The sequence below is a fragment of the Micromonospora sp. R311 genome, assembly GCF_056780015.1.
The window spans coordinates 56,001-112,850 of the sequence record NZ_JBSWCE010000026.1; the positions used below are offsets into that span (position 1 = coordinate 56,001).

At 72.2% G+C, this 56,850-nt stretch carries 49 protein-coding genes and 1 pseudogene (2 of these 50 running past the window's edge); 16 read left to right on the forward strand and 34 right to left on the reverse strand.

What is annotated here, in order from left to right; translation table 11 throughout:
* From AC1WTP_RS22125 to AC1WTP_RS22135, 3 genes are all read right to left on the reverse strand, one after another.
* Nucleotides 1–1,183: the 5' portion of an MFS transporter gene (locus AC1WTP_RS22125; protein ID WP_481651178.1), read on the reverse strand. It extends 209 nt beyond the left edge of the window; the window shows 1,183 of its 1,392 coding nt (coding positions 1–1,183); the start codon lies at nt 1,181–1,183; its stop codon lies beyond the left edge, outside the window.
* Nucleotides 1,184–1,441: 258 nt separating this feature from the next.
* Nucleotides 1,442–1,582 carry a hypothetical protein gene (locus AC1WTP_RS22130; RefSeq protein ID WP_481651179.1) on the reverse strand — a complete coding sequence of 47 codons (141 nt, stop codon included), beginning with the start codon at nt 1,580–1,582 and terminating at the stop codon, nt 1,442–1,444.
* A gap of 227 nt (nt 1,583–1,809) precedes the next feature.
* Nucleotides 1,810–2,643, reverse strand: a complete 834-nt coding sequence (locus AC1WTP_RS22135) for an alpha/beta fold hydrolase (RefSeq protein ID WP_481651180.1) — start codon at nt 2,641–2,643, stop codon at nt 1,810–1,812.
* 144 nt (nt 2,644–2,787) lie between these two features.
* Here AC1WTP_RS22135 and AC1WTP_RS22140 point away from each other — a divergent pair, with 144 nt between their 5' ends.
* Nucleotides 2,788–3,369, forward strand: a complete 582-nt coding sequence (locus AC1WTP_RS22140) for a TetR/AcrR family transcriptional regulator (protein ID WP_481651181.1) — start codon at nt 2,788–2,790, stop codon at nt 3,367–3,369.
* A 102-nt stretch (nt 3,370–3,471) separates the two neighbouring features.
* Here AC1WTP_RS22140 and AC1WTP_RS22145 read toward each other — a convergent pair whose 3' ends face one another.
* The 4 genes from AC1WTP_RS22145 to AC1WTP_RS22160 all read right to left on the reverse strand — a co-directional run bounded on the left by AC1WTP_RS22145 (nt 3,472) and on the right by AC1WTP_RS22160 (nt 7,792).
* Nucleotides 3,472–3,843 carry an ArsR/SmtB family transcription factor gene (locus AC1WTP_RS22145; protein WP_481651182.1) on the reverse strand — a complete coding sequence of 124 codons (372 nt, stop codon included), beginning with the start codon at nt 3,841–3,843 and terminating at the stop codon, nt 3,472–3,474.
* Between the two features lie 150 nt (nt 3,844–3,993).
* Nucleotides 3,994–4,770: an alpha/beta fold hydrolase gene (locus AC1WTP_RS22150; RefSeq protein ID WP_481651183.1), complete on the reverse strand. Its 777-nt coding sequence runs from the start codon at nt 4,768–4,770 to the stop codon at nt 3,994–3,996.
* Between the two features lie 37 nt (nt 4,771–4,807).
* On the reverse strand, nt 4,808–5,431 hold the full coding sequence (locus AC1WTP_RS22155; protein WP_481651184.1) for a poly-gamma-glutamate hydrolase family protein: 624 nt from the start codon (nt 5,429–5,431) through the stop codon (nt 4,808–4,810).
* 201 nt (nt 5,432–5,632) lie between these two features.
* The gene (locus AC1WTP_RS22160; protein ID WP_481651185.1) at nt 5,633–7,792 is read right to left on the reverse strand and encodes a hypothetical protein; all 2,160 of its coding nucleotides are present in this window, start codon (nt 7,790–7,792) and stop codon (nt 5,633–5,635) included.
* A gap of 211 nt (nt 7,793–8,003) precedes the next feature.
* Between AC1WTP_RS22160 and AC1WTP_RS22165 the strand changes: the two genes are divergently transcribed.
* Complete coding sequence (locus tag AC1WTP_RS22165; protein ID WP_481651186.1) at nt 8,004–8,768, forward strand: DUF427 domain-containing protein; 765 nt, start codon at nt 8,004–8,006, stop codon at nt 8,766–8,768.
* Nucleotides 8,769–9,120: 352 nt separating this feature from the next.
* On the opposite strand, the gene helR is transcribed toward AC1WTP_RS22165, so the two are convergent.
* Nucleotides 9,121–11,265, reverse strand: coding sequence for an RNA polymerase recycling motor ATPase HelR (gene helR, locus AC1WTP_RS22170; RefSeq protein WP_481651232.1), 2,145 nt, complete (start codon nt 11,263–11,265; stop codon nt 9,121–9,123).
* A gap of 954 nt (nt 11,266–12,219) precedes the next feature.
* Here helR and AC1WTP_RS22175 point away from each other — a divergent pair.
* Complete coding sequence (locus AC1WTP_RS22175; protein ID WP_481651187.1) at nt 12,220–13,152, forward strand: NAD-dependent epimerase/dehydratase family protein; 933 nt, start codon at nt 12,220–12,222, stop codon at nt 13,150–13,152.
* 81 nt (nt 13,153–13,233) lie between these two features.
* A complete protein-coding gene (locus AC1WTP_RS22180) occupies nt 13,234–13,824 on the forward strand; it encodes a TetR/AcrR family transcriptional regulator (protein WP_481651188.1) in 591 nt (196 codons plus the stop codon).
* On the opposite strand, the gene AC1WTP_RS22185 is transcribed toward AC1WTP_RS22180, so the two are convergent.
* Together AC1WTP_RS22185 and AC1WTP_RS22190 are read right to left on the reverse strand one after the other, a co-directional pair.
* The gene (locus AC1WTP_RS22185) at nt 13,821–14,684 is read right to left on the reverse strand and encodes a diacylglycerol/lipid kinase family protein (protein ID WP_481651189.1); all 864 of its coding nucleotides are present in this window, start codon (nt 14,682–14,684) and stop codon (nt 13,821–13,823) included. The genes AC1WTP_RS22180 and AC1WTP_RS22185 overlap by 4 nt on opposite strands.
* 1 nt (nt 14,685) lies before the next feature.
* Complete coding sequence (locus AC1WTP_RS22190; protein ID WP_481651190.1) at nt 14,686–16,251, reverse strand: FAD-binding oxidoreductase; 1,566 nt, start codon at nt 16,249–16,251, stop codon at nt 14,686–14,688.
* Nucleotides 16,252–16,297: 46 nt separating this feature from the next.
* Between AC1WTP_RS22190 and AC1WTP_RS22195 the strand changes: the two genes are divergently transcribed.
* Nucleotides 16,298–17,836 (forward strand): glycerol-3-phosphate dehydrogenase/oxidase, encoded by a 1,539-nt coding sequence (locus tag AC1WTP_RS22195; protein WP_481651191.1) that lies wholly within the window; start codon nt 16,298–16,300, stop codon nt 17,834–17,836.
* 46 nt (nt 17,837–17,882) lie between these two features.
* Here AC1WTP_RS22195 and AC1WTP_RS22200 read toward each other — a convergent pair whose 3' ends face one another.
* The gene (locus AC1WTP_RS22200; RefSeq protein WP_481651192.1) at nt 17,883–18,818 is read right to left on the reverse strand and encodes an RNA polymerase sigma-70 factor; all 936 of its coding nucleotides are present in this window, start codon (nt 18,816–18,818) and stop codon (nt 17,883–17,885) included.
* 372 nt (nt 18,819–19,190) lie between these two features.
* Between AC1WTP_RS22200 and aceE the strand changes: the two genes are divergently transcribed.
* Nucleotides 19,191–21,884 (forward strand): pyruvate dehydrogenase (acetyl-transferring), homodimeric type, encoded by a 2,694-nt coding sequence (gene aceE / locus AC1WTP_RS22205; protein WP_481651193.1) that lies wholly within the window; start codon nt 19,191–19,193, stop codon nt 21,882–21,884.
* Between the two features lie 12 nt (nt 21,885–21,896).
* Here aceE and AC1WTP_RS22210 read toward each other — a convergent pair whose 3' ends face one another.
* Nucleotides 21,897–22,847, reverse strand: coding sequence for an NADP-dependent oxidoreductase (locus tag AC1WTP_RS22210; RefSeq protein ID WP_481651194.1), 951 nt, complete (start codon nt 22,845–22,847; stop codon nt 21,897–21,899).
* A 344-nt stretch (nt 22,848–23,191) separates the two neighbouring features.
* Here AC1WTP_RS22210 and AC1WTP_RS22215 point away from each other — a divergent pair, with 344 nt between their 5' ends.
* Nucleotides 23,192–24,808, forward strand: a complete 1,617-nt coding sequence (locus AC1WTP_RS22215) for a GGDEF domain-containing protein (RefSeq protein WP_481651195.1) — start codon at nt 23,192–23,194, stop codon at nt 24,806–24,808.
* Between the two features lie 67 nt (nt 24,809–24,875).
* Here the strand turns inward: AC1WTP_RS22215 and AC1WTP_RS22220 are convergent, their stop codons facing one another.
* The 4 genes from AC1WTP_RS22220 to AC1WTP_RS22235 all read right to left on the reverse strand — a co-directional run bounded on the left by AC1WTP_RS22220 (nt 24,876) and on the right by AC1WTP_RS22235 (nt 29,427).
* Nucleotides 24,876–28,043, reverse strand: a complete 3,168-nt coding sequence (locus AC1WTP_RS22220; protein ID WP_481651196.1) for a hypothetical protein — start codon at nt 28,041–28,043, stop codon at nt 24,876–24,878.
* 133 nt (nt 28,044–28,176) lie between these two features.
* Nucleotides 28,177–28,620 (reverse strand): SRPBCC family protein, encoded by a 444-nt coding sequence (locus tag AC1WTP_RS22225; RefSeq protein ID WP_481651197.1) that lies wholly within the window; start codon nt 28,618–28,620, stop codon nt 28,177–28,179.
* Between the two features lies 1 nt (nt 28,621).
* Nucleotides 28,622–28,972 carry an ArsR/SmtB family transcription factor gene (locus AC1WTP_RS22230; RefSeq protein ID WP_481651198.1) on the reverse strand — a complete coding sequence of 117 codons (351 nt, stop codon included), beginning with the start codon at nt 28,970–28,972 and terminating at the stop codon, nt 28,622–28,624.
* Nucleotides 28,969–29,427, reverse strand: coding sequence for an SRPBCC domain-containing protein (locus AC1WTP_RS22235; RefSeq protein WP_481651199.1), 459 nt, complete (start codon nt 29,425–29,427; stop codon nt 28,969–28,971). The genes AC1WTP_RS22230 and AC1WTP_RS22235 overlap by 4 nt, the downstream gene beginning before the upstream one ends.
* Before the next feature lie 241 nt (nt 29,428–29,668).
* Here AC1WTP_RS22235 and AC1WTP_RS22240 point away from each other — a divergent pair, with 241 nt between their 5' ends.
* Nucleotides 29,669–30,064: a hypothetical protein gene (locus AC1WTP_RS22240; RefSeq protein ID WP_481651200.1), complete on the forward strand. Its 396-nt coding sequence runs from the start codon at nt 29,669–29,671 to the stop codon at nt 30,062–30,064.
* 44 nt (nt 30,065–30,108) lie between these two features.
* Here the strand turns inward: AC1WTP_RS22240 and AC1WTP_RS22245 are convergent, their stop codons facing one another.
* The 3 genes from AC1WTP_RS22245 to AC1WTP_RS22255 all read right to left on the reverse strand — a co-directional run bounded on the left by AC1WTP_RS22245 (nt 30,109) and on the right by AC1WTP_RS22255 (nt 32,749).
* Nucleotides 30,109–31,191 carry a hypothetical protein gene (locus AC1WTP_RS22245; RefSeq protein WP_481651201.1) on the reverse strand — a complete coding sequence of 361 codons (1,083 nt, stop codon included), beginning with the start codon at nt 31,189–31,191 and terminating at the stop codon, nt 30,109–30,111.
* A gap of 106 nt (nt 31,192–31,297) precedes the next feature.
* Nucleotides 31,298–32,281, reverse strand: coding sequence for a hypothetical protein (locus AC1WTP_RS22250; protein ID WP_481651202.1), 984 nt, complete (start codon nt 32,279–32,281; stop codon nt 31,298–31,300).
* Between the two features lie 108 nt (nt 32,282–32,389).
* Nucleotides 32,390–32,749, reverse strand: a complete 360-nt coding sequence (locus AC1WTP_RS22255; RefSeq protein WP_481651203.1) for a hypothetical protein — start codon at nt 32,747–32,749, stop codon at nt 32,390–32,392.
* 171 nt (nt 32,750–32,920) lie between these two features.
* On the opposite strand from AC1WTP_RS22255, the gene AC1WTP_RS22260 reads away from it, so the two are divergent.
* Nucleotides 32,921–33,457 (forward strand): GNAT family N-acetyltransferase, encoded by a 537-nt coding sequence (locus AC1WTP_RS22260; protein ID WP_481651204.1) that lies wholly within the window; start codon nt 32,921–32,923, stop codon nt 33,455–33,457.
* 33 nt (nt 33,458–33,490) lie between these two features.
* Here the strand turns inward: AC1WTP_RS22260 and AC1WTP_RS22265 are convergent, their stop codons facing one another.
* On the reverse strand, nt 33,491–33,871 hold the full coding sequence (locus AC1WTP_RS22265; RefSeq protein WP_481651205.1) for an MmcQ/YjbR family DNA-binding protein: 381 nt from the start codon (nt 33,869–33,871) through the stop codon (nt 33,491–33,493).
* A 384-nt stretch (nt 33,872–34,255) separates the two neighbouring features.
* Between AC1WTP_RS22265 and AC1WTP_RS22270 the strand changes: the two genes are divergently transcribed.
* The gene (locus tag AC1WTP_RS22270; protein ID WP_481651206.1) at nt 34,256–34,516 is read left to right on the forward strand and encodes a hypothetical protein; all 261 of its coding nucleotides are present in this window, start codon (nt 34,256–34,258) and stop codon (nt 34,514–34,516) included.
* 1 nt (nt 34,517) lies between these two features.
* Here the strand turns inward: AC1WTP_RS22270 and AC1WTP_RS22275 are convergent, their stop codons facing one another.
* A complete protein-coding gene (locus AC1WTP_RS22275; RefSeq protein WP_481651207.1) occupies nt 34,518–34,937 on the reverse strand; it encodes a DUF6640 family protein in 420 nt (139 codons plus the stop codon).
* 181 nt (nt 34,938–35,118) lie between these two features.
* On the opposite strand from AC1WTP_RS22275, the gene nhaA reads away from it, so the two are divergent.
* Nucleotides 35,119–37,053 carry a Na+/H+ antiporter NhaA gene (gene nhaA, locus AC1WTP_RS22280; protein ID WP_481651208.1) on the forward strand — a complete coding sequence of 645 codons (1,935 nt, stop codon included), beginning with the start codon at nt 35,119–35,121 and terminating at the stop codon, nt 37,051–37,053.
* A gap of 86 nt (nt 37,054–37,139) precedes the next feature.
* On the forward strand, nt 37,140–37,799 hold the full coding sequence (locus AC1WTP_RS22285) for an alpha/beta fold hydrolase (protein ID WP_481651209.1): 660 nt from the start codon (nt 37,140–37,142) through the stop codon (nt 37,797–37,799).
* A 49-nt stretch (nt 37,800–37,848) separates the two neighbouring features.
* Here the strand turns inward: AC1WTP_RS22285 and AC1WTP_RS22290 are convergent, their stop codons facing one another.
* The 4 genes from AC1WTP_RS22290 to AC1WTP_RS22305 all read right to left on the reverse strand — a co-directional run bounded on the left by AC1WTP_RS22290 (nt 37,849) and on the right by AC1WTP_RS22305 (nt 42,935).
* Nucleotides 37,849–38,550 (reverse strand): TVP38/TMEM64 family protein, encoded by a 702-nt coding sequence (locus AC1WTP_RS22290; RefSeq protein ID WP_481651210.1) that lies wholly within the window; start codon nt 38,548–38,550, stop codon nt 37,849–37,851.
* On the reverse strand, nt 38,547–39,110 hold the full coding sequence (locus AC1WTP_RS22295) for a hypothetical protein (protein ID WP_481651211.1): 564 nt from the start codon (nt 39,108–39,110) through the stop codon (nt 38,547–38,549). The genes AC1WTP_RS22290 and AC1WTP_RS22295 overlap by 4 nt, the downstream gene beginning before the upstream one ends.
* The gene (locus tag AC1WTP_RS22300; protein ID WP_481651212.1) at nt 39,107–40,537 is read right to left on the reverse strand and encodes a PQQ-dependent sugar dehydrogenase; all 1,431 of its coding nucleotides are present in this window, start codon (nt 40,535–40,537) and stop codon (nt 39,107–39,109) included. Before AC1WTP_RS22300 ends, AC1WTP_RS22295 begins: the two co-directional genes overlap by 4 nt.
* Nucleotides 40,538–41,702: 1,165 nt before the next feature.
* Nucleotides 41,703–42,935, reverse strand: a complete 1,233-nt coding sequence (locus tag AC1WTP_RS22305) for a MalY/PatB family protein (protein WP_481651213.1) — start codon at nt 42,933–42,935, stop codon at nt 41,703–41,705.
* A gap of 121 nt (nt 42,936–43,056) precedes the next feature.
* Between AC1WTP_RS22305 and AC1WTP_RS22310 the strand changes: the two genes are divergently transcribed.
* Complete coding sequence (locus AC1WTP_RS22310; protein WP_447139863.1) at nt 43,057–43,242, forward strand: ribonuclease; 186 nt, start codon at nt 43,057–43,059, stop codon at nt 43,240–43,242.
* Between the two features lie 85 nt (nt 43,243–43,327).
* Here AC1WTP_RS22310 and AC1WTP_RS22315 read toward each other — a convergent pair whose 3' ends face one another.
* The 9 genes and pseudogenes from AC1WTP_RS22315 to AC1WTP_RS22355 form a co-directional block, all read right to left on the reverse strand.
* Nucleotides 43,328–44,401, reverse strand: coding sequence for a hypothetical protein (locus AC1WTP_RS22315; protein WP_481651214.1), 1,074 nt, complete (start codon nt 44,399–44,401; stop codon nt 43,328–43,330).
* A gap of 264 nt (nt 44,402–44,665) precedes the next feature.
* Entirely contained in the window at nt 44,666–45,133 is a 468-nt protein-coding gene (locus tag AC1WTP_RS22320) for a M23 family metallopeptidase (RefSeq protein ID WP_481651233.1), read from the reverse strand.
* Nucleotides 45,110–45,508: pseudogene (locus AC1WTP_RS22325) on the reverse strand (golvesin C-terminal-like domain-containing protein); the annotation flags it as partial. The gene AC1WTP_RS22320 and the pseudogene AC1WTP_RS22325, both read right to left, overlap by 24 nt.
* Before the next feature lie 111 nt (nt 45,509–45,619).
* Nucleotides 45,620–46,912, reverse strand: a complete 1,293-nt coding sequence (locus tag AC1WTP_RS22330) for an N-acetylmuramoyl-L-alanine amidase (protein ID WP_481651215.1) — start codon at nt 46,910–46,912, stop codon at nt 45,620–45,622.
* A gap of 310 nt (nt 46,913–47,222) precedes the next feature.
* Complete coding sequence (locus AC1WTP_RS22335) at nt 47,223–48,539, reverse strand: family 43 glycosylhydrolase (RefSeq protein ID WP_481651216.1); 1,317 nt, start codon at nt 48,537–48,539, stop codon at nt 47,223–47,225.
* Between the two features lie 66 nt (nt 48,540–48,605).
* Nucleotides 48,606–50,414 (reverse strand): amylo-alpha-1,6-glucosidase, encoded by a 1,809-nt coding sequence (locus tag AC1WTP_RS22340; protein WP_481651217.1) that lies wholly within the window; start codon nt 50,412–50,414, stop codon nt 48,606–48,608.
* Nucleotides 50,411–51,736, reverse strand: a complete 1,326-nt coding sequence (locus AC1WTP_RS22345; RefSeq protein WP_481651218.1) for an MGH1-like glycoside hydrolase domain-containing protein — start codon at nt 51,734–51,736, stop codon at nt 50,411–50,413. Before AC1WTP_RS22345 ends, AC1WTP_RS22340 begins: the two co-directional genes overlap by 4 nt.
* Complete coding sequence (locus tag AC1WTP_RS22350) at nt 51,733–52,551, reverse strand: sugar phosphate isomerase/epimerase family protein (protein ID WP_481651219.1); 819 nt, start codon at nt 52,549–52,551, stop codon at nt 51,733–51,735. The genes AC1WTP_RS22345 and AC1WTP_RS22350 overlap by 4 nt, the downstream gene beginning before the upstream one ends.
* On the reverse strand, nt 52,548–53,600 hold the full coding sequence (locus AC1WTP_RS22355) for a zinc-dependent alcohol dehydrogenase (RefSeq protein ID WP_481651220.1): 1,053 nt from the start codon (nt 53,598–53,600) through the stop codon (nt 52,548–52,550). The genes AC1WTP_RS22350 and AC1WTP_RS22355 overlap by 4 nt, the downstream gene beginning before the upstream one ends.
* A 166-nt stretch (nt 53,601–53,766) precedes the next feature.
* Here AC1WTP_RS22355 and AC1WTP_RS22360 point away from each other — a divergent pair, with 166 nt between their 5' ends.
* The 3 genes in view from AC1WTP_RS22360 to AC1WTP_RS22370 are tightly spaced (at most 2 nt apart) and all read left to right on the forward strand, a layout consistent with a single transcriptional unit that may run on beyond the window.
* The gene (locus AC1WTP_RS22360) at nt 53,767–55,173 is read left to right on the forward strand and encodes an ABC transporter substrate-binding protein (RefSeq protein ID WP_481651221.1); all 1,407 of its coding nucleotides are present in this window, start codon (nt 53,767–53,769) and stop codon (nt 55,171–55,173) included.
* A 2-nt stretch (nt 55,174–55,175) separates the two neighbouring features.
* Entirely contained in the window at nt 55,176–56,186 is a 1,011-nt protein-coding gene (locus AC1WTP_RS22365; RefSeq protein WP_481651222.1) for a carbohydrate ABC transporter permease, read from the forward strand.
* Nucleotides 56,186–56,850 carry the 5' portion of a carbohydrate ABC transporter permease gene (locus AC1WTP_RS22370; protein WP_447139874.1) on the forward strand. The gene runs 202 nt beyond the window's last position, so only the first 665 of its 867 coding nucleotides appear in the window; it begins with the start codon at nt 56,186–56,188; its stop codon lies off the right edge, out of view. The genes AC1WTP_RS22365 and AC1WTP_RS22370 overlap by 1 nt, the downstream gene beginning before the upstream one ends.

Genomic DNA, 56,850 nt, shown 5'->3' on the forward strand with positions numbered 1-56,850 from the left:
GCGCGAGGGTGAGCCCGATCCCGATGACGAGCAGGGCGGCGCGGACGCCGAGCGCGTCACCGAGCACGCCGCCGAGCAGTCCCCCGAGCGGCATCGCGCCCATGACCAGGAAGCGCATGCTGGCGTTGATCCGGCACAAGAACCGGTCGGGCACGATCGTCTGCCGGTAGGTGACCTGGGTGATTCCGTAGACGACCTGGCCGATCCCGCCGCCGACGAGCCCGGCGACGAGGAAGACGGCGCCCCAGCCGGGGCCGGTCAGCGGGACCAGCAGGTTCGCCGGGCTGGTCACCGCCAGGGACAGCCAGATGATCCGGGCCGACCCGACGCGGCGGGCCAACCGGGTGGCCGTGGCGGCGCCGAGCAGCGCGGCGGCCGGGGCGGCGGAGAGCAGCATGCCGACGGTGCCGGGCGCGAAGCCCACGGCGTCGACCAGGAACAGGACGAGCAGCGCCGTGGCGGCGGTGAAGAGGAGGTTCGACAGGGCGCTGGTGGCGGCGATCGCGCGCAGGACGGGATGGGTCAGCACGAAGCGCAGCCCCGCGCGGGCGTCCGGCACCAGTCCGGAGCGGCCGCTCCGCCGTGGCGCCGGCTCGCGCGTCCGGATGCGCGCCAGGACGGCGGCGCTGAGCAGGAAGCTCGCCGCGTCGACCAGCAGGGTGTTCGTGGCGCCCACCAGTTGGGTGAGCCACCCGCCGAGGCTGGGGCCGGCGACCTGCCCGGAGGAGCGGACCGTCTCCACGGCGGAGTTGCCCCGCAGGAGGTGCCGGCGGCCCAGCACCATCGGCAGGTAGGACTGGTGGCCGATGTCGAACAGCACCCGCATGACGGCCATCAGCGCGGCCGCCGCCATCAACAGCGGCAGGCTGAGCCAGGACAGCGCGGCCGCCACGGTGACGGTCACCAGCGTGGCGCACCGGACGAGGTCGGTGGCGATCAGGACCGGTCGTAGCCGGCGCCGCTCCAGCCACACGCCGGCCGGCACGCCCAGCAGCAGGAACGCGCCGTTCTGCACGGCCACGAGCACGCCCAGCTGCCACGGTGTGGCGTCCAGGAGCAGGACGGCGATCAGGGGGAAGGCGAGTGTGGTGACGTCGGTGCCGAGTTGGGTCACGGTCTGGCCGGCGATCAGAAGCCGGAAGTCCCGGGACCGCCAGGGGCCGTCCTGCGGTCGCGTGGTCATGTACGCCCTTCGCACCAGCCGAGGAGTCGGGTGCCGCGGCGGCCGGATCGACGTCGTCGGCGGCAGCCACGGTGGTGTGCGAAAGGGCGACCCGGTGCGTCGTCCCCGGTTGCGAGGGTAGCCGAACGGGGCGCGTCCCCGTCGCGATACCGGACCCTCCCGGGATGGCCGGAGGCACCGCCCGGCCATCCCGCGTCCGGGCGGCACCCACCGCCGACGACCTCCGGAGTGCCTGACCGTCGCCCCCGGCGACCCGTGTCAGCCGTCGAGGGAGATCGCCCGCTTCGCGCGGTCGACGGACTCCTCCGATGCCGGGCCGCCGGGGTTCTCTGTGGCCAATGCCTGGTTGATCGCGACGAACGGGCGCATCCGCCGCTCGTACCCGGCGAAGGCGGCCACGTGGTCGCCTTCGGCCGCGGCCAGACGTCGAGGTCGATCACCTCCGACGTCGGGAGTGGATGGGCGGGGCGGTCAGCGCGGCTCCGGCGTCACCAGACCGGTCTCGTACGCCGTGATGACGGGCTGCGCCCGGTCCCGAGCGGCGAGCTTGCCCGGAGCGCACTGCGTCGCCGGAGTCGGGACGGAGCCGCCCCGCTGCGGCGGCCCCGTCCTCGGTTGGCCGGTGTCTACTTGGCCAGGAAGGCCAACAGGGCCTCGTTCACCTCGGCGGCGTGGGTCCAGAGCAGGCCGTGCGGGGCGTCGGCGATCTCGACGTAGTCGGCCCGCGGCAGCCGCTTGTGGAATTCGCGGGCGGTGGCGTCGATCGGCAGGATGTTGTCCGCGGTGCCGTGCAGGATCAGCGCCGGCACGTCGATCCTGTCGATGTCGCTCCGGAAGTCGGTGACCCAGGTCGGTACGACCGCGCTGGAGGCGTACCAGGAGGCGCCGGCGGCGACGTTCCAGCTGTTCCGCAGGGCTTCCTCGGAGAGCCTGCCGCCCAGCGTCTCGTCGGTGTTGTAGAAGTTGCGGTAGAAGTCGGTGAAGTAGGCGTACCGGTCGGCGGTGACGGCGGCGAGGATGCCGTCGAAGACCTCCCGCGGCACGCCGGTGGGGTTGTCCTCGGTCTTGAGCAGGAAGGGCTCCAGCGAGGCCAGGAAGGCGGCCTTGGCGACCCGGGTGGAGCCGTACCGGCTCAGGTAGCGGGCCACCTCGCCGGTGCCCATGCTGAAGCCGACGAGCACCACGTTGGTCAGGTCGAGTGTCTCCAGCAGAGTGTGCAGGTCGGCGGCGAAGGTGTCGTAGTCGTAGCCGACGGTGGGCTGGCTGGACTGCCCGAAGCCCCGCCGGTCGTAGGTGATCACGCGGTAGCCGGCGTCGAGCAGAGCCGCGCTCTGCTTCTCCCAGGAGTGCCCGTCGAGGGGGTAGCCGTGGATGAGCACGACGGGCTGCCCCTGGCCGTGGTCCTCGTAGTAGAGGTCGATGCTGGTGCTGTTCTCGGTCCCGACGGTGATGTACGGCATGACGGCCTCCCGGGTCACGTTCGGAGAACGGTCGTTCTCCGGTCTCGTGGGGTAGCCTAGAGAACGTCCGTTCTCGCCGCTAGTCCCACGGTGGGCATCCCGCCGTGAGCGTCGTCACCGGGCCCGGACAGAGGGAGGGGAAACATGCCGGCGCAGGCCGACGAGGCGATCCGCGAGAAGGTGCTGACCGCCGCCGACCGGCTTTACTACAGCCGGGGCATCCAGGCGGTCGGCATGGACGCCCTACGGGCCGAGGCCGGCGTCTCCCTCAAGCGTCTCTACCAGCTCTTCCCCTCCAAGGAGAGCCTCGTCGAAGAGGTCCTGCACCGCCGGCGCCGGATCTGGAACGAGCTCGTCGACGCGGCCGTCGCGACCGGTGAGACGCCCCGCGCCAGGCTGCTCGCCGTCTACGACATGCTGGCCCGCTGGTTCGACCAGGACGACTTCCGCGGCTGCGTGTTCATCAACACCTTCGGCGAGCTCGGTGCCAGCACCCCACGGATCGCCGACCTCGTCCGCGAGCACAAGGCCCAGTTCCAGGCCCGTCTCGCCGAACTCATCGCCGAGGCCGGCGGCCCCGTGTCGCTCGCCTCCCAGCTCGCCATCCTCGCCGAGGGGGCGCAGACCACCGCCGCCATCGCCGGCACGAGCGAGGCCGCCGGTCACGCCCGCACCGCCGCCGCGACTCTCATCGATGCCGCGCTGGACGGGACCAGGGCGAACTGAGAACCGGCGACGACCGCCGGAGCGTGCAAACGGCCAGAGCCTGGCTGTGAGGGGTCCGGCCAGGACCGGGTTCATGATCAACCCGGACGGTGGCCCGGCCGCTCAGCGGGCCTTCTTCGCCGCCCGTTTGCGGGGCGGCGTCAACAGGTCGGCTATCGCCGTGATCGCGGACGGCACCAGGCGGTAGTAGGCCCAGACGCCGCGCTTCTCGCGCTCGAGCAGGCCCGCCTCGGTGAGGATCCGAAGGTGATGACTCACGGTCGGCTGGGAGAGACCGAGCGGCGCGGTGAGATCACTGACGGACGCCTGGCCGTCCGGAGCGGACTGGATCAGGCTGAGCAGTCGGAGTCGGGCCGGGTCGGCGAACGCCTTCAGCACTCCCGCGAGCCGCTCGGCATCGGCACGCTTGATCGGCTCGCCAGCAAGTGGCGAGACAGCAGGCATAGCAGTTTTCGCAGTTCCCACGTCTTGCATCGTTCCACCAACACCATCGATAGGCCGGCGGAACCGGAACCAGTACCCCGATGGCGATGGTGCGGCCGGTGGCGAGGAAGGCTGAGGACCGGGGCGGCGCGGGTACGAGCAGCCGCTCGGCGGCATCGGCACCGGCACCGGGCACCCCGGTCAGCCGGCCCGGGCCCGGATGGTCAGGCAGGCGGCGGTCACCCGGGCGAACGCGTCCGGGTTGTCGAGCATGACGTTGTGCCCGGCGTTCGGCACCGTCAGCACCCTGACCCCGCCGGCGGTGAGGCCGTCCGGGTCCCGGACCGGGGAGCCCTGCTCGCCCTGGATGAACGTCCGGGGGATCGGTAGCCGCACCAGCATCTGCCGCATCGTGGGTCGGGTCGCCGCGACCAGCTGCACCGCGCTGCGGTGCAGGCCGACCGGGTCAGCGAGCCGCATCGTGGCGGCCCACAGCGGTCCGACCCGGTCGAGGGTCTCCGCGAGACCGCCGGCCAGGAACTCGGCCTCGGTGTACGCGTTGATCCCGCTGCCGCCCACCGCCGGTGCCGGGCTCGGCTCCAGGTTGGCCTCCACCAGCACCAGCCGGCCGACGAGGTCGGGCCGATGGTGGGCGAGCACGATCGCCACCCCGCCGCCCATGCTGTGGGCCACCACGTCCGCCCCTCGGACCCCGGCGGAGTCCAGCGCCGTGGCGAGGGCGGCGGCGTGCCCGTCCAGCGTGTAACCGAAGTCCGGCGGTCGATCGCTCAGCCCGTGGCCGAGCAGGTCGACGAAGAGTGACCGGTGCCCGGCCAGTTCCGGGTGGGTAGCCACCGGGACGAAGTACGGCGCGGACATGGCCCCCAGGCCGTGCAGGTAGACCCGGACCGGCTCCTCACCCGACACCTCCACCCACCGCATCCGGGCCCCGCCCGGACCCACCGTCGCCTCCCGCATCCGCCGGACGACACCTCCGCGCCGAATATCCCGGCCTCTAGATTTCTCCGGCCACCGACCGGATCGCCGCAACGTAGTCGTAGAAGCGCTGGGTCCGTTGCCCCGACTCTCTCATCGCCCGAGACAGATCACCGTCGGGGAAGAACGACGTGCGCAGCGCATGGGACAGCTCCAGCTGCACTCCGGCACCCCGCTGGTTCTGGTTGCAGATGTTGCGGGGATTCGTGCCGGCGATCTCCCTCGAACCCGACGTGCACCTGAACCCGCTGTCGGTCAGCGCGACCGAGATCGCGCGTTCCAGGTCGCCGTCCATCCCGCCGAGGGCGGTTTCGGCTTCGCCGGTCGCGCCGGTGTAGCCGTGGAAGGAGATGGTTCTGTCCGCACCGCCCAGCAGGGCCAGGCATTGCGGCTCGTCGAAATCGATGGAGGTGATGTGCAGATCCGAGTTGCGCTGGGCCTTGATGCCGGCGAAGACGTAGGTGTCCATGAGCCCGTCTCCGACGGCCAGCGCGACCTCGCCGCTGCCGGCCTCGATGCCGCCGCCGTGGATCGCGATGGCTGCCCACGAGGTCGTCGGCACGTTGAGCGCCGTCCGGATGTAGTCGACGCCCTCTGCTTCGACGGCGGCCAGCTGGGCGTAGCTGTCGTACCGGTCGCCCACCGCTACCCCCGTTCAAGACGCCGGCCCACCCGGGCGTCGCGAGACTTCGACGGGTCTGGCCAGCGTCGGGCTGCGGCTGCCGACCGTCGCGTTCAGCTGCCGCTCACAGTTCGCAGCCTAATCGACGGGCAACCGGTCAGGCCTGGAGAAATGCCCCATTCGTCGGGCCGGGCTCCGACGGCGGGCCGGCCCCTTCGGCTGTCAGTGCCGGTCGGGCGGACCGCAACCACCCTGCTGATTCGCCTGGTCGACCAGCTCTCGTACGGCATCCCGGTACGCCGGCTGGGTGTGGTAGGGCCAGTGCCGCTCGACCGGCGGCGGCACGGTGTCGGTCGGGTCGATGGTCAGGCCGCTGGGGTCGGGGAGCCGGACATCCACCGCCCTCGCCCCCGCTCGCGGGTGAGGCGGACCATCCTCCGGTCCCCGGTCGAAGATCGGTCCGGCGATCGGGTCGGTGGCCCGCCACAGGTTCCGCCACCGCCAGTCGAGCCGTTCGCCGAGTTCGCACAGCGTCCGAGGGCCGAAGTAGGCCGGGTAGAGGAGGGCGTAGATGCGGTGCAGCGGAGAGCCCGGCGTGAGCAGTCCCACCCGGCGTCGGACGGCCGGCGGCAGTTGCAGGATGGTGGCCGCTGCGAGGATCGAGCCGTGGCTGTGTCCCGAGATGATCACGACGCCCTGCCCGGCGAGCGCGGAGACGCGCTTGGCCAGCTCGGGCACCGCTCGGGCCGCGTAGCACGGTGGCGCGAACGGGTGGACCGTGCGAGGCCAGAAGTTTCCCAGGTCCCACAGCACCGCCACCAGGCGTCGGGCCTCGGCTGACCGGTAGGCGCGAAGACCGAGGATCAGCAGGCCGATCACCAGGAGGCTGATGATCCAGACACCGGCGTCGGTCAGGTACGCGGCGAGGAGGGTGTTCGTCCGGTGGTCCGCACCGAGCCGGGCCGCGACCTGGGTGGGGCCGATTCCGATCAGGTCGAGGGCGATGGTGGCCAAGCCGAGCGAGGAGATCACGAAGAACGCCACCAGCATGGGTCCCAGCTCCTCGGTCATGTGTGATCGGGCGATGGTCTTCCGCACCACTGCCAACCGGGGCGCCGCATCCGCCGGAGCATCCGGATAGTCCTGCTGGACGATGCGATCGGCGAGGGCAGCTCGTCGTCGACGGCTGAGCAGCAGTCCGCTCGCACCCGCCGCAGCCACCACGACGAGCGCTGCGAGCCCCGCGAGCGCGGCCCACCAGTAGCCGACGGGTGGGTCTAGCGGGGCGACGCCCGACGGAATGGGGACCGGACCGGGAACGGAGCCGCGGTCGAGCACATCGGCGACCCGGTAGACCAGGGTGGCGGCGAAGGCCTGACCGGCGATCACCGACGCCGCTGCCAACACCGGTGTTCCGAACGAACGAAGGAAAGGCTGGACCCCCGGCACGGTCCGCCGCGACCGTGCGAGCGTGATCGCCGCCAGCACGACCAGCAGACAGCCCTGCGCCGCGATCAGCGTGGCGGCTGCTCCCTCGTAGCCGGGCAGTTGCCCGATCACCGGCTGGGCGGTCCGGGTGAGGACCGCGTAGCCGAAGCTGAGAACGGTCACCCCGACCGTGCCCACCCAGAGCGGGCGCAGGAGAGAGCGCACCCGCTCGCGGCTGGTCGGCACGGGCAGGCACAGCATCACCCCGCAGTAGACCAGCAGGGCGAACGTGGCGAAGAGCAGCAACCTGCCTCCGCCGCCGCTGTCGGAGAGCCCACCGAGCAGGCCGGCGTCGAGCGTGGCGACGCCGATCCCCAGGTGAACATGGCGCAGCCAGGCCGGCGTGCGCTCGTCGTCCCAGAAGCCGGGGTCCGTGAGTCCTTCGGCCGGCGCCGTGCTCGGATGCGGCCGGCCGAACCCCTCGAACGTCCGGGCGGACCGCACACCGATGCTCCAGATGAGGCGCAGCGCGACCAGGGGAATGATCGACAGCACGGCCAGGCGGGCGCCGACCGGCAGGGCATGCAGCCACGCCAGGTACGGACGGCCGTCCCGGCACTCGTCGTACGGCACGCACTGCCAGCCGACCAGGTCCAGCGTGACGCCGATGACGGACAGAACGAAGGCGGCGGTGAGACTGCCGGCGAGCAGCCGGCAGACGGTGCAGAGCAGCCGGAACCGGTCCGTCGTCGTCGGGCGCATCCACACCGCGACGTTGACCAGCATGAAGGGCAGCAACAGAAGCATCGACGCCGTCCGCACCGCGGCGCCGGCCGTCAGCGCACCCCAGCGGTACGCCTCGACAACGACCCCCTCCGTCGCGCCGCCCCCCGCGCCCGTTCCGGGCCGGATCCGATAGAAGCCCGCATGGTGGTCGCCGGCGACGCGGACCACGATGGGATGGTCGAGAATCCGCTCCGCAGTCGCGCCGGAAATGCGTGCACCCTCAGCTCGACTGCGTCACACCCACCTGTGGTACCCACGCGGACAGGTTCACAGACGAACTCCGGTCCTGCGGCACAAACCGCGCGAGACACCCGAGCCCTTTGATCGTTGAGCCAATACCCCCCCCGGAGCCGAGGCTGTTGCGAAACTGGAGGACCAGGTGCCGGACCATCCGAAGGCGATCACCCCGGGCGACCGGGTCGAACCGGTGCCCCGCCGGATCCGTGCCTACCTCGCCGGCGCACTGGTGCTGGACACCAGGCGGGCGCAGTACGTGTGGGAGTGGCCCTTCTACCCCCACTACTACATCCCAATCGCCGACGTGAACCGCAGCCTCCTGATCGATGAGCACCGCACGGAGCGGATCCGCTGTGGGACCGGGCGGGTGCACGGGCTGCGGGTCGGCGAGACTTCCCGTCCTTCGTCCGCCCGGTGGTACGGAGACGACGCGCTGCCCGGGTTGGCGGACACCGTCCGGTTCGACTGGGCCGCCATGGACAGCTGGTTCGAAGAGGACGAAGAGGTCTTCGTGCACCCCCGGAATCCGTATGCCCGGGTGGACGCGCTGCGGTCCACCCGCCGGGTACGGGTGGAACTCGACGGGGTCGTGCTGGCCGAGTCGGCGTCGCCGGTGCTGGTCTTCGAGACCGGTCTGCCGACCCGCTACTACCTCAACCGGACGGAGGTGAACTTCGGGCACCTCGTGCCGTCAGAGACCACCTCCTCCTGCCCGTACAAGGGCCGGACCAGCCGCTACTGGTCCGTACGTGTCAACGGCCGGGTCCATCCGGACCTGGCCTGGTCGTACACCTTCCCCACCAGCCCGCTCCTGCCGATCGCCGGGCTGATCGCCTTCTACAACGAGAAGGTCGACCTGATCGTCGATGGGGAGCGGCTCACCCGGCCGAAGACGCACTTCTCCTGATGACGCCCGCCGACCACCGGGCGGCGTTTTGCAGCGACGCCAGGCCCACCGGGCCAGGTGTCGTTCGACGGCGGAAAGAGCTGGCGGGCGGTGCCGGTGCACGGATCGGGCACCCGGTTCACCGCCCTCGTGCCGGCCGGGCACGGCACGGTTGTCGCTGCGGGCATCCGCCCGGGACCGGGCCGGGAACACCGTCGACCAGACCGTGGTCGACGCGTACGGGCTGCGCTGAGCCGGCGTGCGCGCGGGTGGCCCCCCTCACCCGCGCGGACGCCCCCGTCGGACCCCGGAAGGTGGCGGGCAACCGCTCAAGAGCCCGATCCGCACGTTGCTGCGGCGCGGGCCCACGTTGTCAGGAGCTCGTGAGGATGACCAGTTGCTGGGTCGCCCGGGTCATCGCGACATAGCGGTCGACCGCTCCTTCGACGCCCTCGCCGAACGCCTCGGGGTCGACGAGGACGACCAGGTCGAACTCGAGCCCCTTCGCCAACTCCGGGGTCAGCGACCGGACGCGGGACGTCGCCTGGAAGGTGGGATCGCCGATGACGCAGGCGATCCCGTCGGCGTGCGCGGCGAGCCAGGTGTCGAGGATCGAGTTCAGATCAGCGGCAGCTCCGGGTACGACGGGGAGGTCGCTGCTGCGGATGGAGGTCGGCACGTTGGCGTCCGGGAGCACGGCCCGGATGACCGGTTCGGCTTCCGCCATGACCTCCTTCGGCGTCCGGTAGTTGATGCTCAGGGTGGCCAGGTTGATCCGGTCGAGCCCGATCCGCTCGAGCCGTTCCTGCCACGACTCCGTGAACCCGTGCCTGGCCTGGGCGCGGTCCCCGACGATCGTGAAGCTCCGGGACGGGCAGCGGAGCAGCAACATCTGCCACTCGGCGTCGGTCAGTTCCTGAGCCTCGTCGACGACGATGTGCGCGAACGGGCCGGCGAGCTGGTCCGGGTCGACGCCGGGCAGTGCGGACTCGTCGATCAGGGCATCCTGGAGATCCAGTTGGCGCAGGCTCGACAGCACACCTTCACCGTCGTCATAGGCGTGAGCCTCAATCAGCTCGTCGATGACCGTGGCCCTGCGCTCTCGTTCGACGGCGACAGCAGCGTCGTGCTGGCGGTTGCGCCGCGACGCCTCCGGGTCGCCGAGCCGCTGCCGCGCCGCGTCCAGCAGCGGCAGGTCGGACACCGTCCAGGCCCGAGCGTCGCCGCGCTGTAGCTTCCGGACCTCGTCGAGGCTGAGCCAGGGAGCGCACTTCCGCAGGTAGGCGGGCACCGACCAGAGGTCTCCGACGAGGTCGGCCGCGTCGAGCAGCGGCCAGGCGCGGTTGAAGGTGGTACGCAGCTCCGTGTTCCGCAGCAGTGACCCGCGGACCAGGTCGTCCGGCTCGTCGCCGTCGTACTTGTCGATCAGGATCGTGAGCAGCTCCTCCCAGATCTCGTCCCGCGCCTCGTTGTGCGGGGTACCGGGACCCGGCGCCTTGAACGCCTCGGCCCAGTTGTCGGCGCTCAGCCAGATGTCGGACTCGTCGGTCGTGACCGTCATCCCCTCGGCCGGCGGCTCCTCGTAGAACCTGACGGCCGCCTCGATCGCCGTCACCAGGTCCGCGGACGACTTCAGGCGGGCCACGTCCGGGTCGGTCTCGACGGTCGCCGCGGCGCCCTCGGGGACGAGGTCCCGCAGGGTGCAGGTCTGCACGTCCTCCTCGCCGAGGCTGGGGAGGACGTCGGCGACGTAGGCGAGGTAGGGCTGGTGCGGACCGACGAACAGCACGCCGCCCCGGCGGTGACCGAGGCGAGGGTCGGCGTAGAGAAGGTAGGCGGTGCGGTGCAGCGCGACGACGGTCTTCCCCGTACCCGGACCGCCGTCGACGACGAGCGCGCCGCTCGATCCCGCGCGGATGATGGCGTCCTGGTCGGCCTGGATGGTGCTGAGCACGTCCCGCATCCGGTTGGACCGGCTGCCGCTCAGGCTGGCGATGAAGGCGGACTGGTCGTCGAGCGCGGCGTGCCCCTCCAGCCCGTCCGCGGTGAACATCTCGTCCCAGTAGTCGGTGATCCGGCCGCCGGTCCAGCGGTACCTGCGGCGGCTTGCCAGCCCCATCGGGTTGGCGTGGGTCGCCCCGAAGAACGGCTCAGCCGCCGGGGAGCGCCAGTCGAGCAACAGTTGACGACCCGCGCTGTCCCTGAGGCCGAATCGTCCGACGTACACGGGCTCGGAGGTGTCCGCGCCGACCATGCGTCCCAGGCACAGGTCCAGGCCGAAGCGACGCAGTCCACGGAGGCGAGCGGTCAGCCGGTGGATCTCCTGGTCGCGGTCCACCGCCCGCCGGCCTCTGCCACCGGGCGCCTTGCGCGCGGCCTCGAGGCGGTCGGACAGGTCAGTGATCGACTGCTCGAGGCTCTCCGCGATGAGCCCGAAATGCTGCTCGTCGCCGGCGATCAGCGCCGGGTCGGCCTTGGGGGAGAGGTGGTCGGGAAGGTCGAACACGCTGGTGGGCAGGAGGTTCACGGATAGCTCCGATCAGAGGTCGTTCGCAATGAAAGACGGGTGCGCGGTTCTGCGTACGGATCGCCTCGATGGCCTCCCGGGCGACGCCTTTGCGGGCGCGCACGGGCGTGCCGCCGAAGCCCCCGCAGACAGGTGGTGTGCCGGCGTCCACTCGGCCGGAGTGGGCGTACGTCGCCCAACCGGTTCAGACGCGGCTGCCTGCCGAGTGGCCTACGCAGGCTCGCTCTCGTCCTATTGGGTGAAGACCATGCGCGTCAGCGAAACCCGGTTCGCGCGCGCCCCGATGGTGGACAACAACATTCGCATTTCCGCTACCCATTTCGTAGGTGTTGGCCTCGGCCGGCTATTCTGCGGCACGATCCGGGTCTTGCCGCAAGACCCCCGGTGCGGTATATGTTGATAGTGGAAGGGAGCGGTTAGTTCCCTGTCCCGGATCATCCGCTCGACGGACACCCTCCTCGCAAAGCGGCGACGCGCCCCAGATCGAGAGCTTCCTACCCATTTCGGCAGGGCCCGCTCGAAGTCGTCGAGAACCCCCATTCATGGATTTCGTCGCCGCGCCGCATGAGCTTTGGGCGGAGTTCGCCAGACAAATGCGCGCCGCGACGTAGCTCCAATCCGTAGGCTGCTGGTCGGTACGGGTCAATCAGCGGTAAGGAAAAGCCCCTGGTGCCCTCGTTCGCCGAATACCGGGCATTGGCGGCGTGCGGGATCAGGTCCTCGGCTCGGACCGACTGCCAATGCCGTACTGCTCGGGTCGAGGCTCACTGGCGCTGGTCGGAGCCCGTGCCCGGATCGGGGCGGGCCGGGGTCACGATGAGTCGGACTGGGACATCCGGGCAGGTGATCGGCGATACAGTCGATCCCCGGCCGTCGGTAGGCCGCGGCACGGTGGTGGACCCGCAACAGCCCGGGGGAGTTGCCCGTTCCAGCAAGGAGACCGCAGTGCGGATTTTCGTCGCGGGCGGAACCGGAGTCCTGGGCCGCCCTCTCGTCGAGGCGCTGGTGGACCGGGGCCACGAGGTCACGGCCAGCACCCACCGGACCGAGAACTTCCCAGTCGTGGAAGCGCTCGGGGCGCGGCCGGCACTGATGGACGGGCTCGACGAGGCTGCGGTGCGGCAGGCGATCCTCGAGGCCGGACCGGAGGTGATCGTCAACCAGATCACCGCGCTCTCCGCGCCGTCTCGGGACTACGCGAAGTGGTTGGAGGTGACCAACCGGCTGCGGAGCGAGGGCACGAAGACCCTGATGGCGGCGGCTCGTGAGGCCGGCACCCGTCGGGTTGTCGCGCAGAGCGCGAGCTTCATGACCGAGCCGGTCGGCTCGGGGCCCACGGACGAGTCCGCGCCGCTGTACCTGGAAGCGCCGGAACCGATCCGAAGCCACATACGGGCGAACATCGCGGCCGAGACCCTGGTGTCGGGCACCCCGGGAATCGACGGCGTCGTCCTTCGATACGGCTTTCTCTACGGTGCGGGCACGGCGATCGGGCCGGGTGGCGAATGGGTGACCGGGGTCAGGTCCGGCGGCGTGCCGATCGTCGGCGAGGGCACCGGGCGGTATCCGTTCGTCCACGTCCGCGACGCGGTGTCGGCCACCCTGCAGGCGGTCGACCGGGGAAGCCCCGGTATCTACAACATCGTGGGGGACGAGCCCGCCGCCCAGGCCGAGTGGCTGCCCTACCTGGCCGAGATCCTGGGCGCCCCTGCGCCGCGGCGCGTCTCCGAGGAGGAGGCCGGGGAACAGATCGGCGTTCACGCCGTGTACTACGGCACCCAGCTCCGCCCGGCCAGCAACGCCAAGGCCAAGTCTGAGTTGGGGCTGACCCTGGAGTACCCGTCCTGGCGGGAGGGGTTCCGGGAGCTGTTCGCCTGATCGCCACCCCTGGCACCCTTGGTGGACCCGCCGTGCCGAGGACCCGACCGGGCCGGTCTGCGAGCGTGGTAGACATTCCGCGTGGCGGAGGTGAGCCAGTCCGGCGAGCGCAGCGTCGACGACGCGGTCCTCGACGCGGCCCGTGACTGCGTCCTCGCCTACGGCGTACGCCGCACGACGCTGACGGACGTGGCGCGACGTGCCGGCGTCTCCCGGATGACCGTCTACCGGCGCTGGCCGGACGTGCAGTCGCTGATCGGAGACCTGATGAGCCGCGAGTGGCACCAGGTCCTCACGGCGGCCGCCGACGAGGGCGGCGGCCCGGCGCGGTCACGCCTGGTGGCGCGGGTGGTGGCGGTGGCGGGGGTGCTGCGGGAGCACCCGTTGCTGTGCAAGATCCGTGACGTCGATCCAGAGGTGCTGCTGCCGTACCTGCTCGACCGGCGAGGCAACGGCCAGGACGAGATGCTGCGGTATCTCGCGGCGAGGCTGGCCGGGGGCCAGGAGGACGGCTCGATCCGGTCCGGCGATCCCGAGCTGATGGCCCGCGCGGTGTTCCTGACCACCCAGTCGTTCGTGCTGTCGGTTCGCACGGTCGCCGACGGCGTGCCGATCGCCGGCTTCGACCAGGAGCTGGCGCGGCTGGTCGACGGATACCTGAGACCGAACTAGCCGGCGATAACCCGCAGCGCCCGCGGCCGTACCTCGACGTGCAACCGGTCTCCCCGGCCGACGGGGTCGCCGTCGCCGTACACCGACACCGGGCGGTCGGCGCGCACGGTGACCGAGCTGCCGCGGTAGGTGGCGACCTGGCGGCGCCGCACGTGCCGGCCGGTACGCATCTCGCTCAGCGCCACCGGGAAGAGCAGCTTCGTGCTGTGTCCGACCACGACGACGTCCAGCGTGGCGTCGTCGGGCCGCGCGGCCGGGGCGACGTGCAGCCCGCCGCCGTAGTAGCCGCAGTTGGCGACCACCACCGTGTAGGCGTCCAGCTGCTCCGTCCGGTCGTCGACGGTGATCGTGTAGCGGGTACGCGGCCAGCGCAGCAGCGCCCGTAGCCCGGCGGTGGGGTACACCAGCGACGCGGGTAGCCGCGACCGGTTGGCCAGTTCGTTGGCGACCGCGTCGACGCCGGTGTAGACGCTGCCGACGACGGTCTGCCCGGCGACGGAGAGCACGTCGAGGGGCCGGGGCCGGCCGTGCAGCAGCAGGTCCGCGACCGCCTCGGGGGAGCGCGGCAACTCCAGCTGGCGGGCGAAGTCGTTGCCGCGACCGGCGGGAACGACGCCGAGCAGACCGCCGGCGTCGGCGACCGGGCCGGCGAGCAGCCGGACGGTGCCGTCGCCGCCGGCGGCGACGACGACCTCGCCGGCGTCCACCGCCGCGGTGGCGCACCTGCGGGCCTGCTCGGGGGTCTGCGTGTACTCGACCCGGATCCGGGCGCCGCCAACCCGGAGCTCGCGGGCCACCGGCATCAGGCGGGACAGCCCCTGGCGCGCGGCCGGCCCGAGGATCGCGGTGAAGGCGCGCACCTCACGGCACCAGGATGCCGGGGTTGAGGATGCCGGCGGGGTCCAGTTGCCGCTTGACCGCCCGGAGCAGGTCCACCGCGACGTCGCCGATCTCGGCGGCGTACCAGGCCCGGTGGTCCGCGCCGACCCCGTGGTGATGCGTGATGGTGGCGCCCGCGCCGGCGATCGCGTCGCTGGCTGCCGCCTTCGCCGCCGCCCAGCGGCCGATCGGGTCCGACCCGGGCGAGCAGATCACCGTGAAGTACAGCGACGCGCCGGTCTCGTAGACGTGGGAGACGTGACCGAGCACCAGGGCGCCGTCCGGCAGCGCGTCGAGGATCGCCTGCCGCACCCGGTGGTGCACGTCCGGCAGCGTCGACCAGTACGCCGCGGTCTCCAGCGTCTCCGCGAACGCCCCCGCGTCCAGCAGCGCGTCCCGCAGGTACGGGGCGTCGAAGCGGTGCCGGGCCCACTGCCGGCCTGCCTCCGCACCCAGCGGCGCGCCGCCCTGCCCCGCCAGTACCGCCGCGGCGGCCTCGACGGTGGGGGAGACGTCCTCGCCCTCGTAGCCGGCGACCAGCAGGCAGCCGCCGTCGGAGCGACCCGATCCGGCGGCACCGATCATGGTCTCGACCTCGTCGGAGAGCCGTAGCACCGTCGGTCGTGGCCCGTCCTGCGCCAGCCGCCGCACGGCTCGCAGGCCGTCGGCGAACGACTCGAACCGCCAGCCCTCGTAGTGCGACCGCGCCGGCAGCGGGCGTACCCGCACGGTCACGTCGGTGATCACGCCGAGCGTCCCCTCGCTGCCCAGGAAGAGCTGCCGCAGGTCGGGGCCGGCGGCCGAGGCGGGGGCGCGGCCCACCCGGACGGTGCCGCGGGGCGTGGCGACCGTCAGCCCCATGACCATGTCGTCGAAGCGGCCGTAGCCGGCCGAGGCCTGGCCGGAGGACCGGGTGGCGGCGAACCCGCCGATGGTGGCGTACTCGTAGGACTGCGGGACATGGCCGAGCTGGAAGCCCTGCTCGGCGAGCAGGTGCGCGGCCCGCGGCGCGGTCAACCCGGCCTGCAGCGTGGCGATCCGGGACACCGGGTCGACACCGACGACCCGGTCGAGACGGCCCAGGTCGAGGGTGACGTGCCGAGCGGCGGACGGCGTCAACCCGCCGACGACCGAGGTGCCGCCACCGAACGGGACCACGGCCACCCCGGACCGGGAGCAGACGTCGAGGACGGACACCACCTCGGCGTGGTCGGCCGGGCGGACCACCGCCTGCGGAGCGGACCGCAGCCGGCCCTGCCGGTGACGCAGCAGGTCCGGCGTGGACATGCCCGCCGCCCGCCGTGCCCGGACGTCGTCGCTGGTGAGCACGTGCGCGTCGCCGACCGTCCGCCGCAGCGCGTCGAGGATCTCACCGTCCAGCTCGCACTCCGGCACCGCCACCTCGGCCAGCGGCACGACCGGCGGCGGCGGTGTCAGGTCGAGCACCTGCGCCAGCAGCCTGGCCGCGCTCTCCGGCAGCACCTTCGCGTCCGCCGCCGTACCCCACCGGGCCCAGCCGGCGCTCGGCGCTTCCCCTCCCACATCCATGTGTGACAGAGTGACATCGAACGTCACTCCATCGCAAGGAGGATGTGTGAAGGCTTCGCTGACCGGCGCCCGCCGGGAACGGGAACTCACCGAGCTGGCCGGCACCGTCGTCGACGTTCTCGTCGTCGGGCTCGGCGTCACCGGCGCCGGGGTGGCGCTGGACGCCGCGAGCCGCGGCCTCTCCGTGGCCGCCGTGGACGCCCACGACCTGGCCCACGGCACCTCCCGTTGGAGCTCCAAGCTGGTCCACGGCGGACTGCGCTACCTCGCCCACGGCCAGGTCGGCATCGCCTACGAGAGCGCCGCCGAACGCCACCTGCTGCTCACCCGCACCGCCCCGCACCTGACCCGTCCGCTGCCCATGCTGCTTCCCGCCACCGACTACACCACCGGTTGGCAGAACCACGCCGCGGGAGCCGGCCTGCGCGCCGGGGACCTGCTGCGGGCGTGCGCCGGGACCTCCCGCTGGACCCTGCCGGGCACGCGCCGGCTCGGCCCCGCCGAGGCGTACGCGATGGCACCGGCCCTGCGCGCGGCCGGCCTGCGCGGGGCGCACCTGTCCTGGGACGGCCAGCTCTGCGACGACGCCCGGCTGGTCGCCGGCCTGGCCCGCGCGGCCGCGGCACGGTCGGCCCGCATCCTGACCCGGTGCCGAGCGGTCGAACTGCACCGCGACGGCGCCACCGTCGAGGACACCCGCACCGGGACCCGCCTGCACGTCCGTGCCCGGGCGGTGGTCAACGCCACCGGGGTCTGGGCGAGCAGCCTGACCCCGCACGTGCGCCTGCGCCCGTCCCGGGGCACCCACATCGTCCTCTCCGCCGCCCGGCTCGGCGGGTTGTGGGCCGGGCTGACCATCCCGGTCCCGGGCGAGTTCACCCGCTACGTCTTCGCCCTGCCCCAGCCCGACGGCCTGGTGTACGCCGGGCTGACCGACGAGCCCGTGCACGGGCCGGTTCCGGAGGTGCCGCAACCCACCGACGCCGACGTCGGGTTCCTGCTCGACGTGCTCAACAGCGTCCTCGAACAGCCGCTGCGGCCCACCGATGTCCTCGGCGCCTACGCCGGGCTGCGGCCGCTGCTCGCCGACGCCGACGCCCGGACCGCCGACCTGTCCCGGCGACACGCCGTCATCGACGACCCCGACGGGATCATCAGCGTGGTCGGCGGCAAGCTCACCACCTACCGCCGGATGGCCGAGGACGCGGTCGACACCGCCGTCCGCCACCGACGCCTCACCGCCGGCCGCTGCCGCACCCGCCGCCTCCCACTGCCCGGCGCCGCACGCCGGGCACAGCTGGCCCGCGTCCCCGCGCCGCGCCGGCTGGTCCACCGCTACGGCACCGAAGCGGTCGACGTGCTGGCCGAGGCGCCCGCCGAGCTGCGCCGGCCGATCGGCCCCGACATCCCGGTCACCGGCGCCGAGCTGCTCTGGGCCGCACGCCACGAACTCGCCCTCGACGTCGACGACCTGCTCGACCGGCGCACCCGCATCGGGCTCGTCCCGGCACACCGCGAGGCCGCCCTGCCGGTGGCGCGCGCCGTCCTCGCGCTGGCCGCCGAAGGGCGAGCCACGACGAGATGACCACCCCGCCCGGTGGTCGGCGTCGGCTGCCGCCGTCCGGCACCCGTCAACCGACGCGGGGCGATCCTCCGCGCGATCGGCCGGACAGCTCGTCCGCGCTGGCGGCCGACCGACCGAACCGCACGAGTTTGGTCGGGTTGAGAACGATCATCACTCGGCCGATCCCCTCGGGCGAGGCGTCGATCGCGCACAACGCGACGACGGAGCCTGCCCGGCGGACGCGGACGGCTTCCTGCCCGTTGGACTCGACGACGTCCAGCGAAACCTCGGCGCGGAACCTCGCCGCCAGGCCGACGAGGTAGCGGGCGACCCTGGCCCGGCCGGTGACCGGTACCCGGGCGGCGCTGACCACGCCGCCGCCGTCGGCGTAGGAGACGGCATCCTCGGCGAGCAGTTCCTCCAACTGGCCGAGGTCGCCGGAGCGTGCCGCGGCGAGGAAGGCGTGGAGCAGGCGGCCGTGGTCGGCGGGGGCGACCGGCGCGTACCGCTCCTCCGCGAGGTGCGTGCGCGCCCGGCGCCCGAGCTGTCGCGCGTTCGCCTCGGTGATGCCGAGGATCTCGGCGATCTGCCGGAACGGGTAGTCGAACGCCTCGCGCAGCACGTACACGGCGCGCTCGACCGGGTTCAGTCGTTGCAGGAGGAGCAGCAACGCGAGTTCGAGCGCCTCACCCTGCTCGGCTCGGGCCTCTGGGTCGGTCGAGGTCTGGATGGGCTCGGGCAGCCACGGGCCGACGTAGGACTCCCGACGGGCGCGGGCCGATGTCGCCGCGTTCAGGGCGAGCCTGGTCGTCGTGGTGACGAGAAACGCTGTCACGTCCCGTACCGCGCTCCGGTCCGTCTGCTGCCACCGCAGCCAGGCGTCCTGGACGATGTCCTCGGCGTCGTCGACGCTGCCGAGCATCCGGTAGGCGATGCCGAACAGCCGGGGCCGGACGGCATCGAAGGCCCGCACCGCACCGTCCGAGGCCTCGCGGTCGGGCATGACGTCTCCTTCCTCCCGTTCGTCACCGCCTGTCACTCCTGCCGGGTTCGCCCATCTGGTTCCAGTGCGCCGGTTGCCGCGTCCGCGGTCGGCATACCCGTTCCGCTGCGGCGGCAGCGCAGGCGGCGGTCGCGTGTCCTGCCCCGAAGCGACGGCGCCGTGACGGACGTCGCCTGACGGTGGCCCGGTTGTCACGAATCCCCGGGCCACCTGGTCCTTGATGGTGAACCGGCGAGGCAGCCCGCAGCTGCCGGCTGGAGCAGACGTGAGGGCAGTCACCCGCCCGATGTTGTCCCGGCCGGCCGGTTCCCTGTCTCACCGTCTCGACCTCCCGCGGACGAGAGGTCCGGAACCATCGGAAGGCGGCCCACCATGACCGGCACGGAGCGGAAGCAGTCACGCGCACTCGATCAGATCCCGGACCGCGACCCCGAGGAGACCGCCGAGTGGGCCGCCTCTCTCGACGCCGTCGCCGCGGCTGCCGGGCCCCAGCGCGCCACGTACCTCCTGCGGCGCACCCTGGAACACGCCGAGGGCTCCGGCCTGGCGCTGCCGAAGCTGCTGGAGACCGAGTACCTCAACACCATCCCGACGGCCGCCGAGCCGGAGTTCCCCGGTGACGAGGAGATGGAACGGCGCATCACCGCCTGGAACCGCTGGAACGCCGCCGCGATGGTGACCCGCGGCAGCCGCTACGGCCTGGGTGGCCACATCGCCACCTACGCCTCCGCCGCCTGGCTCTACGAGACCGGCTTCCAGCACTTCTTCCGGGGCAAGGAGACCGACGGCTCCGGCGACCAGCTCTACATCCAGGGCCACGCCGCCCCCGGCATCTACGCCCGCGCCTTCCTGGACGGGCGGCTCACCGAGGGACACCTCGACCGGTTCCGGCAGGAGGCCGGCGGCGACGGCCTCCCCTCCTACCCCCATCCGCGCCGGCTGCCGTGGCTCTGGGAGTTCCCGACCGTGTCGATGGGCCTGGGCCCGCTGTCGGCGATCTATCAGGCGCGGTTCAACCGCTATCTGCAGCACCGGGGCATCAAGGACACCTCCGCCTCCCGGGTGTGGGCGTTCCTCGGCGACGGCGAGATGGACGAGCCCGAGTCGACCGCCGCGCTCGCCCTCGCGGGCCGGGAGGGCCTGGACAATCTCACCTTCGTGATCAACTGCAACCTGCAGCGGCTCGACGGGCCGGTCCGCTCCAACCTCAAGATCGTCCAGGAGCTGGAGGCGCAGTTCCGCGCGGCGGGCTGGAACGTCGTCAAGTCGCTCTGGGGGTCGGCCTGGGACGACCTGTTCGCGCTCGACACCACGGGCGCGCTCGTACGCCGGCTGCGCGAGGTCCCCGACGGGCAGTTCCAGACGTACGCGGCCCGGGACGTCGGCTACATCCGCGAGCACTTCTTCGGCGCCGACCCGGCGCTCGTCGAGATGGCGAAGGTGCTGACCGACGCGACGATCGCCGAGTGCTTCCACACCTCCCGGGCGGGCCACGAACCACGCAAGGTGTACGCCGCCTACCGGGCCGCGGTCGAGCACCGGGGCGCGCCGACCGTGATCCTCGCCCAGACGGTCAAGGGTCACACGCTCGGCCCCGGCTTCCACTCGCGCAACGCCAACCACCAGATGAAGAAGCTGACCGGCAACGAGTTCCGCGCGCTGCGCGACCTCCTGGAACTCCCGATTCCCGACAGCAGGCTCACCGACGAGGTGGTGCCGTACGTCCACCCCGGCGCCGACTCGCCGGAGGTCCGCTACCTCCAGGAGCGCAGGGCCGCGCTGGGCGGGCCCGCCCCGGCCCGCCGGGTCCACCCGGTGGTGCTGCCCGAGCCGCCCGCCAAGCCCTTCGAAACCCTGGCGAAGGGGTCCGGCAGTCAGGAGATCGCGACCACCATGGCCTTTGTCCGCCTGGTCAAGGACCTGATGCGGGATCAGGCGACCGGCCGGCGTTGGGTGCCGATCGTCCCGGACGAGGCGCGGACCTTCGGCATGGAGTCGCTCTTCCCCACCGCCGGGATCTACTCGCCGCACGGCCAGACCTACGACCCGGTCGACCGCGACACGCTCCTGTACTACCGGGAGGCCACGGACGGCCAGATTCTCCACGAGGGCATCACCGAGGCCGGTTCGATGGCCGACTTCACCGCCGCCGCCACGTCGTACGCCACCCACGGCGAGCCGATGATCCCCTTCTACATCTTCTACGCGATGTTCGGCTGGCAGCGGACGGCCGACCAGATGTGGGCGCTGGCCGACCAGCTCGGCCGCGGCTTCCTCATCGGCGCCACCGCCGGCCGGACGACGATGACCGGCGAGGGCCTGCAGCACGCGGACGGGCACTCCCACCTGATCGCCTCCACCAACCCGGCGGCGATCGCCTACGACCCGGCCTTCGGGTACGAGATCGCCGTGATCGTCCGCGACGGCCTGCGCCGGATGTACGGGCCGGACGCGGAGAACATCTTCTACTACCTGACCGTCTACAACGAGCCGAAGATCCAGCCGCCCATGCCGCCGGGCGCGGACGTCGAGGAGGGCATCCGCAAGGGCCTCTACCGGTTCCGGGCGGCCGACGCCCAGGAGCTGCCGCCGGACGCTCCGCGTCTGCAACTCCTCGCCTCCGGCACCGCCATCCACTGGGCGCTGGAGGCACAGCGGCTGCTCGCCAGCGACTGGGGCGTGGCGGCCGACGTGTGGTCCGCCACCTCCTGGAGTGAGCTGCGCCGCGACGCTCTGGACTGTGACGCGGGGCAGCTCAGGGGCGAGGACCGGACCCCGTACGTCACCCGGGTGCTGGCCGGCGCCCCCGGCCCGGTGCTCGCCGTCAGCGACTGGATGCGGGCGGTGCCGGACCAGATCAGCCAGTGGGTGCCGCAGGACTGGCACTCGATCGGCACCGACGGCTTCGGCCTCTCCGACACCCGCGAGGCCGTCCGTCGCCACTTCGGGGTCGACCCGCAGTCGGTCGTGGTCGCGGCGCTCGCCGCCCTGGCCCGGCGCGGTGAGGTCAAGCCCGAGACCGTACCGGAGGCCCGCCGGCGCTACGGAATCGCCGACCAGCACTGACCCCGGGGGCCTCTAGTCGGCGACGTGGATGACGATCTTGCCGCGGCGTTTGCCCTTCTCGAGCGCCTCGTACCCCGAGCGCGTCTCGGTGAGGGGCAGGACGCGGTCCAGCACCGGCCGCAGGTGACCGTGGTCGACGAGCTCGGCGATGGAACGCAACGCGTCCCGGTCCGGCTCGACGATGAAGTACACCCCGCGGACACCGTGCCGGGCCGCATCCTGCTGCTCCGGCGGCGCGGCGAGGGTGACCAGGATGCCGCCCGGCCTCAGCACGGACCAGGACCGCGACTGGGTGTCTCCGCCGACGAGGTCGACGACGACATCCACGTCGCCGACGTGATCCTCGAAGCGGTCGTGCGCGTAGTCGATGGCCTGCTCGGCACCCAGATCCCGGACGAACTCCAGGTCGGCCGCGGCCGCCGTGGCGCTCACCCGGGCACCGAGGCTGGCCGCGAGCTGCACCACGTAGTTCCCCACGCCACCGGCGCCGCCCTGCACCAGCACGTGCTGGTCGGCCTGCAGGTCGGCGTGGTCCACCAGCGCCTGCCAGGCACTCAGCGCAGCCAGGGGGAGCGCCGCGGCGTGGTCATGGTCGACGGTGGCGGGTTTGGCCGCCACGACGGCCGCGGGCAGGACGACGTACTCGGCGGCCGCGCCATCCCGGGTGAACGGGATCAACCCGTAGACGGCCTCCCCGTCGGCGGGGCTCTCCACCCCCGCGCCGCGCGCCGCGACGACCCCGGAGAACTCGTGCGACGGGATGATCGGGGTGCGTTCGGGCCCGCTCCCGTCCGAGGTGTGGGTCCAGGTTTCCGGCCAGGTGAGCTCGTGGGGTGTCATGGAGGCGGCCTTCACGGCCACCAGCACCTCACCGGGCCCCGGCTCGGGCCGCGGCACCTCCTCGTACACGAGTTGCTCCGGGCCGCCCCTGGTGTGCGCTCTCACGGCGTGCATCGTGCTCATCCGACGGCTGCTCCTTCCCCGAGGCATGGTGATCAGCCCGCCGGCCGCCCCTGAGGATGAACCACAGGCCGACTCCCGCATTATCTGGCGGTTCGGCAGCCGCCCGCCGGACTTCCGCGATCCCTCGCCCGCGGGCGAGGAATCGCGCTGGATCGGGGGCGCTCGGGGGCGTAACGGGCGACGGCCAGACGAGTGCGGCCGGGAACGGTGCGCACAGCGGCCCGGCGGCCGGTTCAGCGCCGACCGGAGAGTGATCCATGACGATGACCGCTGCCACTCCTCGAAGCGGAGCCGGTACCGTAACATCGGGCTGTTTCTTCCCTGGGCGGTGCGGAGGAGCCCGCATGGACGACGTGACGCTCCGGGCCCTGTGTCTCCTCGAGGAGGCACAGGCCGGCGGCGCGGCCCAGGTGCTGGCGGTGGCCGAGACGGCGCTCCGCGAACCCACCGGGGAAATCTGCGACGGCCCGGCGGCGATGCATTTCGCGCGCGCCGTGGCGTTGACGCGGTTGGGTGACCTGCCCGCCGCTATCGCCGCCGTCGACCTGATGCTGGCCGCCGCCGACCGGGAAGGCAGCGTCGGTTGGCGCTCCTGCGCGCTGTCGCTGCGCGCCAACCGGCGCCTGCGCCTCGGTGACCAGGACATCGCCGAGTACGACATCGAGGCGGTCCTGCGGGATCTGGTCAGCGCGGAGACCACCCTGCTCGCCGACGAACCCGATCCGGTCATCGCGGGTAACGCCCGCACCGGGATCGCGATCGGTTACGCCCAGCTGAGGCTCTACGAGTTGGCCGCGCCGCAGTTCCAGGCGGCGTACGACGCGACCTGCCAGGCGTCGTACCCGGACAACGGCAACCGCGCGATGTGGCTGTGCAACCTGGCGGAACTCAACCTGATGTGGGCGCTGGAGCTGTATCAGGTCGGTCGGGTCGCCGAGGCCGAAAAGCACACCACCGCCGCCGAGGAGTACGCGGTGCAGGCGGCGGCGGAGGCCCGCGGGCCCAAGGCGGAGGTGTGGCGGCTCTCCGGGTTGCTGTACGCGGCGTGCTCCCGCGCCGACCGCCAGGATCCGGCCGGTGCGGCGGTCGACATCCCCAGGTACATCGCGCTGCTGAAGGCGCACGGCGTGGAAGAACGGCAACAGGAGCTGCTGTTGTGCCGGCCCTTCCACGCCGTCGCGCTCAGCCGTTCGGGGCGGCCGGGCGAGGCGCTGCGGGTCATCGAGGACGCCGTCGCCGCCCTGTCACCCGACACCGATTGGCTCATCTCGGCGGCGCTGCACCGTACCCACGGGGTGCTGCTGGTGGCGAACGGGTCGCGCGACGCCGCGCCGGGGCTCACCTACGGCGACGCGCTCGCGGAGCTGCTGTGGCGCCAGCGGCACCGCTGGCTGCACGCGGCGGTGACCATGCAGTCGTACGACGTCCTGCGGTGGCGGCACGAGCAGGCCGAACGGGCGGCGCAGACCGACCCGCTCACCGGGGTGGCCAACCGTCGGGGTCTGGACATGTTTCTGCGGAACCTGGCCGCCTCCGGCACCGCCGCCGACGATCCGGTCGCGGTGCTGACCGTGGACGTGGACCGGTTCAAGCGCATCAACGACTCGCTCGGGCACGCCACCGGCGACGAGGTGCTGCGAGCCGTCGCACAGGTGCTCACGGCCAGCGTCCGAAAGGGCGATTTCGTGGCCCGGTTGGGCGGCGACGAGTTCGTGGCCGTCCTCCCGGGCGCCGATTCCGCGGCCGGCGAGCAGGTTGCCCAGCGCACCGTGGACGCCGTCGCCGGCATGACGGGGTGGCCGGCAACGGTCAGCGCCGGTGTCGCCAGCGGCCCCGCGTACTCGCTCGAGGAAACCCTCGCGCACGCCGACCGCGCGATGTACGCGGCGAAGCGCGCGGGCGGCAACCGGGCGAGCTGCCGCCACTCCGCAACTGACGGAGAGCCTGCGGCGGGCGGATGAACGGCGGTCAGGGTCGCTGACGCCGGCCGTGGGGCCGGCCAGGTGGAGGTTCCTGGTCGCCGGAGCGTCAGGCGGCCTGCCGGCGTCGGCCGAGCGACACCAGCAGGCCGGCGGCGGTCAGGGCGGCTCCGGCGAGGGCGGCGTACACCGGGAGAGCGGCGGGGATGCCCAGGTGGACGGTGATGCCGAGGATGCGGGACAGGCCCCACGGCAGCAGCGCCATCTGGTCGTTCCACACGGTCAGCGCGCGCTCCAGGCCGACCACGGCGACCAGACCGGACAGCATCCCGAGCGGGACGCCCGCGGCGGTCAGGGTCAGCCCGACGGCACGGCGGCGCGGCAGGCCGTACCGGTCGCGCAGGACCACGGCGGTGGCCACGAACAGCCAGCAGAACGCCGCGAACGCGACGGTGACGTAGACGGCGCGCAGGGTCGGCATGGTCCAGAAGGCGAACCAGTACCGCCCCGGACCGCGTCCGGCGAGCGCCGCCAGCAGCAACACGCTGCGCAGCAGCGCGACGCCGCCGACCACGGCCCACAGGTGGAACGGGTCCCGCCGGCCCACGACGAGGCGTACGACCAGGGCGAACAGCGCCCAGCCGCCGAGGGTGACCAGCAGGTGCGCGGGGGCGGCGAACCAGGTGAACACGAGCCGGCTCGCGACCAGCACCAGCACCGGAACCAGCCACACCAGCACCCGGTCCAGCCTGGACTCGGGCACCGGCAGCGCGGCGACCCGCCACGGCCGGACCGCGCCGAGCAGCAGCCCTCGCGCGGCGGCGCCGCCGAACCCGCGTCCGCGTAGGCCGAGCAGCACCACCATCAGGATCAGCGCGAGCAGCCCTCGGGCCGCCCAGGCCATGGCCGGGTCCCGGTCCGCGCGCCGTGCCCCGAGGTCGGCGGCGGTGAAGTTGTACGCGGGCAGGTCCAGGTCGGTGCCGTAGCGCTGCCGGTGCACGTCGCGCGCACCGTGGTAGGCCGTCTCGGCCTGTCGCCAGCCGTCGTAGGCGGCAGCCGAGCCGGTGTCCAGCCACTGCGCGTGCCGCAGCACCATGCTCCGGTAGGCGCCCAGCGTCTCGAAGAGGTTCACCTGGTAGTCGAGCGTGTCGGTGAAACGCTCGCGCAGCCCGGCGTCACGCCAGGTCGCCGGGTCGGTCGCGGCGACCAGGTCGCGCATGCGCCGCGCCAGCGTGACGGCCTGCGCGCCTTCGTCGATCGCCGCGTCGACGCGACCGCCGGTCACCGCGTAGATGCTGTAGAGCGCGGCGGAGTCGCCGGTCGGGATGTCCCACTCGAAGATCCACATCATGGGCGGCGGCTCCAGCCCGAGCGCCCGCACGGTCCTGTCGGCGTACGGCCCGATGTAGAGGCCCTTGGTGACCGCCTGCCGGGACAGCGCCATGGCCTGCCCGATCGCCGCGACGGTGGCCGGGTCGGCGGAGAACGTGCGGTACGCCCAGTCCGCCGTGACCTGCGCCGGATTCGTGTCCGGATCCCAGGCCAGCCGCCCGACGGCGTACGTGTTGAGGTCGTACAGCTGCCAGAATCCGGTGCGCAGGTAGAGCGACATCGGCCCGGCGCGCAGCGGTCCGCCGTCCTGGGTCCAGTTCCAGACGCCCTCGACCCTCGGATTGGCGGCCAGGAACTCGCGCAGCGCCCGGCGGTGCAGCGGGCCGAGGTCGTTGGGCAGCGAGCCGAACGCCTCGAACTCGCGTCGGGCCTGGAACTCCACGATGCGGCGGTGCCCACCGGCGAGCAGGGTGGTGTTCAGCGGCAGGTGGCTGTAGAAGTCGCCGAGGGTGTACTTGGTGGACACGATCAGGTGCGGGTCGTCGAACCCGCCCAGCACCTGCGCGTACGACTCGGGATTGGTGTGCAGGTCACCGACGGCGCCGACGCCGACGGTCCAGGTACGGAAGGCGACCTCCTTGCCGGCCTCGCCCGCGGTGTCCAGCAGCGCCCGCAGCATCGCGCGCACCGACGCGGTCGTGGTGACCGCGAGCTTCGAGGAGTAGTCCCAGCCGTCCTCGGCGTACACCTCGCCGCCCTCCCCGACGCGGACCATCAGACCGTCGACGAACGGCATGCTCTCGAACAGCTCGGCCAGCCCGGCCTGGTAGACCGCCCACAGCCGGGGGTCGGCCACGTCGAGCCCGCCGACGGTCCTCGTCAGGTACGCCTCGAGCGGCGGCGATACCGCGAGCATGTCGGTGAGCAGGAAGACCTTGACGCCCATCTCCTCGGCATACCGGAAGACCGGGCCGAACGCCGCGACCATCGCCTTCGCGCGGTCGACGTGGGGGTCGCCGGGTGGGTACACCGCGTGGCCGTCGCCGACCTTCGCGAAGGTGACGTACTCCAGGAAGCCGGGCACGACGACACCGTTGTAGCCCTGCGCCACGGAGTGGTCGACGAGCTGCCGGAACTGCGCGTCGATGCGCGCCACCGCGCCGGCGTCCACCCACGGCGCCCGCGGCAGCAGTGCCGGCCCGACCACGTCGGCATTCAGGTTGTAGTCGTCGCCCGCGGCGAAGGCGGCCGGGTCGGCCTCGCGGCCCACCGAGCCGGCGTCGGTCAACCGCAGGCCGAGTCGGGGCGTGACCAGCCGGCCCGCGTCGGCGGCGGGCAGCGCCTCGGTGCCGGAGCGGATCCGGTCGGCGAGCCGGTAGAGCCCGGCCGCGGTGCCCGCGACGTCGACCCCCTCGACGGCCAGCTCGGTCCCGCGCACGCTGAGCCGGTACGACTCCGGCGCCGTGGGCAGGGTGGCGAGTACGCCCGCCCGCAGCGTGGTCACCGCCGCGAGATCCGGGGCCGTCGTACCCGCCGGGGCCGTGGTCGCGGCCGCGCCGGCCTGCGGCGCGCCCGGGGCCGGTCCGGCCGCTGCCTGCGCACCGGCGGCGGGCCGGGTGGCGGTGGTGACCGGTCGCGTCGGGCCGGGCGCGGTCGGGGTGACGGCCGGGCGGGGCAGGCCGCGGGAGGCGAGCGCGTCGGCGACGGCGGACGCGGCCTTGATGGCGCGCGGCTCGTCCGGCACGACGATGGACGCCAGCGGCGGCGCCGGTGCGGCCACCCGCCGCGGCGCGGCGGCGACGTCCTCGCGCGGCACGGCGACGGGAGTGTGGCTCAGCCCGAGCGCGTCACCGATGCCCCAGGCCACACCCGCGCCGAGCAGCAACAGGACGATCGCGGCGGCGAGCAGCGGGTACCGCCTCCGACGCCGAGTAACGCGAGTCACACTCGGATCGTAGTGCTGCCCCGGCCGCGGCTCCGATCAGGATTTCCACCGATGACGGCCGCCCGGGCGAGCGGCTCCGGCGCCGCGGACAGCATGCTGACCGCGGCGTGCTCCGGAGCCATCGGCGCCGGGATCAGTGCCAGTCGCTGATTCTGACGTCGTCCGGCGCCGGCCGGCCGCGCCCGGTCTCCACGAACTCCTTGAGACTCAACAGGAACGTCGCCCACTTGGTGCTGCAGTGGTGCATGAACTCGACCGGCTCGCGCCAGCCCTCGTGCGCGAACTGGACGACGGTGTACTCGCCGCGCTGGTCGAGGCGCCAGTCGATCTCGGTGCCGATCCATTCCTCGGGGCCGTCGGTGACCCGCCACCGCACCCGGCCGGAGGGATCGAGTTCCAGTACCTCCATGTCGAAGCCACCGACGTCGCCGAAGCGGAACGCCAACCGCCCGCCGACCTCGCTGGTGCCCTTCGTGTCGGTCGTCCACCAGCCGGCGATGCCTGCTGGAGTTGCCACTGCTCGGTAGACGTCGTCGAGCGGAGCGACGACGCCGACCCGGTGCAGGATGTCGACCATTTCATTCTCCTCGGTTGTTGTCGCGGTTGCGTTCGATCGCCTCGGCGATCCGCTTGATCCGGCGGAGTCGGGCGTCCCAGGTGGCGCCGACCGCGGACAACTGGGCGACGGCTCGGGCGAGCTGCGCCTCGTCAACCTGGTAGTAACGCTCGCGACCGGCCGGCGCGGCGTGGATCAGACCGACCCGGTCCAGGACGGCCAGGTGTTTCGAGACGGCCTGGCGGGTGATGGGCAGTCGTTCGCTCAGTGACGTGGCTGTGCCTGGCCCCCCGGCGAGAAGAAGGTCGATCATCGTGCGCCGGATCGGGTCGCCGATCGCCGACCACAGGGCATCATCGACCGCCGTGTTCATGACGCGGAGACCAGCCGCGCGACGTACCTGCCCAGCGCGGGAATGTAGTGGTCCCACGCGCCCTCGTGGTCGCGGTACTGCTCCTCGAGGACGGCGATCTCCCATCCCATCTCACGGAACCCGGTCTCCGTCATGCGGATCCGGGTCCCCTCGCCGGTCGGGGCCAGATCGAAGGTGACGAGCAGCGAGTGCCCGCTCCGGTCAGGGTCCGAGAAGCACCACCGGAAGGAGAATCGCTTCGGGGGGTCGACCTCGACGACGGCGAGTGCGACGCTCGTGGTCTCGCCGGTGTCCGCGTCGCGCCACGCGAGCTCGCCGGGTGCGCCCGGGAGCGGCTCGAACCGCGCGTCGTCGGGCCACCATTCCCGCATGTGCTCGGGCCGGCTGATCACCTCGAAGACCACCTCGGGCGAAGCGTCGACGTGGATGTCGCGCTCGATGGATCCGTGTTCCATGCCGATCAACCTTTCGCAACCTTTGGTTGCGTAAACCTACAACAGCCACCTCTCCACGCGCAACCTTCGGTTGCGCGTAGTCGGTGGCCCGGTCGCTCCCGGTCGAGTGGTGCGGCCGCCCGGCGACGGACTGCGGGGAGTGACACGTCGCCCCGGATCGATGCCACACGATCACCGGTTTCCGGCGGACGGTACTGACGCCTGTGGACCGGCCGGGCGGTTTCCGCAGTAGCCTGTCCCGATGCCGGATGGCGACGAATACGACGAGCTGGTGCTCGGCGCGCTGGAGTGTTACGGGCGGGCGGTGCGCCGGGTGGCGCGGGACTTCGCCCGTCGCGGTGCCGTCGTTCAGCCGCTGGGCGTGGACCTGGACGCTCTCGACGCCCTACAGGTGCGCGTCGGCAGGCGGGGGCAGGCGCGTGAGGGATTGCTGGGCAGCCTGCCGCTGACCCGCGACCTGGAGCGGGCCGTCGTCGAGCTGGCCGACCTGCTGCAGGAGAAGGAGTTCGACCAGGGCGACACCACCTGGCCCGGCCGCCTGCCGGGCCACCCGCATCCTCCTGCCGCGACTCTCGTCGACGGCGTCGCCAGCTGGCAGTGCCCGCGCGGCCACGCGACCCTCTGCCCGATCAGGTAGGCAACGGCGGCAACGGATCAGTCAGGCCCATCGGCGTACCGCGGTCACCGGCTTCCCCGCTGCCACCAGCGCCGCTTCGCCGCCGGCACCGGCGCCGGCTCCTCGTCCTCTTCGTCGTCCTGCGCCGCACGGGCCAGCACGGCCGTCGCCAGCGCCCGGTCGTCCGCACGGCAACCGGGCGTGACGATCATCAGCTGTGCCAGTGACTCCTCGATGGTGACCAGCCGGTTCGCCGCCACCGCCGCGTCGAGCCGGGCCCGGACCAGCTGGCGTACCTCCGGCCGCAGGTCCGGTTCCCGGTAGGCGGCGGTGACGAGCGCGAACAGCGCCGAGTCGGCGACCCAGTCCTCGACGCCGAAGGCGAGGTCTACCAGCACCTCGCGGCGGGTCGAGGTCGGCCACGGCTCGTCCTTGCCGTGGTGCAGGATGCCGAGGCACACCCACGGCTGCATGAGCCGGTACCAGTACGTCGGCGTCGACGTGGCCAGGTGCTGCCAGCGCGCGGTCTCCGGCGGGTCGGGCAGGTGGGCGAGCAGCCCGAGCAGGTCGCCCAGCGGCAGCTCGCCGAGCGGGGCGGCCTTCACGTACCCCGAGAGCGGCGACTGCCACGGCTCCCCCGCGACCTCCCGCAGCACCCGGACCGCGGCGGCCGACGGCGCCGGCCCGGCGGGCAGCGGCTCGGTGCCGTCGTACCGCCAGACCGCGTACCGGCCGGGTCGTACGGGCGTGCGGATGTCGGGGGGCGGGAACTCGTTGATGCCGATGTCGACCGGGCCGGCGATCCTGCGGCAGGCGGTCATGGCGCTGGCCGGCTCCGCCGCCGACAGCCCGAGGCCGGTGACCTCGAGCTGCTCGCCGCGTGCCCGGCGGCCACCGATCTCGTTGGCGACGTTGCTGATCGCCTCGCTCGGCATCGGCACCCAGTTGAGCCAGGGCCGCTTCGATCCCGCCATGGCGAACACCACGTCGGTCATCCCGCAGGGGTGCGGGTCGTCGTGTACGGCGACCAGGTCCGCCACGTCGCCGGAGGCCCGGAACCGCACCGCGTGCCGGGCGGCGTCACGGTGCGGAAAGGTGGGGTCGTCGGCCATCTGCCGCAGGTCAGCATCCGCATCGCCCGAAAACATGGCGCGGAGCCTAACAATCCCGACAGTCATGCGGGGGGCAGCGGTCAGCGGCACCGGCCGTCGGCAGCCGTCTTCACCACGAGCGGCCCGGTCCCTGCCTCCTCGGTCATCTGGCCCATTTCCAGACGGCGTGGAAGCCCTCGGTCTGCCGCGACCAGAAGTAGCCGTACGTCGCGGTGCTTCCGAGGTACGGGCCGATCTGCGCGAGCAGGGCCCTGGTGCCCTTCCGGTCATGCTCGGCCAGGTAGTTGGCCAGCGCCAGCCAGTGCCGAAGGGTGATGCCCCGACCGATCAGGCGAGGCTCGCCGGCCCCGCGCCACTTGGCAGCGCACGCGTCGATCTCCCGGACGACCTCGGGTCGGTGGAAGTAGTCCGCTTTCGCGGCCAGCGACTCCGCCCGCGTGTCAAAGCCGTACTCACGCAGTGCGTACTCGAAGTGGGCGAGCAGCGGCAGCATCGCCACCGACGACCCGGCGGGCGCGGCGGCGGCGGGCCCGCGGGCCGCGGCGAACATCTGCTCGTGCGAGCCGTACCACTTCTCGCAGAGGAAGGTCACCGCCATGAGGTGCGACTCGAAGTTGTACGGGTCGCGCTTGACCGCCTCGCCCATCGCCGCGAGGAACTCGTCGCGCTGCCGGTGGCCGTTGGCGAGCATCGAGGCCATGCGGGTCACCCATGGGTAGGGGTCGTCGGGGTTGAGTTCCACCGCGCGCCGGCTGGCCTGTGCGGCGAGGGTGGAGAGTCGGTCGAACTCCTGGAACTGCTCCCGGCTGGTGTTGCGCGCGGACGCGTAGCCCCGGGCCTCACCAGCCTGGTCCATCAGGGCGTCAGCCCGCAGGATGGCGACCGTCGGGTCGTCCGGCACAGCGGCTTCCCACGCGTCCAGCCACTGGGGAGACTGCCCGGCGGCGCCAGCCAGCACCGAGAGCCGGCGGCCGCGCAGCTCCCAGTCAAGGCCGGTGGCCTCGATCAGGTCCCGGGCTGCTGCCCAGTGACCCGCGAGCGCCCGGTCACGCGCGGTGCGCAACTCCAGGTCGGCCTGGCTGTAGTCGGTGTCTGGACTGGGCGGCCTGCGGAAGGGGCCGAACATCCGGTGATCATAAAGATCGGCCCAGCCACACCGCCTACCCGCCTGGCCCACTCGGCCTTCGGTGCCCGCGCCGGGCGGGACGTCGCGCTGCCCCGCCCGGCGGCCGGATCAGCCGCCGCAGTTGTTGTTGTGCGCCGGCTGGGTCAGCTTCTCCTGCGTGCCGAACTTCGCGTAGAGCCGCAGGTAGCACGGCAGCTCGATGTCGCCGTAGTAGCTTCTGACCTCGTTGTCGTAGTAGGTCGTGCCGCTGTCGGCGACCTGCCAGGTGCCGCTGTCGGCGGACTGGATCTCCCAGTAGACGTCGCCGGCGCAGCCCTCCAGGCCCTGTGACCAGGCGATGATGTTCGCCCCGTTGTAGATCTCGGACTGCACCAGGGTGCAGGTGGCGGCCTGTGCGGGTGCGGCGCCGACGACGAGCCCGGCCGTCAGCAAGGCGCCCGCTCCGACCGCTGACATCAGCTTTCGCATGGTCCGGTACCTCCAAGATGGACGTGGATCACTTCCCGGAGGGTAGCCGGATCGGAAAAGCGGTTTCAATAGATGCGGAGGATGTGGCGAAAAGTTTCACCGGCGGAACCGCGGCGTCGGCCCGGGTGCGTACGCTGGTCGGCGACCTTCCGCGACCCTGGAGCCCCGCCGATGATCAGCCCTGGATCCCGTGCCGCCCGGACCGCACGCGCCGCCGACGTCCACGCCCTCGTCGACCTCGTCGAGTCGGTGTACCGGGGAGAGCGCAGCCGGGCCGGCTGGACCACCGAGGCGGACCTGCTCGACGGCCAGCGGGCCGACGCGGACATGGTGGCCGCCGCGGTGAGCAACCCGGCCGGGACGGTGCTGGTCACCGAGGACGGGACGGGCATCGTCGCCTGCTGCCACCTGGAGCGCCACGGCGACCGCGCATCGTTCGGCATGTTCGCGGTCTCGCCGCCCCGGCAGCGCGACGGGCTGGGACGGCAACTGCTCGCGGAGGCCGAGCGGTTCGCCAGGGAGGAGTGGGGCGCCGCCGAGATGCGGATGACGGTGATCCGGCAGCGGGCGGATCTGATCGACTGGTACCTGCGGCGCGGCTACACCCGTACCGGTGAGCTGACCCCGTTCCCGTACGGCGACGAGCGGTTCGGCGTGCCGCGCCGGCCCGACCTGATGTTCGAGACGCTGACCCGCAAGCTCAGCTGACGGCACGCACGTCGGTGCGGTTCGCTCTGCCCGTCAACGGGTCAGCGTGCCGCCGTCAAGGTCGCCGACCAGCGGGTCCGGGGCGCGCATGCGCCAGGCGTCGGTGACGAGTTCCTCCAGGCGGTCGACGTCCACCTGCGCCAGCCGCAGCATGACCAGGGGCAGCCCGTCGTAGGCGGGCGTGGTGAAGAAGACCTCGGGCTCGCCGAGGAGTAACGCCTGCTTCTCCGCCTCGTCCCCGACGTACAGCACCGCGATGTCGGAGCGGATGAGGCGCGACGCACCGGGTCTGCGTTCGGGGTAGGACCAGACGAACCCTTTGCCGGCGACCCGGAAGTCGAAGCCTTCGCTGTCGATCTCGACCACATGGGGCAGCCCCAGCGCCAGGTGACGGACATCGTCGGCGTCAGCCATCGAGGTTGCTCCAGTACACCGCCTCCTGCATACGCACAGGCTAACCGTTCTGCCCGCACCGGCCTGGCCGGAGCCAGCCCCGAAGTCTCCGGAACGACCCTGGGGGCTCCCGCCGGTCTGGGAGGCTTTGCCCGTGCTGCCGGAATCCTGGAGAACGGACGCGGCTCGGTGACCGCCGGTCGGGCGACGCGGCTGCTGCTCCTCGGCTCGTTCTGGACCACGGTGATCCCTCCCGTGATCCTGCTGCTCGTACCGTCTCGCCCGGCGAAGATTCGTGTGTCGGGAGCGTCGCGGGGGGTACCCGGCCCGACAGCACCGGGAAGGAGGACCGATGACTGCGATCATGACCGGAGGGGACACCAGCAGCAGTAGGAGGGGATCGGGATGACTGACGGACCTTTGGACGTGCCTCCGGAGGCCGACGCGATCGAGCAGCGCCAGCCGCTGCTCGACGAGAGCCAGCCCGACCAGCCACCGCCGCCCCAACCGGCCGATGCCACCGAGGCCGACCTGGCCGAGCAGGGCGTCGCTGTGCCAGGTGAGCACGACCTGCCGGCCACGTCGCTGCCCGAGGACGCGACGGCGGCGGATGCCCTGGAGCAGCGCCAGCCGGTCGAGCTGGGCGACGAGGACCGCCGCGACTGACTCACAGCCGTTCGGCGCGCCGCTCCAGCAGGTAGCCGCCGAGCGCGAGCGCTATCAGGGCATCCTGAGTGACCAGCGAGGCGGGCAGTCCGAGCAGCCGCAGCGGGGGCCCGCCCTCCTCGTAAGGGGACGTACCGGGCACGGCGAGGGTCAGGTTGAAGGCGCCATAGCGGAGTAGCGGCAGCAGCGTGGCCACCCCGGTCGCCAACTGCCGATCCTGCCGTACGCCGCGAGTGAGGAGCCACAGCATCGCCAGGCCGGAGCAGCTGGCTCCGACCACCTCCGCTGCGCCGTGCCAGCGGGCGTGCGGCCCGTAACCCGGCCCGAAGGTGTGACGCCGGTTCCAGTCGGCGATCCACGGCGCTACCGTCATCGCCGCGGCACTGGTGATCAGCAGGTAACGGCCCCACCTCGACTGCATACGTACTCCCTCACGCCCCGGCTGCGAAGCCCCCACACCGGCACGAAGGTCGGCAGAACCTCGTGCCCCTCGCACGTCTGCCCGTTGTCGGCGGTGACTAACACACCTGGGTTCGCCGTCCGTACAGGTCCGGCTGCCGGAATCCGAGCCCGCTGGCGAGCCGGTGGGGGAGGATCTCTACGTGACGGGGGACCCTCCGCGTGGAAGCTGGTCCGGCCGGACCACCTGGGTCGGCCGGTTCAACAACCCGCTGCGCACGTTCCTGAAAACCGAGACCGGCAGCGCCCGGGTGGTCCTGGTCGCCGCGGTGGCGGCGCTCGTCTGGGCCAACCTTGCCGCGTCGTCGTACGAGTCGCTGTGGGACATCCCGTTCTCGGTCCAGCTCGGCGACTGGCGGGTGTCACACGACCTGCGCACCTGGGTCAACAGCGGCCTGATGACGTTCTTCTTCCTGGTGATCGGGTTGGAGATGCGCCGCGACTTCGACATCGGCGAGCTGCGGGAGCGGCGTCGGCTGACGTTGCCGCTGCTGGCCGGGATCGGCGGCATGCTCCTGCCGGTCGCGGTCTACCTGGCATTCAACGCGGGGCGCACCACCGCCCTGGGTTGGGGCGTGGTGATGGCGACGGACACCGCGCTCGCGCTGGGTATGCTCGCCGTCCTCGGGCCGCGCTTCTCGGACCGGTTGCGGGGCTTCCTGCTGACGGTCTCGGTCGTCGACGACCTGATCGTGATCGTGGTGCTGGCGATCGCCTACCCGGAACATCCGTCGCCGCCGGCGTTGCTCGTCGCGGCGGGCATCTTCGGCGTCGTCCTGCTCGCTCGAGCGATCGGCGTGCGCTGGGGGCCGGTGTACGCGCTGCTGGGAGTGGCGGCCTGGGGTGCGGTCTCGGAATCCGGCGTCGACCCGGTCGTGGTGGGCCTGGTGATGGGACTGCTCACCCACGCCTATGCCCCCGGGCGTGCCCAACTGCAGCAGGCGGCCGGGCTGTTCCGGATGTTCCGGGAGCAGCCGACCCCGGAGTTGGCCTGGTCGGCGCGGGCCGGGCTCGCCTCGGCCCTGTCGCCGAACGACCGGTTGCAGCACCTCTACCATCCGTGGGCGAGCTACCTGGTCGTGCCGCTCTTCGCGCTGGCGAACGTCGGGGTCGTGATCGACGGCGAGCTCGTGGCCCGCGCGGTCACCTCCCCGGTCGCGCTGGGTGTCGTCGTGGCGTACGTCGTCGGCAAGCCGGCCGGGGTCGTCGTCACCTCGTACCTGGTGGCCCGGTTCAGCCGCAACCGGTTCCGACCGCCCGTCGGCTGGGCCGCCGTCGTCGGAGTGGGCACGGTCTCCGGCATCGGGTTCACCATCGCCCTCCTGATCGCCACGCATGCGCTGAGCGGCCCCGCGCTGGAGGAGGCGAAGCTCGGCATCCTCGTCGCGACGATCGGTTCGTCCGTCCTCACCTGGCTGGTGTTCCGCCTCGCCGCCCAGCTCCCCCCGGCGCGGCGTGCGCGCGCGTTGCTGGGCGCCACCGAGGGGATCGTCGACCTGATACCCCCGGTCGACCCGGAACGCGACCACCTGCGCGGGCCACGCGAAGCGCCGGTGACAGTCGTGGAGTACGGCGACTTCGAGTGCCCCTACTGCGGGCAGGCCGAGCCGGTGGTCCGGGAACTGCTGTCCGACTTCGCCAACGTCCGGTACGTCTGGCGGCACCTGCCCCTCACCGACGTCCACCCGCACGCCCAACTCGCCGCCGAGGCCGCCGAGGCGGCGGGGGAGCAGAACGCGTTCTGGGAGATGCACGACCTGCTCCTGGCGCACCAGGACGCGCTCAGCCCGGGCGACATTCTCCGCTACGCCGACCAGCTCGGCCTGGACCTCGGCCGGTTCCGGGACCACCTCGCCGGGAACAGCGGCACCGACCGGATCGCCGAGGACGTCGACTCCGCCGACCTCAGCGCCGTCTCCGGAACGCCGACCTTCTTCATCAACGGCCGCCGCCACCACGGCGCGTACGACATCGAAGCGCTCTCCGCGGCGGTGAAGGCGGCATTCGCCAGCGCGAAGCTCCGCCCCGAGTACCACCGGAAACCGGGCAAGCGCCATGACGGCGGATCGGAGGGATGAACACGAGGCAGGAGCGGTGGTACTCGGTCGAAGACCGACCTGTGCGGGCCGTGGTGGCAGGCGCGGGGCGCGCGGGCGTTCCCGCCGTGGTCATCGTTCCCGGCCTGGGCGCCGTGCGTTACCTGTCTGAGGTCGTCGAGGCCACCGGCGCCTGGACGCGGTGCGTGCTGCTGGACGTGCCGGGTTTCGGCTACGGCGGGCCGAACACCTGCGAGCCGACTGTGCAGGCCGTGGCCGCTACGGTGGCGGCGTGGTTCGTCGACCACCGCCCGGGGCCGGTGGTGCTGGCCGGCCATTCGACCGGGGGACAAGCCGTGTTGCGGGTCGCTGCTGAGCTACCCGGCCAGATCCGCGGCCTGGTCGTCGCCGGTCCCACCTTCGCACCGCAAGCTCGGCGACTGGCCGGGCTGGTGCGCGCCTGGGCGCGCACCTCCCGCCACGAGCCGGGCTCTGCGCTGTGGGCCGCCCTGCCCGACTACCGGCGAGGTGGACTTCGGCGCCTCCTCCGTTACCTGCGCAGCGGCCTTGCGGATCGTCCGGAGAACCTGGTCGGCAGCGTCAGTTGCCCGATGCTGCTGGCCCGGGGCGAGCACGACCACCTCGCCGCCGCCGACTGGGTCGACCGGCTGGCCGCGACAGCGCCGCGAGGGCAGGCGGTCACCGTCCCGGGGGGAGCGCACGCCTTTCCCTACTCCCATCCCCGGCACTTCGTCCAGTTGCTGGCGCGAGCCGCGAAGGTCGAGTGAGCGATCACGCCGACCCGACGAGGCGCGACCGGCATGGGGGGTTGCCCGATCAGCAGTTCGTGGGCTGCTCGGCTCGCGTCTCACCACGGACCGGGTTGTCCCCGTTGCCTGACGCGCGACGGACGACTCGTCCGAGGTGCCGGAGTGCCAGGGCGGTGAGGGCCGTGAGGCCGAACAGGACGAGATACCCGACCGTGCTCGTCTGCCCGGCGGCGCCGGCAGCCGCGTAGAGCAGCGCGGGAGGCAGCGTTCCTGCCGCCCCCGCCAGCGCGACGCGGTGCCATGTCATCCCCGACGTGCCGGCGAGGAGAGCGACGGTTTCGGCGAGTACCGGTACCGGCCGGGTGAGCAGCACGGCGAGCAGCCCGTAACGGCGGAGCAGGTCGTCGGCGCGGGCCCGCTGCGCCGGTGTGGTGAGGCGCGCGAGCCGGTGGCGGCTGCGCCGGCCGATGCCGAAGGCCGCCAGCGTGGCCCCGAGCCCGCCGACGAGGGACAGCCCGGTGCCGGCGACGACCCCGAACAGGACTCCGTGGGCCACCATCACCAGGCTGGACGGCACGGGCAGCGCGACGTCGACGAGCAGTAGCCCGACCCCGGTCGCGGCGGCCGCCGGCCCTGCCGTCCCCGGCAACGGGGACGGATCGGTCAACAGGGGCACGTCCAGCGCCTCCACGACGGCGAAGACGCCCAGCAGCGTGGCTGGCACGCCGGCCAGGACGAGGGGATATCCCCATCGGCGCAGCGTCCTCATACGTCCCGCTGGTACAGGATCGATGTCGCCGCCATCTCCAGGTAGCACTCGCGGATCAACAGCTGGTGGCGGGTCTTCTCGGCCACGATCGGCATGGCGATGTCGACCACGGCCGGCCGGCCGAGGGCGAGGCCGAGCTGCTCGGCCACGGCAAACCCGCTGATCGCGTCGAGGTTGCTCAGCAGCAGCACGCGTATCTGCCGCCATGCGCCACCGCCCGCGCCCGCCAGCCTGCCCTGCGCCTGGCCGACCAGTTCCCGCGCGGTGCCCAGCAGCGTGGAGATCAGCGAGAACGCGCTGCCCATCCGCCCGGTGGCCGTCGGCTCGTGGCCGAAGGCGCGGTGCAGGTCCGCGACCGCCTCCTCATGTTTCCTCGCCGGCACGGCGATCTCGCGCAGCCAGCTGCGGACGTGCGGTTCGCTGACCTTGCCGGCGGTGTCCTCCAGGGTCTTGCGGTACACGGACTGGAGCGTGCGCGTCGTGGTGAGCCATGGTGTGACGCGGTCCAGGTGTGCGCTGACGGTGGCGTTGTCGAGTTCCAGCAGCAGCGGGCGAGTCACGAGCGGCCTCCGTCCCGCACGACGCGCCACAGCACACCGGTGTGGCCGTAGGACATCTGGGTCTTCTCCAACACCCGCGATACGCCGAAATCGAGCACGTACAGGCTCCCGTCGGGGGCGAACTTGGCGTCGACCGGGCGCTCCAGACCGCCGGTGCCCAGCGCCGACGCCGGTCCAGGTCGTGAGTTGCGCATGAACGGCTCGGCCGTGCCGTCGGCCGGATCCACCGCCAGCACTCGGAAACCGTGCTCGAGGTCGCGCGGGTCCGGCGAGTTCATCGGCGCCAGCGTGCCCCACTCGCAGGCGAACAGGCGGCCGCGGTAGCCGAAGGTGTCACTGCGGGAGACGTCCATTCCGGCCATCGCCGAGTGTGGTTGCTCGAGGAACGCCGCCGGCCCCGCCCACGGCGGCGGGTTCTCGATCAGCGGCTCGGCCGCCCGGCCGCGACGGGGCAGATGGGAGTCGTGCCAGGCGGGCAGCCCGTCGCCGCAGATGTCGGGGAAGCCGTACCAGGCGGGCCGGTCGACGGAGCCGTGCGGCGTACGGGCGGCGTCGATGCGCCAGATGCGGTCCGGGTCGCCGCGGATCGCCCGGTCCCCGCTCTCCTCGAAGTCGTTGTCGGAGACGTACAGGTCACCGTCCTCGCCGAAGGCCATGCCGTAGGGGTTGCGCAGACCCCAGGCCACGAGTTCCATCTCGCTCCCGTCGGGCTGCGCGCGCCACAGCCCGGAGCTGCACTTGAGCTCGCCCCGCACCACTTCGCCCCGCCGCGCCGGGGTGCCGAACGGCTTGAACGGCCCGGTCTCCACCAGGTACGGGTACGGCCCGGTGGGATCGTAGGTCTGAACGTTGTTGCCGGTCAGCACGACATCCTCGCCGGGAACGTCGTGCACGCCGATGTGGCGCGCCACGTCGACCTGGAACCCCTGCGGCAGCATCACCCCCTGCTGCGACACCGAACCCTGGGCGAAGTACATCAGGCCGTCGGGCCCGAACACCGGCCCGCCGGGCTCGTGCCAGCCGCCGTTGGGCAGCCCGTCGAGGAGGACGCTGCTCCGGCCCGTCGCCGGGTCGATACGGTCGATGCGGGCGTGGCGGCCACCCTTGCACGACACCAGCAGGGCGCCGTCGTGCACCGCCACATGCCGCGGCCCGCCCAGCGCCTCCTCCGTGACGACGTCGAGGCGGCCGTCGGGGTCCAGCCGCAGGATCCGGGCCGGCAGGTACGGCCGCGTCGGCCAGGTGCTACCGCCTTCCAGGACGAACAGGGTGCCGTCGTCGGCGAAACCCATTCCGCACGGCATCGACAGGCCGACCAGCACCACCTCCACGCGATAGCCGTCCGGCACGACGATGTCGGCCGGGTCGACCTGTGCGCGTGCGGGGGTCGGAAGCTGGTTCAGGGCTTCGGGCTCCGCCACTGTCACGGACAACGGCGATAGTGAGGTCATTCGCTTTTCCTCATGATCCGGTCTGGGTCAGCGTGCCCGGGCGCGGCTGCCGCCTTCCTCGCCGCGATCTTCCAAGGTCCGGACAGGTGAGCTCGGGACGAGTTTGCCCGCTCGCGTCCACGTCCGCAGGCGGTCCTGGCAGAGCGCCCGAACGGGTGACCCGGGCTGAGGGCGGCATGATCACTGGCCGGACGTGGCGGTCGACCGCTTCGGCCGCGGCCGTCGAGACCGCGCCCGCATCCCTCGGTGCGCGGGCGCGCTCCGCGGGTGGCAGCCAACGTCTCGATCGGGTGGCGTCGAACCAGGAGCCGCGGCACGGCGCGAACTCCTGCGTACCGTCGTGCGGGCCGACCAGCGCGAGCGCGTGCTTCAGCCGGGCGCTGCACCGTTACCGGCGCCGGGTTCGTTGCTCGTGGCTTGAGACCTGGCGGCATTGCCGCGCCGACAGTGCCGCGACGCCTGTCGGAGAGGGAAAGGACCGAACATGAGAGCCGCGATGAGGAGCAGGAAGCGTCCCGGCGCCGACGCCCCGAGCGCCGCCCGCCCGCTGATGGTTGCGCTGCTGGCCGTCGCGTTGGCGGCCCTGGTGTTCCGGCGCCGTAGCCGTCGGGCTGTGCTCAGTGCGTGGGATCCGGCAGGGGAAGGCGAGCGATCCCGGACGGGCGAAGCCGAGGAGTGGGTGGATCTCTCGTCAGGAGCAGTTCCGGCGACCGGAGCGGCGAAGGCTGCCGCCCGGGAGGGCTAGCGGGGCCGGCGCGACCAGCGGGGCGAATTGAGGGTGCTCAGCACCGCGGCGAACTCCTCGGGTGGGAGGAGGATGCGGTTTCTGTGGCGAGCCCGGGAGCCTTGGCGCCAGATCGGTGTCTCGAAGTCCCGCTCGGGATCCCGGGCGGGAGACCCAGACCTGCCAGGCGTCGTAGCTGGGGGCCCGGCCTGCCCAGGCGCGGCAGGAGGCCCGCCACGGACATTCCGCCGGCGACGACATGGCGCACGGGATGGAGATCGTCCTGGTCGGCCAGGTAGGCCCGGGCCCATGTCGGCATGAGCCGCAGCCTACGAGTCGAGGGCGGGCGGCCGGGCGACGTGCCGGCGCAGGCGCGCCGATCGCTGTCGTGGAGGCACCGCCGCCGCGGACCGGGCCTCAACTCGCGGTGACTGCCCGGCCCATGCGGGTGACGGCGTCGGTGAGGATCGCGGGTGAGGTGGCGAAGTTGAGTCGTACGAAGCCCGCTCCGCCGGTGCCGAAGACGTGCCCCGAGCTGAGCGCGACCCGCGCGCGGTCGAGGAACATCTTCGCGGGCCCGGCGATGGCGCTGGCCACGCCGGGTTCGCCGGCGGGCGGCCCGGCGTCGATGCCCAGCCCGGTGCAGTCCAGCCAGGCGAGGTAGGTGCCCTCGGGGCGGTGGTACCGGACGGACGGGAGGTGCTTGGCCAGCAGCGTCTCCAGCAGCGTGCGGTTGGCGTCGAGGCCGTCGAGGAGGAGGTCGAGCCACTGCCCGCCGGCGCGGAACGCGGCGGTGTGCGCGATGACGCCGAGGTGGCTGGGTCCGTGGCCGACCTCTTCCGGCATGCGGGCCAGGTCGGCGGCGGCCCGGGGCCCGGCGACCGCGACTGCCGCCTTGAGGCCGGCGAGGTTCCACGCCTTCGAGGCGGAGGTCAGGGCGAAGGCGTTCTCGGCGCCGGTCACGGTGAGGTACGGGGTGAAGTGCGCCCCGGGGAGCACCAGGGGAGCGTGGATCTCGTCGGAGATCACCCGTACGCCGTGCCGGTCGGCCAGCTCGGCGACGGCCTCCAGCTCGTCGCGGCGGTGGACGACCCCGGTGGGATTGTGCGGGTTGCACATCAGGAACGCCGGCCGGCGGCCGTACTCCCGTGCGCGGCGGAAGGCCTCGTCGAGAGCGGCGGGGTCCATGCGCAGGTCGGTCCCGAGCGGGGCCTCGATCACCCGCCGGTCGGCGTGGCTGACGAACGCGTAGAAGGGCGGGTACACGGGGGAGCAGACCACCACCGCGTCCGCGGGGTCGGTGACGAGCCGGAGCACCTCGACGATGCCCATCATCACGTCCGGTACGACCGTGGTGCGGTCGACCCGGAAGTCGTCCCAGGCCCAGCGCTGGGCCGCGAAGTCGCCGAGCGCCTCGGCGTACGCCGTCCCGTGTGCGTAGCCGGTGTCGCCGAGGTCGATCGCGCGGTGGAGCGCGCCGGCCACGGCGGGCGCGAGGGGTACGTCCATCTCCGCCACCCAGAGCGGAAGCACGTCGGGCGGGTGCATGCGCCACTTCACGCTGGTGCGCTGCCGGAGTTCCTCCAGCGTCAACCGGGTGAGCGGATTCTGCGCCGCAGGGCCGTCGGCGGAGGGGGCGGGGCGGGCCATGCCGCCCACCCTAGGCCGTACGTCCACGTCGCCGCCGAGGCGACCTCGAGCGCGCGGCTGCGCGGTGGGTCGGTGCAGCCGCGCCCGTTTTGCCGGTGCGAGCGTCGGGTAGTTGGGCAACGTGACCACACCTGAGCAGAGCCGGCAGCAGGAGGACGCTCTCGAGAGCGGCGAGGTGTACCAGGACGCCGAGGGGCGCCGGACGACAGACCCGCGCATCGGGGCTGCGCACGCGGACAGCGAAGCCGACCGCAACGCCGAGCACCTGCGGCGTGGCGAGGTCGGCCCCGGCGTCCCGGAGGAGTAGTCGCCGGGCGGGTTGGCGGAAGCGGGCGACCGGCCCGGTCGACGGCGTCCTCGGTGACGACGCCGTCGACGGTTCCGTCCGCCGGTCAGTCGACGGTCGGCGGTGCCGTCCTGGCCGCCTCCGCGAGGGCCGCCGCCGCACCGGCGTACGGGTTGTACGTGTAGGTGCGGGCCACACCACCGGGGATCGTGAAGTACTCGGCGGACAGTTTCGCCGGGTCGCTGGCCAACTCTCCACGGGCGGGTGCGTCGTTGCCGTCGTCCCAGCCCCAAGGCGCGTTGGCCGAGTTGCTCGAGCAGCTCCAGGTGCCGGATCCGCAGTCGCCGGAGGTGTCGCCGGCGAACGTGCCGAGGTTGGCGAACAGGTTCGGGTTGGACCGCTGCGCCCAGAGGCCGTTGGCGGCGAAGATGTCGACCAGCTGGTACCGCACGTCGCGGTCGTTGCCGTTGCTCGGCGTCTCGGCGACGGTCGACGGGTAGTAGACCAGTCCGTCGCCGTTGATCGCGTACTGGGGATAGGCCTTCAGGCCGTGGCCCTGCGCCTCCTGGGCGGTCACCGGGTGCTGGAACGCGTCGTGTGGTGACGACTGGAACTGCAGCGCGCCGTCGACGCTCTCGCGGCCGCCCGTCCAGGTGCTGCCCGCCGGTGTGTACGAGTAGAAGTCGCTGTGCGCGACGGTGACGGCCGCGCGCAGGACGCCGTACGTGGAGCCGTCGCGCTCGACCGCCAACAGCACGCCTTCGCCGTCGTTCTCGTGCTCGGTCTCGAAGAAGGGGTGGTCCGTCCAGTCCCGCGGGTGGAAGAACAGGTACGTGAGGTACCAGTGAGTGCTGGTCTCGACGACGGAGTAGTACACGTGCGCGGCCAACGAGGTGCCGGCCTGGCCGGCCCGGTCCCAGTTGTTGCGTCCGTTCAGGTCACCGTCGAAGTCGACCTTGGCGATGTAGTCGGACCGGCCGCCCAGGGCGTGACTGCCGGTGGCATCGACATCCTGGTGATGGATCGGTGCCCAGCGAAGGGCGAGTTCCGCCCTGCTCACGGCCGCGCTCGCGGGCGGCGGCGCCGCGAGCTGCGCCGCCACCAGCGTCGCCGCGGCGCCTGCCGTGGTCAGCGCCCGCGCCATCCTGGATCGCCGGCTCTTGCTGCTGCTGTCGAGCATGGGGTGCTCCTGCGTCCGGAATTGATGAGAATCCATAGAGCATTGTGGTCCCGGATTCCCGGCAGGTGTCCGCCGGGCGAACACCGATTGGAGCCGTGTGGACGGTCGGGGCCCGGGGCCCTGCGCCGACGACGAGGCGGCCGAACGCGTTACCGGGCAGGGGCGCCGCGGGGCACTGGACGGTGCCGGTGCCCCGCGACGGCCGAGCGGACGATCTGCCATCCCGGTGTGCCGCGGTGGGGACGCCGGGGAGCCGGACTCTGGTCAGTAGTAGCAGCCCGTGGTGGGCAGGCTCGCGGCCGTCGGGGGTGTGAGGCCGTCGTAGAGGGCCAGCAGGAAGTTCTGTGGGCAACGGCGGGTGCTGCCGGTCCGGATGCCGAAGTGCAGGTGCGGGCCGGTGGAGTTGCCGGTGTTTCCGGTCAACCCGAGCTGCTGACCCGGCGAGACGGTGGCGCTGTCGGCCACGGACCAGGCGGAGAAGTGGCAGTACGTGTAGATCGCGCCGTCCGTGCCGGTGAGGTTGATGCCGACGCCGCAGCTGCTGTCGTTGATCCGGGTGACCGTTCCCGCGCGCACCGCGTACGCCGGGGTGCCGGTGGGCACGGGCAGGTCGATCGCCGGATAGTCGTGGTGCGGGTCGTCGTACTCGCTGCGCGGCAGGGCGCTGCGCGGCAGGGGCAGGGAGAAGCCGGACCCGCCGGTGGCCGTGGTGATGCGGACCGCGTCGGCGATGACGTACCCGGTGCCGTTGGTCCAGCGGCTGACCCCGACGGCGTTGTAGTCGCCGGCGGCGAGGGGGAAGGTGCCCAGGCTCACCCAGCGGCCACCGGTGGTGCGCTGGTTGACGTACACGGTCTGGTTGCCGCTGGTGGTGGCGATGACGAACGGGGTCCGGTCGTTGTAGCCGGGGTCGGCGGGATACCACACCTCCACCAGGTAACTGCCGGCGCTCGGCACGTTGACCTTGTACCAGGCCGCGTCGCTGGCCGCGGTGTCCGGGGTGGCGAACCGGTAGTCGTCGCCGTAGCGCTGGGTCGACCAGGTGGACGTGCCCCAGTTGCCACTGGCGGTGAACCGACCGGCGGTGCTGTTGTCGACCGTCACCGTGGCGGCGGCCGCGGGGGACGACGGGATCAGGATCGTCGCGACGACGGCGGCTGCCGCGACGAGGGCGAATCGGCGCACGCTTCGTCTCATGTTCGTGTCCTTTCGGGGTGGTCAGCAGCGGGGCACGTTGGGGATGAAGCCGTCGTGGCCGGTCAGCAGGTAGGCGTCTGAGACGTACCGGTTGGTGCCGATCCGGTTCCAGACGTTGGTCGTGCCGTACGGGCCGGTCACCGTGGTGCCGGTGGCCTGGCAGTAGATGCTGACGGTCGCGCCGTCGGCGACGGAGCCCACGACCGCGTAGCCGGTGCCGGGCCCGGACCGGACGTTGAGGTTCGTCCCCTCGGTGTTCACCGTGCCGGAGCCGATCCCCGTCACGCCGCTCACCAGCTGCATGTAGTAGGTCCAGTTCCAGTTCGGACCCGGATCGGTGTGGGTGGCCCCGGGCACCTCGTTGTGACCGATGATGTGCGCCCGGTCCCTGGGGATGCCGTACTTGGCGGCCAGGTTGCGGGTCAGGGCCGCCGACGCCCGGTACATCGCGTCGGTGAACCAGGCCGGGTTGTCGACGTAGCCCTCGTGCTCGATGCCGATGGACTGGGTGTTGTAGGTCCAGTTGCCGGCGTGCCAGGCGATGTCCTTCTCGCGCACCGACTGGGTGACCGCTCCGTCGGACGAGCGGAACGTGTAGTGCGCGCTGACCTTGGCGGCCGGATTCTGGAACCAGCTGATCGAACCGGCGTAGCTGCCCTGTGTGATGTGGATGACGACGTACCTGACCGGGTGGCTGCCGGGCCGGCTGGCCACGGTGTAGTTGCTGGTGCTCGCCGGCGCCCACGCGGCCGGCCCGTAGTCGGTGCTGAGAACCCCGACCTCGCCCGGCCGCGGGGCCAGCGCGCCCCGCTGCGGCGCGACCGGCCGGCCGGGAACCGTCAGCACCTCCTGCTGTCCGGTGGTGAAGCCGGTGCCGAGCAGGTCGTAGACGGCGTCCGCGTAGAGCCGGGCGACCGACGGCGTGGTCGCTCCGCCGTAGCGGGCGACCGATCCGTACCACCTGTCGACGTCCCGGCGCTCGGCGGGAGTGAGGCCGGCCTGGTCGGCATAGGAGCGCAGGACCGCGGCGGCTCCGGTGATGTTCGCGGTGGGATCGGCGGCCAGCACGCCAGGGCTGAGCCCGGTCAGCCGGGCCGCCTCGTCCAGGGTGTGCAGCGTGGGATTGTTGACCAGGTGCATGACGCCGTGACCGCCCGACGCGCTCGGCGCACCGCCACGGCCGTCCAGGCGGGTCTCGGCCTGGCCGAGCGCGACGAGCAGATCGCGGGGCACGTCGTAGCGGGCTGCGGCGCTGTCGAAGGCGGTGGCCAGCCGACCGGAGGCCGGCGAACCCCGATCCGGCGCCGCGGACACCGGTGACGCCGCCAGGGCTGAGCCGGTGGACAAGATCAGGGTTGCCGCCAAGGCGGCGTTGAACAGTGGACGCGTACGCCGCAAGGCGTGTCGAGCAGTCACCTTCACCCCTCGGGACATTCGCCAACACCGATATGTGTCAGCGGGTGGCGGTACCGTACACCGCGACGCTCGTCGATGTAAACGCCTTCCACGGAAGTGGTGAAGGATGGCGGAAAGTTTCACCAGGTGGGCAGGCGTGGCACCAGGCCGGGAGGGCGGGTCGGGAGGTTGGCGATTCCGTCCTCGCGGAGCGGAAGCGGGACGTCGCTCAGGCGATCTCGACGAAGTCGATCTCGGCCCAGCGGCTGAGGTGGGTCAGGCGAAGGGCGTTGAAGCCGGCGTTCAACGTGACGTCGGCCCGCACCTGTCGCCAGTTCTCCCACCCCGAGTTGGGGTAGGTGACCACCTGGGGCGCGCCGCCGTTGACGGTCAGCGTGTGCTGGGCGTCGCCGTAGCCGGCGGCGTACGCGATGTGCGCGCTGTAGCCGCCGGCGCGTGGTGCGAAGACGGTGACGTCGACCCAGCTGTCGGCGTGGTCGAGGTAGGCCACCACCTGCCCCTGGGACGCGGTCGGCGCGTTCCGTGCCGAACAGTGGTTGAGCACGCCGCGTTCCGCCTCGTACCGGACCCGGCTGCCGCGCACGACGGGATACTCGCCGGCCCAGCCGAGCGCGGCCACGTACATCCCTCGCGCGGTGTAGTTGTTGATCCAGCCGTGGAAGACGAGGTGATCGCCGGCGGCCTCGCGGATCACGTCGGCGCCGCCGGGGCCGCGGACCGCGCCGTCGGTCGTCGCGGTGGTCAGCAGCGAGCGGTAGGCCTTGGCGTACGGCCCGGTGAGCGAGGTGGCGGTCGCGTAGCTGGTCTGGTAGCCGTCGCCGCCGTATCCACCGAGAGAGTAGAACAGCACGTAGCGGGATCCGACCTTGGTGAGTACCGGCGCCTCGATGATGCCGGCCTCCTCCGGCCGGTCGTTGCGCAGCAACTCCACCCGGCCGCCCTGCAGGGTCACGCCGTCGGCGGCGACCCGTTGCAGCCAGAGGCTGGTGGGTTGGCCGATGGCGTTGCCGTCGTCCTTGTAGAGCAGGTAACGCAGCCCGGTGCTGTCGACGAAGCTGGACGCGTCGATGTCGCCGCCCTCGCCGCCGTTGCAGACCAGCGGGCCGGTGCCGACCGCGCTGAACGGACCCAGCGGCGAACCGGAGACCGCCGCGCCGAGGCACTGCCGGCCGACGGCCCGGCTCCGGGCGGTGTAGTAGAGCAGGTACCTGCCGTCGGCGAGCGGGGAGACATCGGGAGCCCAGGTGAGGCCGCCGCTGGCCCAGGCGCCGAGGGTGGGCAGGGCGTCCGCCCGCCGCGTCCACGGCCCGGACAACGAGGTCGCCGTGGCAACCGGCACGTTGCCGTGACCGTTGTTGGTCGAGTAGGCGTAGTACGTGCCGCCCACCTTGATCACGTCAGGATCGGGGAAGTCGCTCGCGATGACGAGCGCCGCGGGCGCGGTCGCGGCGGAGGCGGCCACCGCGGTGAGGACGACAGGGCTGGCCACGAGCGCGGCGACCAGGCAGGCGAGGACTCGGCGCATGTCGAAATCTAACCACAGACATCGATGTCTCCGGCAGGGGTGAACCGTCGGCGGGGCGCGTCGGGGTCAGCCCAGCGCGGTCAGCAGGAGCAGCGGCGACGCGGCGGCCCAGGCCTGCGGCGAGCAGGAGTGCGGGTAGGGCACGGGCCCGTCCGGCCCGGTGCGGGACAGCCCGGTGAGGACCTCCGGCAGCCGGTCGCCGGAGTGGGCGGCCGCGGCGAGCAGGCCGTCGGCGATCCGCGCCGCGTCGTCCCGCCGGCCGGCGGCGGACAGCCCGGCCACGGCGAACGCGGTGTCGTGCGGCCAGACTCCGCCGCGGTGATAGGACAGCGGGTGGTACGGAACCTGCCCCTCGGCGAGGGTGCGCACCCCCCAGCCGGAGAAGAAGTCCTCCTCGGCCAGCCGCCGGGCGACCGCCGTGGCCCAGTCGTCCGCGAGGATGCCCGACCACAGCACGTGTCCGGCGTTGGAGGCGAGCGCGTCGACCGCTCGGCCGGAGCCGTCCAGGGCCAGTGCCACGAATCCGTCGGGCAGCCGGAAGTCGGCCGCGAACCGTGCCCGCAGCGCGTGGGCGCGGGCGGTCAGCTCCGCCGCCCAGCCGGCGTCGCCCCACACCCGCTCGGCGAGCCGGGCGGTGCCGAGCAGCCCGCGGTAGGCGTAGCCCTGGGCCTCCGACACGGCGATCGGCCCGGCGGCCGGGGTGCCGTCCCGGAAGGCGATCGAGTCCGCCGAGTCCTTCCAGCACTGGTGCACCAGACCCGGTCCGTCCGTGCGGTAGGTCAGGTAGCCGCGGGCGTCGAGCTGCCCGCACACCCAGCCGGCGGCGGCCCGGGCCGGGCCCTCCATGTCCTTGCTGAGAGCGTCGTCGCCGGTCAGCTCGTGGTGGGCCGCCAGCAGTGCCAGGAACAGCGGGGTCGCGTCGACGGTGCCGTAGTAGCGGCCGTACGGCACGTCGCCGAGCGTCGCCAGCTCGCCGAAGCGCAGTTCGTGCACCACCTTGCCGGGTTCCTCCACCCGGGCCGGGTCGGTGCGGCTGCCGAGGCAGGCGCCGAGCGCCCGCAGCGTGCCGGCGGCGAGCTCCGGCCGGTAGGGCAGGGCGAACAGCGAGGAGATGAGGCTGTCGCGGCCGAAGACGGTGAGGAACCAGGGTGCGCCGGCGGCGGGTACGTGGGCGCCGGCCGGCAGCCCGGGCACCGTGACGCGGAGGGCGTCGAGGTCCGCGAGGCCGCGTCGGACGCAGCGGGCCAGGTCGTCGCGGGCCACGTGCGGCATCGGCGGGGGCGCGTCCATGGGCGGCGCGGGCCGCCCGGCGTCCACGGTGAGCATGACGGACGTCGAGCCGTGGGGCGCCAGCGTCAGCGTCCACTCCGCGCCGTCGGTGCTCAGCCGGGCTGCCGGCGTCGCGGCCACCGTCGTGCTGCGCCGGAAGCCGCGACGCTCGTAGGCGAGGACCAGGCGGTCGCCGTCGACCGTTGCGCTCCGCACCGCGTCGGACTTGTCGAAGACCCGGTCGGAGCGCAGCTCGAACTGGTCGGCGAAGTCGGCGGCGAGGCGGTATCCGAGGCGTACGGTCTGCGGCTCGTCGACGTACGACTGGAGTGTGAGGGTCTCGACCAGCCGGCCGGCGACCACCTCGCGGCGCCGGTGCAGGGCGAACGGCGGGTTGGATCCGCGCGGGGTGTCCGGGATGGCCACCGCCAGGGTGCCGGTGGAGCGCAGGGTCCGCAGTGGCTGGCCCTGCGCCCGCAGCGCCAGTACCGACAGGTGCCGGCAGTCGTCGACGAACAGCCCGTCCAGCCGGTCTGCTCCGAGATCGGCGCCCGGTGCCGCCGCCAGCAGGCAGGTGGACCCGGCAACCGTGACCGAGGGGCTCATCCGACGCGGATCAGGTCGAGGGCCAGCGCGGCCGTCCAGCTGAATCCGTCGCTGCCGTGTCCCGCGCCGGTCAGCGGGTCGAGATACTCGCGGAACCCGGTCTCGCGCACCCGGCGCAGGAGCCGCTCGCGCAGGTCGTCGGCGAGGGCCGTCTCGCCGTGCAGCCGCAGCCCGTGCCAGAACAGCCAGCTCGTGTTGACCCAGCCCGGTCCCCGCCAGTACTGGCCCGGGGCGTGATCGGGTGCGGTCAGGTCGTAGGACGGCAACGGGCACGCCTCGCGGAGCCGGAAGCGGCCGCCCAGCGCCGTGTCGACGAGTTCCCGGGTCACCGGCAGTCCCGGCACGATCATCGGCATCAGGCCGGTGACCGACCAGGAGCGGACGAGTTCGCCGGCGTGCACGTCGCGCGGGAAGAACATGCCGGCGGCCGGGTCGTACAGCCGGGACACCAGGGCGCAGGTGAGGCGCTCGGCCGTGGCGCGGTGCGGTGCCGGGTCGCGCCCGATCGCCGCGGCGATGTCGGCGAGTGCGTGTTCGCCGGCGATCAGCAGCGCGTTGTACAGCGGATCCTCGATCGCGAAGGCGTGCACCGACGGCGAGTCGGCGTACCCGGCGTCACGGTAGTCGCTCGCCAGCCTGATGTAGCGGCCGTAGTCGAGGTCGGTCGGCCGTTCGGCGGCCGGCGCGTGCGCCAGGTCGCGCCGGGTGAACGAACCGGCCGGCACCGGCTCGATCCGCGACAGCGGGCTGTCCCATGCCGGGCTGTTGTCCATCCCGGACTCCCACGGATGCACGATCGAGGCGAGGCCGGCGCCGCCCAGGTCGCGCCGGGTGAGCAGGTAGTGGTGCCAGCGGGCGAGTCGCGGGTACATCCGCGGCAGGAAGCCGCGGATGCGCGCGACCGCCGGGTCGGCGCGGTACGTGGCCCAGGTCGCGAGGGCGTGCGCGGGCGGCTGCACGATCCCGGAGGTGGGCACGCCCGCCGCGTTCGCCGATCCCGAGCGCCAGAACCCCGGTCCGGGGAAATACGCGTCCCGCGGGACGTCGGGATCGAAGACGATGTGCGGTACCCGGCCGTCGCGCCACTGGGCGCCGAACAGCGACTCGAGTTCCTGTTGCGCGCGGGTGGGAGACAGGTGGCGCAGCCCGATCGCGATGAACGCCGAGTCCCAGCTCCACTGGTGCGGATAGAGCTTGGTGGCCGGCACGGTGGCGCGCACCCGCCAGTTCGTCACCAGTACCCGTCGGGCGGCCCGGTCGAGGCCACGGTGGTCGGACGCCGCGTGACGGGTGCCCGCCTCGATGGTGGGTGCGATGGTCATACGGCGACGCCCACCGCGTTGCGGCGCAGGAAACCGGGGATGCCGGCGACGGCGGCGACCGGCTCGCCGCGCAGCCGGCACTCGACGGCGAGGTGACCGTCGTAGCCGATCGCGTCCAGGGTGCCCAGCAGCGCCGCCCAGTCCAGGTGACCGGCGCCGGGCTGGAAGCGGTTCGAGTCACTGACCTGTACGTGCCCGAGGTGGGAGGCGGCCATGACCAGGGCGGAGGTGGGCTCGTCCTCCTCGATGTTCATGTGGTACGTGTCGGCGAGCACCTTGACCGAGGGGAGCCCGACCGCGGTGATCAGCTCGACCGCCTGCTCCAGCCGGTTGACCATGTGGTCCTCGTAGCGGTTGAGCGGTTCGAGGGCGAGCACCACTCCCTCCCGCGCGGCGTGCTCGCCCAGCTCGGTGAGACCCTCGACGAGCACCGCGCGGTCGTCCTGCTCGCTACGGGGCGGCTCGAACGGGGGCAGGCGGCGGGAGAACATGCCGTACGAGGCCGGCGTGCACGCGACCGCGCCCGGCCCACCGATCTCCGCGATGACCGACAGCTGGGACTTCAGCTGCGCGATCGCGTCGCGGCGCAGGTCCGCGTCGAAGGCGCCGAAGAAGTGCAGCATCTCCACGCACACCGACGGCATCGGCACCCCGTCGCGGGCGGCGGCGCGCAGCTCGGGCAGCCGGTCGCGGAACGCGAAGTCACCCCGGCCCCGCACCTCGATCGCGTCGTAGCCGGCCCGCTGGGCGAACTCCCACTTGTGCTGGAGCGTCGCGCCGGGCAGCAGCTGCTCCTGGCAGGAAATCTTGATCATGAGAACTTCAACACCACCTGGAGTGCTTCCTCGGGCCGGCGGTCGAGCATGTCGAAGGCTTCCGCCGCCTCTTCCACCGGGATGACATGGGTGACCAGCCCGACCGGGTCGACCTGGCGGTCGAGGGCGAGCCGGAGGAACGTGTGGTTGAGTCGGGCCTGGTTCCACCGGCCCGCCAGGTGCGGTGGCACGCCGCCGATCTGGGAGGACACGAGTCGCACCCGGTTGTGGTGGAACTCGTCACCGAGTCGTAGGCCGACCCCGTCGCCCTGGTAGAAGCCGGCGGAGACGACCCGGCCGTCGACGGTGACGGAGCGGATCGCGTCGTGCAGCGCGTGGTAGGAGCCGCTGATCTCGATCGCGACGTCGGCGCCGCGGCCCTCGGTGAGCCGGCGCAGCTGCTGCGCCACTGCTTCGGTGGCGGCGTTGACGGTGGCCGCGGCGCCGTACTCGCGCGCCTTGTCCAACCGCGACGGCACGGTGTCGACGGCGACCGCGGTGGCGCCGCTCAGCTGGACCAGCCGGGTGGTGAGCAGGCCGAGCACGCCCTGACCGAAGACGGCGACCACCTCGCCGAGGTGGATGTCGGCGGCGAGCACGGCGTTGAGCGCGACCGCGCCGACCCGGGCGAAGGTCGCCGCGACCGGGTCGAGGCCGTCGGGCAGCACGCAGCCGCGCAACCGGTCGACCGGCAGCACGGCCTCGCCGCGATGCCCCCAGATGCCCCAGACCTGCTGGCCCACCCGCGGGATCGCCGGATCGTCGGCGGCGAGGTCGGGCGCGACCTCGACGACCTCGCCGACCTCGGAGTAGCCGAGTCCGGCAACCGGGTAGGTGAGGCCGCTGGTTCCCTCGACGAACAGCCGGAGGTCGGGGTCCCAAGTCCTGTTCAGGTAGGGATTGGTGCCCCGGTAGGCCGTCAGTTCGGTGCCGGCGGAGATGCCGGAGAAGCTGGTGCGGACCCTGATCTGGCCAGGCTTGAGTTCGGTGCTTGGCTGCTCGATCACCTCGACGCGGCGCGGCGAGGTGAACTGGACTATTTGCGACACTCTGGCCTTTCACCCCAACGGTTGGGTATGGATGCGCGCCGGAACGCGCCACTTCAGCCGAGGATGTTACCGAGTTATGTCTTGCAATCAAGTATAAGTACTGCTGAAATCTGGCCGTAACGAGTTCACAGTGCATGGTCATCGACACATCGCGGAGGAAAGTCTCGTGAAGATCAGAAAGGCTCGGAGCCGGCGGTGGCTCGCGGGCGGCGTCGCGGCGGGCCTGCTGGCCATGCCGGCGCTGGCGGGGTGCGGCGACGACGAGGGCAGCGGTGGCGACGGCACCCTGACCGTGTGGAGCCTGGAGAACCAGACCGACCGGGTGCAGGCGACCCAGGCGATCGCCGACAAGTTCACCCAGCAGACCGGGATCAAGGTCAAGATCGTCGCGACCGACGAGAACCAGTTCACCAGCCTCGTCACCTCCGCGGCGGCTGCCGGCACCCTGCCCGATGTGGTCGGCGCGCTGCCGCTGGCCTCCGTGGCGCAGATGGCCTCCAACGACCTGCTCGACACCACGGCGGCCACGTCGGTCGTCGACGAGCTCGGCCGCGAGACGTTCTCCGCGCGCGCGCTCGAACTCACCACTCAGGACGGCAAGCAGCTCGCCGTCCCGTCCGACGGCTGGGCGCAGCTGCTGTTCTACCGCAAGGACCTGTTCGACAAGGCCGGCCTGCAGGCACCGGACACCTTCGACAAGATCCGCCACGCGGCGCAGCAGCTCAACACCGGCGGGATGGCCGGCATGGCCGTCGCGACCGTGCCCAACGACGCGTTCACCGCGCAGACCTTCGAGAACTTCGCGCTCGGCAACGGCTGCCAGCTGGTCGACGACGCGAAGAACGTCACCCTCGACTCACCCCAGTGCGTCGAGACCTTCCAGCTCTACGCCGACCTGGTGAAGAACTGGTCGGTGCCGGGCGCGCAGGACGTCGACACCACCCGGGCGACCTACTTCTCCGGCAAGTCCGCGATGGTCGTCTGGTCCTCGTTCCTGCTCGACGAGATGGCCGCGCTGCGCAACGACGCCCTGCCGACGTGCCCGCAGTGCAAGCAGGACCCGGCCTTCCTCGCGAAGAACACCGGCATCGTGACCGCGGTCGGCGGCCCGAGCGGCCAGCCGCAGGGCTTTGGCGAGATCACCAGCTGGGCGATCACCAACACCGGCAAGGACACCGCCGACGCCCGCCGGTTCACCCGGTTCATGATGAACGAGGGCTACGCGCAGTGGCTCGGCATCGCCCCGGAGGGCAAGTTCCCGGTCCGCAAGGGCGACAAGAGCGATCCGGCGAAGTTCACCACCGCGTGGAACGCCCTGCCCGCGGGTGTCGACACCAAGAAGCCGCTCGGCGAGGTCTACCCGGCCGACGTGCTCGCCGCGGTCTCGAAGAGCCCCGACACCTTCCAGCGCTGGGGCTTCCCGCAGAAGCAGGGCGCACTGGTCGGCGCCACGCTCGGCGAGCTTCCCGTACCGAAGGCGGTCAACGCGCTCACCAACGGCGAGTTCGACGCCGCCGCGGCCGCCAAGCGGGCCGCCGAGGACGTCCGTACCATCCAGAAGTCCGTCGGGTAGCGATGGTCACCACCCACGAGCCGAGGCCGGCGGAGGCGCGGGAGCGCCGCCGCCGGCCCACCGGCCCCCGGCGACCGCTGACCCGCAGGCAGCGGGAGAACCGCGCGGGCCTGGCCTACCTGTCCCCGACCCTGATCATCGTCATCGCCGTGGTGATCCTGCCGATCCTCTGGACGGTCATGCTGGCCTTCCAGCGGATCCGGCTGATCAACGTGCGCCGCGCCGGTGTGTTCGGCCAGTACACCCTCGCCAACCTCGAACTGGTGCTGACCTCGCCGGGATTCTGGTCGTCGCTGTGGACGACGCTGGTCTACACCGTGGGCAGCACCGCCCTGTCCGTCCTCTTCGGGCTGATCGCCGCGCTCGCGCTGCGCGGGCGCTTCCGGGGCCGCACGCTCGTGCGGGCGTCGGTCCTGCTCCCGTACGTCGCGCCGGTGGTGGCCGTGACGTTCGTCTGGGAGATCCTGCTCAGCCCACAGTTCGGCCTGGCCAACAACTGGGGCACCCGGTTCCTCGGCTGGGACCGGCCGATCGCGTTCCTCAGCCAGCGGGAGTACACCCTCTCGCTGTTCGGCCTCGACGTCGACCTGCCGATGGCGCTCCTGACCGTCATCGCGTTCGAGGCGTGGCGCTACTTCCCCTTCGCGTTCCTGTTCCTGCTCGCCCGGCTCCAGGCGGTGCCCGGTGAGCTGGAGGAGGCCGCCCTGGTCGACGGGGCCGCGCCGACCCAGACGTTCCGCCGCATCCTGCTGCCGCAGCTCGCGCCGGTCATCGCGTTGCTGTGCGTGCTGAGGTTCGTCATGACCTTCAACAAGTTCGACGACGTCTACCTGCTCACCGGCGGAGGCGCCGGCACCGAGGTGGTCAGCGTCCGGGTCTACGAGTTCCTCACCGCGCGCTTCGACATCGGCGCGGCGGCCGCGCAGGCACTGGTGCTCGCCGCGGGACTCGTCGTGGTGCTCGTGATCTACCTGCGTTTCTTCGCACCGCGGATCGAGGGGGAGGAGGCGTGATGGACCGCCACACGTTCGAGAAGCGACTGTTCGGCGTCCTGCGCTGGGTGGTCATCGCCGTGCTGGTCGTGGTGACCCTGTTCCCGTTCGGCTACATGCTGCTGTTGTCGGTGCGGCCGATCGAGGAGGTGCTGGCCAACCCCGGCCAGCTCTGGGCCGGCCCGTCGGAGTGGACGTTCGAGACGTACCGGGAGGTGCTCACCCCGGCCGGCGCCGGCGGCCAGGGCTTCCTGCGCTTCCTCGCCAACTCGGCCCTGGTGTCGGCCGCCGCGACCGTGCTCACCCTGCTCGTGTCGATCCCCGGCTCGTACGCGGTCAGCCGGCTCCGCTTCACCGGCCGGCGCCAGGTGCACTTCCTCTTCCTGGCGGTCTACCTGTTCCCGTCCATCCTGCTGGCGATTCCGCTGTTCGTGCTCTTCACCCGGCTCGGGCTGCGCGGCTCGCTCGCCGGCCTGACCATCGTCTACATCGCGCAGACCGTGCCCGTCTCGATCTACATGCTGCGCAACTATCTGGCGACCATCCCGGAGAGCCTCGAGGAGGCCGCCGCGGTCGACGGCTACACCCGGCTTCAGACGATCCGCAAGGTGGTGCTGCCCCTGGCCGCGCCAGCGGTGATGGCCAATGCCCTATACGTGTTCATGATAGCTTGGAACGAGTTCCT

Bases quoted from the DNA above. Each gene is read 5' to 3' on its own strand.
- AC1WTP_RS22135 (WP_481651180.1), bottom strand. From the start codon at position 2,643: ATGCCGTACATCACCGTCGGGACCGAGAACAGCACCAGCATCGACCTC.
- AC1WTP_RS22140 (WP_481651181.1), top strand. From the start codon at position 2,788: ATGCCGGCGCAGGCCGACGAGGCGATCCGCGAGAAGGTGCTGACCGCC.
- AC1WTP_RS22145 (WP_481651182.1), bottom strand. From the start codon at position 3,843: ATGCAAGACGTGGGAACTGCGAAAACTGCTATGCCTGCTGTCTCGCCA.
- AC1WTP_RS22150 (WP_481651183.1), bottom strand. From the start codon at position 4,770: ATGCGGGAGGCGACGGTGGGTCCGGGCGGGGCCCGGATGCGGTGGGTG.
- AC1WTP_RS22190 (WP_481651190.1), bottom strand. From the start codon at position 16,251: ATGGATGTGGGAGGGGAAGCGCCGAGCGCCGGCTGGGCCCGGTGGGGT.
- AC1WTP_RS22200 (WP_481651192.1), bottom strand. From the start codon at position 18,818: ATGCCCGACCGCGAGGCCTCGGACGGTGCGGTGCGGGCCTTCGATGCC.
- aceE (WP_481651193.1), top strand. From the start codon at position 19,191: ATGACCGGCACGGAGCGGAAGCAGTCACGCGCACTCGATCAGATCCCG.
- AC1WTP_RS22210 (WP_481651194.1), bottom strand. From the start codon at position 22,847: ATGAGCACGATGCACGCCGTGAGAGCGCACACCAGGGGCGGCCCGGAG.
- AC1WTP_RS22215 (WP_481651195.1), top strand. From the start codon at position 23,192: ATGGACGACGTGACGCTCCGGGCCCTGTGTCTCCTCGAGGAGGCACAG.
- AC1WTP_RS22225 (WP_481651197.1), bottom strand. From the start codon at position 28,620: ATGGTCGACATCCTGCACCGGGTCGGCGTCGTCGCTCCGCTCGACGAC.
- AC1WTP_RS22230 (WP_481651198.1), bottom strand. From the start codon at position 28,972: ATGAACACGGCGGTCGATGATGCCCTGTGGTCGGCGATCGGCGACCCG.
- AC1WTP_RS22235 (WP_481651199.1), bottom strand. From the start codon at position 29,427: ATGGAACACGGATCCATCGAGCGCGACATCCACGTCGACGCTTCGCCC.
- AC1WTP_RS22240 (WP_481651200.1), top strand. From the start codon at position 29,669: ATGCCGGATGGCGACGAATACGACGAGCTGGTGCTCGGCGCGCTGGAG.
- AC1WTP_RS22245 (WP_481651201.1), bottom strand. From the start codon at position 31,191: ATGTTTTCGGGCGATGCGGATGCTGACCTGCGGCAGATGGCCGACGAC.
- AC1WTP_RS22250 (WP_481651202.1), bottom strand. From the start codon at position 32,281: ATGTTCGGCCCCTTCCGCAGGCCGCCCAGTCCAGACACCGACTACAGC.
- AC1WTP_RS22255 (WP_481651203.1), bottom strand. From the start codon at position 32,749: ATGCGAAAGCTGATGTCAGCGGTCGGAGCGGGCGCCTTGCTGACGGCC.
- AC1WTP_RS22260 (WP_481651204.1), top strand. From the start codon at position 32,921: ATGATCAGCCCTGGATCCCGTGCCGCCCGGACCGCACGCGCCGCCGAC.
- AC1WTP_RS22265 (WP_481651205.1), bottom strand. From the start codon at position 33,871: ATGGCTGACGCCGACGATGTCCGTCACCTGGCGCTGGGGCTGCCCCAT.
- AC1WTP_RS22270 (WP_481651206.1), top strand. From the start codon at position 34,256: ATGACTGACGGACCTTTGGACGTGCCTCCGGAGGCCGACGCGATCGAG.
- AC1WTP_RS22275 (WP_481651207.1), bottom strand. From the start codon at position 34,937: ATGCAGTCGAGGTGGGGCCGTTACCTGCTGATCACCAGTGCCGCGGCG.
- AC1WTP_RS22290 (WP_481651210.1), bottom strand. From the start codon at position 38,550: ATGAGGACGCTGCGCCGATGGGGATATCCCCTCGTCCTGGCCGGCGTG.
- AC1WTP_RS22305 (WP_481651213.1), bottom strand. From the start codon at position 42,935: ATGGCCCGCCCCGCCCCCTCCGCCGACGGCCCTGCGGCGCAGAATCCG.
- AC1WTP_RS22315 (WP_481651214.1), bottom strand. From the start codon at position 44,401: ATGCTCGACAGCAGCAGCAAGAGCCGGCGATCCAGGATGGCGCGGGCG.
- AC1WTP_RS22335 (WP_481651216.1), bottom strand. From the start codon at position 48,539: ATGCGCCGAGTCCTCGCCTGCCTGGTCGCCGCGCTCGTGGCCAGCCCT.
- AC1WTP_RS22340 (WP_481651217.1), bottom strand. From the start codon at position 50,414: ATGAGCCCCTCGGTCACGGTTGCCGGGTCCACCTGCCTGCTGGCGGCG.
- AC1WTP_RS22345 (WP_481651218.1), bottom strand. From the start codon at position 51,736: ATGACCATCGCACCCACCATCGAGGCGGGCACCCGTCACGCGGCGTCC.
- AC1WTP_RS22350 (WP_481651219.1), bottom strand. From the start codon at position 52,551: ATGATCAAGATTTCCTGCCAGGAGCAGCTGCTGCCCGGCGCGACGCTC.
- AC1WTP_RS22365 (WP_481651222.1), top strand. From the start codon at position 55,176: ATGGTCACCACCCACGAGCCGAGGCCGGCGGAGGCGCGGGAGCGCCGC.